Origin of the sequence: Nonomuraea sp. GTA35 (genome assembly GCF_041950525.1) — a bacterium.
Classification (GTDB): Bacteria; Actinomycetota; Actinomycetes; order Streptosporangiales; family Streptosporangiaceae; genus Nonomuraea.
The window spans coordinates 109,835-163,227 of sequence record NZ_JBGNUV010000010.1 but is presented as its reverse complement, the minus strand read 5'-3'; the positions used below and the strand labels follow the sequence as shown (position 1 = coordinate 163,227).

At 70.8% G+C, this 53,393-nt stretch carries 59 protein-coding genes, 1 tRNA gene, 2 pseudogenes and 1 riboswitch (2 of these 63 running past the window's edge); of the genes and pseudogenes, 35 read left to right on the top strand and 27 right to left on the bottom strand.

Annotated elements, in window-relative coordinates; genetic code table 11:
• A protein-coding gene (locus ACBJ32_RS37450; RefSeq protein WP_375130759.1) for a TetR family transcriptional regulator crosses the window boundary here: on the bottom strand, positions 1-474 show its 5' portion. It extends 132 nt beyond the left edge of the window; only the first 474 of its 606 coding nucleotides appear in the window; the start codon lies at positions 472-474; the stop codon falls past the left edge of the window.
• A gap of 86 nt (positions 475-560) precedes the next feature.
• Here ACBJ32_RS37450 and ACBJ32_RS37445 point away from each other — a divergent pair, with 86 nt between their 5' ends.
• A complete protein-coding gene (locus tag ACBJ32_RS37445) occupies positions 561-1,349 on the top strand; it encodes an SGNH/GDSL hydrolase family protein (protein ID WP_375130758.1) in 789 nt (262 codons plus the stop codon).
• Between the two features lie 116 nt (positions 1,350-1,465).
• Positions 1,466-1,912, top strand: a complete 447-nt coding sequence (locus ACBJ32_RS37440) for a protein phosphatase (RefSeq protein WP_375130757.1) — start codon at positions 1,466-1,468, stop codon at positions 1,910-1,912.
• 6 nt (positions 1,913-1,918) lie between these two features.
• Here ACBJ32_RS37440 and ACBJ32_RS37435 read toward each other — a convergent pair whose 3' ends face one another.
• The 3 genes and pseudogenes from ACBJ32_RS37435 to ACBJ32_RS37425 form a co-directional block, all read right to left on the bottom strand.
• Complete coding sequence (locus ACBJ32_RS37435; RefSeq protein ID WP_375131015.1) at positions 1,919-2,164, bottom strand: hypothetical protein; 246 nt, start codon at positions 2,162-2,164, stop codon at positions 1,919-1,921.
• Positions 2,165-2,321: 157 nt separating this feature from the next.
• A pseudogene (locus tag ACBJ32_RS37430) lies at positions 2,322-2,465 on the bottom strand (ArsR/SmtB family transcription factor); the annotation flags it as partial.
• Positions 2,466-2,556: 91 nt separating this feature from the next.
• A complete protein-coding gene (locus tag ACBJ32_RS37425) occupies positions 2,557-3,885 on the bottom strand; it encodes a hypothetical protein (RefSeq protein WP_375130756.1) in 1,329 nt (442 codons plus the stop codon).
• Positions 3,886-4,039: 154 nt separating this feature from the next.
• Here ACBJ32_RS37425 and ACBJ32_RS37420 point away from each other — a divergent pair, with 154 nt between their 5' ends.
• The 4 genes from ACBJ32_RS37420 (at position 4,040) to ACBJ32_RS37405 (ending at position 8,384) form a co-directional block, all read left to right on the top strand.
• Complete coding sequence (locus ACBJ32_RS37420; protein WP_375130755.1) at positions 4,040-5,842, top strand: flavin-containing monooxygenase; 1,803 nt, start codon at positions 4,040-4,042, stop codon at positions 5,840-5,842.
• 174 nt (positions 5,843-6,016) lie between these two features.
• The gene (locus tag ACBJ32_RS37415) at positions 6,017-6,484 is read left to right on the top strand and encodes a hypothetical protein (RefSeq protein WP_375130754.1); all 468 of its coding nucleotides are present in this window, start codon (positions 6,017-6,019) and stop codon (positions 6,482-6,484) included.
• Between the two features lie 66 nt (positions 6,485-6,550).
• Positions 6,551-7,720, top strand: coding sequence for a sensor histidine kinase (locus tag ACBJ32_RS37410; RefSeq protein WP_375130753.1), 1,170 nt, complete (start codon positions 6,551-6,553; stop codon positions 7,718-7,720).
• A gap of 22 nt (positions 7,721-7,742) precedes the next feature.
• Positions 7,743-8,384 carry a response regulator gene (locus ACBJ32_RS37405; protein ID WP_375130752.1) on the top strand — a complete coding sequence of 214 codons (642 nt, stop codon included), beginning with the start codon at positions 7,743-7,745 and terminating at the stop codon, positions 8,382-8,384.
• Here the strand turns inward: ACBJ32_RS37405 and ACBJ32_RS37400 are convergent, their stop codons facing one another.
• Positions 8,385-8,816, bottom strand: a complete 432-nt coding sequence (locus ACBJ32_RS37400; RefSeq protein ID WP_357874465.1) for a VOC family protein — start codon at positions 8,814-8,816, stop codon at positions 8,385-8,387.
• 44 nt (positions 8,817-8,860) lie between these two features.
• Between ACBJ32_RS37400 and ACBJ32_RS37395 the strand changes: the two genes are divergently transcribed.
• Both ACBJ32_RS37395 and ACBJ32_RS37390 read left to right on the top strand, forming a co-directional pair.
• Positions 8,861-9,655 (top strand): MBL fold metallo-hydrolase, encoded by a 795-nt coding sequence (locus tag ACBJ32_RS37395; protein WP_375130751.1) that lies wholly within the window; start codon positions 8,861-8,863, stop codon positions 9,653-9,655.
• A 9-nt stretch (positions 9,656-9,664) separates the two neighbouring features.
• Positions 9,665-10,639: a GNAT family N-acetyltransferase gene (locus ACBJ32_RS37390; RefSeq protein WP_375130750.1), complete on the top strand. Its 975-nt coding sequence runs from the start codon at positions 9,665-9,667 to the stop codon at positions 10,637-10,639.
• Here ACBJ32_RS37390 and ACBJ32_RS37385 read toward each other — a convergent pair.
• Together ACBJ32_RS37385 and ACBJ32_RS37380 are read right to left on the bottom strand one after the other, a co-directional pair.
• Complete coding sequence (locus ACBJ32_RS37385) at positions 10,583-11,929, bottom strand: sensor histidine kinase (protein WP_375130749.1); 1,347 nt, start codon at positions 11,927-11,929, stop codon at positions 10,583-10,585. The two genes, ACBJ32_RS37390 and ACBJ32_RS37385, sit on opposite strands and share 57 nt — an antisense overlap.
• Positions 11,926-12,597: a response regulator transcription factor gene (locus tag ACBJ32_RS37380; protein WP_375130748.1), complete on the bottom strand. Its 672-nt coding sequence runs from the start codon at positions 12,595-12,597 to the stop codon at positions 11,926-11,928. Before ACBJ32_RS37380 ends, ACBJ32_RS37385 begins: the two co-directional genes overlap by 4 nt.
• A 123-nt stretch (positions 12,598-12,720) precedes the next feature.
• Between ACBJ32_RS37380 and ACBJ32_RS37375 the strand changes: the two genes are divergently transcribed.
• Entirely contained in the window at positions 12,721-13,236 is a 516-nt protein-coding gene (locus ACBJ32_RS37375) for a hypothetical protein (protein ID WP_375130747.1), read from the top strand.
• A 24-nt stretch (positions 13,237-13,260) separates the two neighbouring features.
• Here the strand turns inward: ACBJ32_RS37375 and ACBJ32_RS37370 are convergent, their stop codons facing one another.
• Together ACBJ32_RS37370 and ACBJ32_RS37365 are read right to left on the bottom strand one after the other, a co-directional pair.
• Positions 13,261-14,337, bottom strand: coding sequence for a hypothetical protein (locus ACBJ32_RS37370; protein ID WP_375130746.1), 1,077 nt, complete (start codon positions 14,335-14,337; stop codon positions 13,261-13,263).
• A gap of 143 nt (positions 14,338-14,480) precedes the next feature.
• Complete coding sequence (locus ACBJ32_RS37365) at positions 14,481-14,918, bottom strand: YtxH domain-containing protein (protein WP_357874483.1); 438 nt, start codon at positions 14,916-14,918, stop codon at positions 14,481-14,483.
• 222 nt (positions 14,919-15,140) lie between these two features.
• Between ACBJ32_RS37365 and ACBJ32_RS37360 the strand changes: the two genes are divergently transcribed.
• On the top strand, positions 15,141-15,677 hold the full coding sequence (locus ACBJ32_RS37360; protein ID WP_357874486.1) for a peptidylprolyl isomerase: 537 nt from the start codon (positions 15,141-15,143) through the stop codon (positions 15,675-15,677).
• A 110-nt stretch (positions 15,678-15,787) separates the two neighbouring features.
• Complete coding sequence (locus ACBJ32_RS37355; RefSeq protein ID WP_375130745.1) at positions 15,788-16,672, top strand: rhomboid family intramembrane serine protease; 885 nt, start codon at positions 15,788-15,790, stop codon at positions 16,670-16,672.
• A 35-nt stretch (positions 16,673-16,707) separates the two neighbouring features.
• Here ACBJ32_RS37355 and ACBJ32_RS37350 read toward each other — a convergent pair whose 3' ends face one another.
• Positions 16,708-16,953: a cell division protein CrgA gene (locus ACBJ32_RS37350; protein WP_148442372.1), complete on the bottom strand. Its 246-nt coding sequence runs from the start codon at positions 16,951-16,953 to the stop codon at positions 16,708-16,710.
• A 144-nt stretch (positions 16,954-17,097) separates the two neighbouring features.
• Here ACBJ32_RS37350 and ACBJ32_RS37345 point away from each other — a divergent pair, with 144 nt between their 5' ends.
• From ACBJ32_RS37345 to ACBJ32_RS37335, 3 genes are read left to right on the top strand one after another with little or no spacing between them, the layout of a single operon-like run.
• The gene (locus tag ACBJ32_RS37345) at positions 17,098-17,706 is read left to right on the top strand and encodes a class E sortase (RefSeq protein WP_375130744.1); all 609 of its coding nucleotides are present in this window, start codon (positions 17,098-17,100) and stop codon (positions 17,704-17,706) included.
• A gap of 1 nt (position 17,707) precedes the next feature.
• Positions 17,708-17,866 (top strand): hypothetical protein, encoded by a 159-nt coding sequence (locus ACBJ32_RS37340; RefSeq protein ID WP_357874495.1) that lies wholly within the window; start codon positions 17,708-17,710, stop codon positions 17,864-17,866.
• Positions 17,863-18,435, top strand: coding sequence for an anthranilate synthase component II (locus ACBJ32_RS37335; protein ID WP_375130743.1), 573 nt, complete (start codon positions 17,863-17,865; stop codon positions 18,433-18,435). Before ACBJ32_RS37340 ends, ACBJ32_RS37335 begins: the two co-directional genes overlap by 4 nt.
• A 149-nt stretch (positions 18,436-18,584) precedes the next feature.
• Here the strand turns inward: ACBJ32_RS37335 and pknB are convergent, their stop codons facing one another.
• The 7 genes from pknB to ACBJ32_RS37300 form a co-directional block, all read right to left on the bottom strand.
• Positions 18,585-20,447 (bottom strand): Stk1 family PASTA domain-containing Ser/Thr kinase, encoded by a 1,863-nt coding sequence (pknB, locus tag ACBJ32_RS37330; RefSeq protein ID WP_375130742.1) that lies wholly within the window; start codon positions 20,445-20,447, stop codon positions 18,585-18,587.
• Between the two features lie 83 nt (positions 20,448-20,530).
• Positions 20,531-21,901: a serine/threonine-protein kinase gene (locus ACBJ32_RS37325; protein WP_375130741.1), complete on the bottom strand. Its 1,371-nt coding sequence runs from the start codon at positions 21,899-21,901 to the stop codon at positions 20,531-20,533.
• 21 nt (positions 21,902-21,922) lie between these two features.
• Positions 21,923-23,386, bottom strand: coding sequence for a peptidoglycan D,D-transpeptidase FtsI family protein (locus tag ACBJ32_RS37320; RefSeq protein WP_375130740.1), 1,464 nt, complete (start codon positions 23,384-23,386; stop codon positions 21,923-21,925).
• Positions 23,383-24,771 carry an FtsW/RodA/SpoVE family cell cycle protein gene (locus ACBJ32_RS37315; protein WP_375130739.1) on the bottom strand — a complete coding sequence of 463 codons (1,389 nt, stop codon included), beginning with the start codon at positions 24,769-24,771 and terminating at the stop codon, positions 23,383-23,385. The genes ACBJ32_RS37320 and ACBJ32_RS37315 overlap by 4 nt, the downstream gene beginning before the upstream one ends.
• A complete protein-coding gene (locus ACBJ32_RS37310) occupies positions 24,772-26,076 on the bottom strand; it encodes a Stp1/IreP family PP2C-type Ser/Thr phosphatase (protein ID WP_375130738.1) in 1,305 nt (434 codons plus the stop codon).
• Positions 26,073-26,543, bottom strand: coding sequence for an FHA domain-containing protein (locus tag ACBJ32_RS37305; RefSeq protein ID WP_357874513.1), 471 nt, complete (start codon positions 26,541-26,543; stop codon positions 26,073-26,075). Before ACBJ32_RS37305 ends, ACBJ32_RS37310 begins: the two co-directional genes overlap by 4 nt.
• Before the next feature lie 17 nt (positions 26,544-26,560).
• Positions 26,561-27,301 (bottom strand): DUF3662 and FHA domain-containing protein, encoded by a 741-nt coding sequence (locus ACBJ32_RS37300; protein ID WP_185111214.1) that lies wholly within the window; start codon positions 27,299-27,301, stop codon positions 26,561-26,563.
• Between the two features lie 199 nt (positions 27,302-27,500).
• Here ACBJ32_RS37300 and ACBJ32_RS37295 point away from each other — a divergent pair.
• Positions 27,501-27,583, top strand: a tRNA-Leu gene (locus ACBJ32_RS37295).
• A 232-nt stretch (positions 27,584-27,815) separates the two neighbouring features.
• Here the strand turns inward: ACBJ32_RS37295 and ACBJ32_RS37290 are convergent.
• Complete coding sequence (locus ACBJ32_RS37290) at positions 27,816-28,820, bottom strand: hemolysin family protein (RefSeq protein WP_375130737.1); 1,005 nt, start codon at positions 28,818-28,820, stop codon at positions 27,816-27,818.
• Positions 28,821-28,822: 2 nt separating this feature from the next.
• Positions 28,823-30,172: a hemolysin family protein gene (locus ACBJ32_RS37285; protein ID WP_375130736.1), complete on the bottom strand. Its 1,350-nt coding sequence runs from the start codon at positions 30,170-30,172 to the stop codon at positions 28,823-28,825.
• A gap of 598 nt (positions 30,173-30,770) precedes the next feature.
• Here ACBJ32_RS37285 and ACBJ32_RS37280 point away from each other — a divergent pair.
• The gene (locus ACBJ32_RS37280) at positions 30,771-31,709 is read left to right on the top strand and encodes an LCP family protein (protein ID WP_375130735.1); all 939 of its coding nucleotides are present in this window, start codon (positions 30,771-30,773) and stop codon (positions 31,707-31,709) included.
• A 7-nt stretch (positions 31,710-31,716) separates the two neighbouring features.
• Here ACBJ32_RS37280 and ACBJ32_RS37275 read toward each other — a convergent pair whose 3' ends face one another.
• Positions 31,717-32,397, bottom strand: coding sequence for a GPP34 family phosphoprotein (locus ACBJ32_RS37275; protein ID WP_375130734.1), 681 nt, complete (start codon positions 32,395-32,397; stop codon positions 31,717-31,719).
• A 24-nt stretch (positions 32,398-32,421) separates the two neighbouring features.
• Here ACBJ32_RS37275 and ACBJ32_RS37270 point away from each other — a divergent pair, with 24 nt between their 5' ends.
• Together ACBJ32_RS37270 and ACBJ32_RS37265 are read left to right on the top strand one after the other, a co-directional pair.
• Positions 32,422-33,027 (top strand): TenA family protein, encoded by a 606-nt coding sequence (locus ACBJ32_RS37270; protein WP_375130733.1) that lies wholly within the window; start codon positions 32,422-32,424, stop codon positions 33,025-33,027.
• A gap of 30 nt (positions 33,028-33,057) precedes the next feature.
• The gene (locus ACBJ32_RS37265) at positions 33,058-33,936 is read left to right on the top strand and encodes an Fpg/Nei family DNA glycosylase (protein WP_375130732.1); all 879 of its coding nucleotides are present in this window, start codon (positions 33,058-33,060) and stop codon (positions 33,934-33,936) included.
• Here ACBJ32_RS37265 and ACBJ32_RS37260 read toward each other — a convergent pair.
• Positions 33,929-35,341, bottom strand: coding sequence for an MFS transporter (locus tag ACBJ32_RS37260; protein WP_375130731.1), 1,413 nt, complete (start codon positions 35,339-35,341; stop codon positions 33,929-33,931). The genes ACBJ32_RS37265 and ACBJ32_RS37260 overlap by 8 nt on opposite strands.
• Positions 35,342-35,461: 120 nt before the next feature.
• Between ACBJ32_RS37260 and ACBJ32_RS37255 the strand changes: the two genes are divergently transcribed.
• The 3 genes from ACBJ32_RS37255 to ACBJ32_RS37245 all read left to right on the top strand — a co-directional run bounded on the left by ACBJ32_RS37255 (position 35,462) and on the right by ACBJ32_RS37245 (position 37,639).
• Positions 35,462-35,851, top strand: a complete 390-nt coding sequence (locus tag ACBJ32_RS37255) for a helix-turn-helix domain-containing protein (protein ID WP_357874535.1) — start codon at positions 35,462-35,464, stop codon at positions 35,849-35,851.
• Complete coding sequence (locus ACBJ32_RS37250; RefSeq protein WP_357874538.1) at positions 35,848-36,171, top strand: rhodanese-like domain-containing protein; 324 nt, start codon at positions 35,848-35,850, stop codon at positions 36,169-36,171. Before ACBJ32_RS37255 ends, ACBJ32_RS37250 begins: the two co-directional genes overlap by 4 nt.
• Positions 36,172-36,224: 53 nt before the next feature.
• Positions 36,225-36,339, top strand: a riboswitch (TPP riboswitch).
• Complete coding sequence (locus tag ACBJ32_RS37245) at positions 36,329-37,639, top strand: purine-cytosine permease family protein (protein WP_375130730.1); 1,311 nt, start codon at positions 36,329-36,331, stop codon at positions 37,637-37,639. Its footprint overlaps the riboswitch before it by 11 nt.
• 3 nt (positions 37,640-37,642) lie before the next feature.
• Here ACBJ32_RS37245 and ACBJ32_RS37240 read toward each other — a convergent pair whose 3' ends face one another.
• Complete coding sequence (locus tag ACBJ32_RS37240; protein ID WP_375130729.1) at positions 37,643-38,218, bottom strand: methylated-DNA--[protein]-cysteine S-methyltransferase; 576 nt, start codon at positions 38,216-38,218, stop codon at positions 37,643-37,645.
• A 94-nt stretch (positions 38,219-38,312) separates the two neighbouring features.
• On the opposite strand from ACBJ32_RS37240, the gene ACBJ32_RS37235 reads away from it, so the two are divergent.
• Both ACBJ32_RS37235 and ACBJ32_RS37230 read left to right on the top strand, forming a co-directional pair.
• Positions 38,313-40,181 (top strand): PAS domain-containing sensor histidine kinase, encoded by a 1,869-nt coding sequence (locus ACBJ32_RS37235; RefSeq protein ID WP_357874547.1) that lies wholly within the window; start codon positions 38,313-38,315, stop codon positions 40,179-40,181.
• Between the two features lie 142 nt (positions 40,182-40,323).
• Positions 40,324-40,755 carry an ATP-binding protein gene (locus ACBJ32_RS37230; protein ID WP_357874550.1) on the top strand — a complete coding sequence of 144 codons (432 nt, stop codon included), beginning with the start codon at positions 40,324-40,326 and terminating at the stop codon, positions 40,753-40,755.
• Here ACBJ32_RS37230 and ACBJ32_RS37225 read toward each other — a convergent pair.
• The 3 genes from ACBJ32_RS37225 to ACBJ32_RS37215 form a co-directional block, all read right to left on the bottom strand.
• A complete protein-coding gene (locus ACBJ32_RS37225; protein WP_375130728.1) occupies positions 40,752-41,399 on the bottom strand; it encodes a YidC/Oxa1 family membrane protein insertase in 648 nt (215 codons plus the stop codon). The two genes, ACBJ32_RS37230 and ACBJ32_RS37225, sit on opposite strands and share 4 nt — an antisense overlap.
• Before the next feature lie 89 nt (positions 41,400-41,488).
• The gene (locus ACBJ32_RS37220; protein ID WP_253754533.1) at positions 41,489-41,686 is read right to left on the bottom strand and encodes a DUF6412 domain-containing protein; all 198 of its coding nucleotides are present in this window, start codon (positions 41,684-41,686) and stop codon (positions 41,489-41,491) included.
• Positions 41,687-41,692: 6 nt separating this feature from the next.
• Positions 41,693-41,866 (bottom strand): hypothetical protein, encoded by a 174-nt coding sequence (locus tag ACBJ32_RS37215; RefSeq protein WP_155128785.1) that lies wholly within the window; start codon positions 41,864-41,866, stop codon positions 41,693-41,695.
• 94 nt (positions 41,867-41,960) lie between these two features.
• Between ACBJ32_RS37215 and ACBJ32_RS37210 the strand changes: the two genes are divergently transcribed.
• Together ACBJ32_RS37210 and ACBJ32_RS37205 are read left to right on the top strand one after the other, a co-directional pair.
• Positions 41,961-42,656, top strand: a complete 696-nt coding sequence (locus tag ACBJ32_RS37210) for a response regulator transcription factor (protein WP_357874556.1) — start codon at positions 41,961-41,963, stop codon at positions 42,654-42,656.
• Positions 42,656-43,759, top strand: coding sequence for a HAMP domain-containing sensor histidine kinase (locus tag ACBJ32_RS37205; protein WP_357874559.1), 1,104 nt, complete (start codon positions 42,656-42,658; stop codon positions 43,757-43,759). The genes ACBJ32_RS37210 and ACBJ32_RS37205 overlap by 1 nt, the downstream gene beginning before the upstream one ends.
• 17 nt (positions 43,760-43,776) lie before the next feature.
• On the opposite strand, the gene ACBJ32_RS37200 is transcribed toward ACBJ32_RS37205, so the two are convergent.
• Positions 43,777-44,049 (bottom strand): hypothetical protein, encoded by a 273-nt coding sequence (locus ACBJ32_RS37200; RefSeq protein ID WP_240973466.1) that lies wholly within the window; start codon positions 44,047-44,049, stop codon positions 43,777-43,779.
• A 310-nt stretch (positions 44,050-44,359) separates the two neighbouring features.
• Between ACBJ32_RS37200 and ACBJ32_RS37195 the strand changes: the two genes are divergently transcribed.
• The 5 genes and pseudogenes from ACBJ32_RS37195 to mptB all read left to right on the top strand — a co-directional run.
• The gene (locus ACBJ32_RS37195; protein ID WP_148443648.1) at positions 44,360-44,707 is read left to right on the top strand and encodes an STAS domain-containing protein; all 348 of its coding nucleotides are present in this window, start codon (positions 44,360-44,362) and stop codon (positions 44,705-44,707) included.
• Entirely contained in the window at positions 44,704-44,850 is a 147-nt protein-coding gene (locus ACBJ32_RS37190) for a hypothetical protein (RefSeq protein WP_375130727.1), read from the top strand. Before ACBJ32_RS37195 ends, ACBJ32_RS37190 begins: the two co-directional genes overlap by 4 nt.
• A 40-nt stretch (positions 44,851-44,890) precedes the next feature.
• Positions 44,891-45,619: a glycosyltransferase family 2 protein gene (locus ACBJ32_RS37185; protein WP_375130726.1), complete on the top strand. Its 729-nt coding sequence runs from the start codon at positions 44,891-44,893 to the stop codon at positions 45,617-45,619.
• Between the two features lie 24 nt (positions 45,620-45,643).
• Positions 45,644-46,183, top strand: a complete 540-nt coding sequence (locus tag ACBJ32_RS37180; RefSeq protein WP_357874571.1) for a DinB family protein — start codon at positions 45,644-45,646, stop codon at positions 46,181-46,183.
• A 195-nt stretch (positions 46,184-46,378) separates the two neighbouring features.
• Positions 46,379-47,395 (top strand): annotated as a pseudogene (gene mptB, locus ACBJ32_RS37175) (polyprenol phosphomannose-dependent alpha 1,6 mannosyltransferase MptB); the annotation flags it as partial.
• Positions 47,396-47,693: 298 nt separating this feature from the next.
• Here mptB and ACBJ32_RS37170 read toward each other — a convergent pair.
• Positions 47,694-50,027 carry a hypothetical protein gene (locus ACBJ32_RS37170; RefSeq protein WP_375130725.1) on the bottom strand — a complete coding sequence of 778 codons (2,334 nt, stop codon included), beginning with the start codon at positions 50,025-50,027 and terminating at the stop codon, positions 47,694-47,696.
• A 70-nt stretch (positions 50,028-50,097) separates the two neighbouring features.
• Between ACBJ32_RS37170 and ACBJ32_RS37165 the strand changes: the two genes are divergently transcribed.
• The 5 genes from ACBJ32_RS37165 to serS form a co-directional block, all read left to right on the top strand.
• On the top strand, positions 50,098-50,265 hold the full coding sequence (locus ACBJ32_RS37165) for a hypothetical protein (protein WP_375130724.1): 168 nt from the start codon (positions 50,098-50,100) through the stop codon (positions 50,263-50,265).
• A 256-nt stretch (positions 50,266-50,521) separates the two neighbouring features.
• A complete protein-coding gene (locus tag ACBJ32_RS37160) occupies positions 50,522-51,730 on the top strand; it encodes a glycosyltransferase 87 family protein (RefSeq protein WP_375130723.1) in 1,209 nt (402 codons plus the stop codon).
• A gap of 22 nt (positions 51,731-51,752) precedes the next feature.
• Positions 51,753-52,172 carry a DUF4446 family protein gene (locus ACBJ32_RS37155; protein ID WP_375130722.1) on the top strand — a complete coding sequence of 140 codons (420 nt, stop codon included), beginning with the start codon at positions 51,753-51,755 and terminating at the stop codon, positions 52,170-52,172.
• A gap of 91 nt (positions 52,173-52,263) precedes the next feature.
• Positions 52,264-53,184 (top strand): prephenate dehydratase, encoded by a 921-nt coding sequence (gene pheA, locus ACBJ32_RS37150; protein WP_357874584.1) that lies wholly within the window; start codon positions 52,264-52,266, stop codon positions 53,182-53,184.
• Positions 53,185-53,284: 100 nt separating this feature from the next.
• Positions 53,285-53,393, top strand: partial view of a serine--tRNA ligase gene (serS, locus tag ACBJ32_RS37145; RefSeq protein ID WP_375130721.1) — the 5' end (the start) only. It continues 1,154 nt past the right edge of the window; only the first 109 of its 1,263 coding nucleotides appear in the window; it begins with the start codon at positions 53,285-53,287; the stop codon falls past the right edge of the window.

Genomic DNA, 53,393 nt, shown 5'->3' with positions numbered 1-53,393 from the left:
GAAGCAGGCCCCGAGCAGCAGCCCGGCCGCCGCCCGCACGTCCGCCCCGGCCCGCACCCGGCCCGCCGCCTGCTCGGCGCGCAGGTAGGCGGCCAGCGCCTCGTTCGGCTTGTGCGGCCCGGCTCCCTCCTGCCGTAGCTCTTCCTTGTGCGTGGTCAGGGTGGCCGGGTCGGCGAACACCGAGGCGAACATGGGGAACCCGGCGCGGTACAGCTCGATGGCCGCCCTGGCCACGGCGGTGAGGGCGTCCGCCAGGCTGCCCCCGCCGCGCAGTGCCCCGGCGAGCGGGGAGAAGTCGGGGGAGCGCTCCCGCATCACGGCCACCATCAGGTCGGCCTTGCTGGGGAAGTGCTTGTACAGGGCCGCCTCGGTGAAGCCGGCGGCCCGTGCGATCTGGCGCGTGGTCACGTTGGCCAGGCCTCGCTCGGCCATGACCTCGGCCGCCGCGTCGAGGATCACGTCTCTGGTGCCCATGGTCGCCCTCTCGCCGTTGACATGGTTAGTAAACACTCACTAGCCTGCGATCTGGGTTAGTAAGTGTTTACCAACCAGGAGTCTAGATGAAGAGACCCATCGTCATCACCATCAGCCTGCTGCTCGCCGCCGCGCTCTGCGCCACCGGGACCGTCGCCTACCTCACCTTCCTCCGCCCGGCCGACAACCCGCCCGCCGACGCCTGCGCGACGCGGGCCACCAGGCCGCGCGTCGTGGCGGCCGGAGCCAGCATGACCCAGGGCTCGCTCGGCGCCGACTGGGTGGCCTCGCTGCGCGCGGCGTTCCCCGCGTACGAGTTCGTCAACGCGGGCAGCAACGGCGACACCACCGCCGACCTGCTCCAGCGTGTCGACACCGACATCGTGGCCTGCCGCCCCGCCGCGGTGACGCTCCTCATCGGCACCAACGACGTACGCAACGGCGTCCCGCCGGCCGAGTACCGCGCCAACCTGCGCGCGATCGTGGACCGCGTCAGGAGCGGCACCGGCGCCCGCGTCGCCCTCATGTCCCTGCCCCCGCTCGGCGAGGACCTGAACGCCCCGATCAACCGCACCCTCACCGGCTACAACGCCGCCGTCAAGGACCTCGCCGCCCGGACGGGAACGGACTACCTGGCCCTGCACGAGCGCATGGCGGACATCCTCCGGCACGACACCCGGACGTCGTACGGCTTCAGCTTCCCGCTCGCCTTCACCGTCGCCGCCCAGCACTACCTGCTCCGGCGCACCTGGGACGAGATCGCCCGCGCGGGGGGCCGGGAGCTGCTCGTGGACCACATCCACCTGACGGACCGGGGCGGCGCCCTCGTCACCGAACTGGCCGGCGGCTGGCTGACCGGCATCAAGGGCACATGACCGGCGCAGGTCGTACGGGTGGAAGCCCGCGCCTCGCAGGCGCCTCGGGCCGGACGGGCGTCAGCCGAAAGCGGAAGCCCGCTGCGGGCAGGGCCGTCCTGGTTACGCTCGGCCTCATGACCGAGACCTGGGACCCTTCAGCCACGGGCGTGCTGCGCCTGCCATCGGGCCGCCTCGTCCGCGGCAGGGGCCTGCGCCACCCCCTTCCCTCAGGCCCGCAGCCGGCCTTCGCCCTCTACCTCCTCGGCAAGGAGCCACCGGGCGTCGGCTGGGAGCACCGGTGGGTGCGCTGGCCCGACTTCTGGCTCCCGTCCGACCGTCCGGCCGCGGCCGAGGCCCTGCGCGAAGCGTGGAGCCGCGCCGCCACAGAGCGCGTCGAGGTCGCCTGCGGCGGCGGCAAGGGCCGCACCGGCACCGCCCTGGCCTGCCTGGCCGTGCTCGACGGCGTCCCCGGCGACCGCGCGGTGGCCTACGTGCGCGAGCACTACGACAGGCACGCGGTCGAGACCCCGTGGCAGCGCCGCTTCGTCACCCGCTTCGACGCCTCCCCCGTCACCCCGTAGGAGGCGTCACTCCACGGTCCGTAAGATCCGCTCGTTCGACTCCGTCCGGGAGCGCAGCTCCGCCAGCTCTGCGGCCATGCGCTCCTGCGCCTCCACCGTGCTCCGGGCGAGCTCCTCGAACCGCGCCATGAGCCCGCGCAGCTCCTCGGCCGCGTCGGCCTGCCGCCGGGACTTGCGGGACTCGAAGATCCCCACGGTGAGGACGCTGATCAGGAACGTGACGAGGATCAGCACCCCGAGGAAGAAGATCACCTCGGGCCCAGGAGCCCTCCTCGGGGTCCGGCCTCGTGAGCGTCCTGGCCGCCTCGGCCAGCGAAGACGCGGTCAGGTGCAGGCTGAAGTCCGTGACCTCGTAGTACTTCATGGCCTTGCCGTCGTCCGACAGCTCCAGGCTGCCGGCGATCAGCCCGGCGGCCTCCAGCCGCCGCAGGTGCATGTGCAGCAGCGGGCGGCTGATGCCGATCTCGCGGGCCAGGTGGCTCACGTAGTCGCGCCCGGCCGCGAGCCGGGCGATGATGCGCAGCCGCAGCGGGTTGGCCGGCGCGGCGAGCATCTCGACCAGGTCGTCACCCGTCGGCCCGGCCTCCGTCATAGCTTCCCATCACCTGTGAGCGTCACCTTGCGGGGCACCGTAACACAGCGGTTCAGGCCGCCCTGACCGCTTCCGGCTCCTCCGCCGGCGCCGCCCGGTCCCCCTTGGCCAGGGCCAGCCCGGCCGCCAGGCAGATCAGCGGGATCGCCGGGATCACGTACCGCACGTCGAAGGCCGCCAGGAACGGCGGCGAGGCGACCAGCGCGAGCGCGGCCAGCCCCGGCAGCAGCGCGTCCCAGCGCCGCCTGACCAGCGCCGCCGCCAGCGTCCCGAGCAGGGCCAGCGTGAGCAGCGGGAACGGCACGTACCCGAAGCGCTGGTAGGCCCGCAGCCACCCGGCGAACGGCTCGACCACCCGGGTCGCCGCCGGGCCCGCCTCGTACGACTCGGCCACCCCGCGCACCGACTCGCTGATCGGCCGCTCGGAGACGGGCAGCTTGTACGGCGTCTTCTCGTCCACCCCCGTGCGCTCCCAGCGCAGCAGCTGCTTGAGGTCGGTCGCCACCGCCCCCAGGTACGCGCCCGGCTGGGCGAGGATGGCCTGCCTGGCGAACTCGCCGGCGAGCTGGTTCCTGTTGGCCGTGCCCGGCACCTTGAGCAGCGGCGAGAAGCTCTCCCACAACCAGTGCGGCGGATACGGCCGCTGCTCGACCGGCATGTCCGGGCAGAGAACGGACAGCCGCTCCGGCGGCTTGATGACCGCGCAGTCGGCGAAGCTCATGGTCCTGGACCACAGGAAGTTCCCGTCGGCCTCGGTGAGGCCGAACTTGCCCTTCTCCACCTTCATCCAGGTCGCGTACGCGCCGAGCGGGATCGCCCCGGCCACCAGCAGTGCCACCAGGGGGCGCCAGCCGTACCGCCTGATCAGCAGGTACGCGGCGGTCAGGAGCAGCAGCGGCAGGCCGACGGTCCTGGTGATCCCGGCCAGGCCCAGCAGCATCCCGCCCACGGCGGCCGTGGCCGGGGTGACCCGCCAGACGATCAGCGCGACGGCCGCCGTGACGAGCACGACGAAGACGGCGTCCGCCATGATCATGTGCTCGAGCAGGATGAGGAACTCGTCGTAGAGCAGCGGCGTGACCAGCAGCGTCGCGCCCCAGCCCGGCAGTCCGCGGCGGCGCAGCAGCGCGTACAGGGCCACCGCCAGCGCGAGCATCAGCAGGTGCTGCAGGACCGTCACCAGCGTGAGGCTGTGCGCGGGCCGCAGCAGCGCCAGCAGCAGGGAGTAGCCGGAGGGGCGCGCGGTCCCCGGTGCCAGCTCCTCCTTGAGGAAGGCGAAGGAGTCGCCGTAGAAGAGGATCGCGGGCGGGAAGCCGAGCACCGCGAGCACCCGCAGCCCGATCGCCGGCAACATGGCGATGACCAGTGCGCGATGGGCCAAGACAGATCCGCTTCCTCGTGTGTCCGGGCCCCCACAATAGTGGACATCCCGGTCACCGCTCCGGGATACCGCGGGCCCCCTTGTCCACGCCATTACCGAATGACATTCTGGAATTCGGTCGCCAATCTGTCGTCGCGTCTCGCGGAGGACATCCATGACCATCGACAAGGAAGCCCTGCGCCGGAAATATCGCGAGGAACGCGACAAGCGGCTGCGCCCGGACGGCAACGACCAGTACCTCCGCCTCACCGGCCGCTTCTCCCGCTACCTCGACGACCCGTACACCCCCCGGATCGAGCGCGACCCCAAGACCGACCACGTGACGTTCGCCTTCATCGGCGGCGGCTTCGCCGGGCTCGTCACCGGCGCCCGGCTGAAGGAGGCGGGGGTCGAGGACGTCCGCATCGTGGAGAAGGGCGGCGACTTCGGCGGCACCTGGTACTGGAACCGCTACCCGGGCGCGCAGTGCGACACGGCCTCGTTCGTGTACATGCCGCTGCTCGAGGAGACCGGCCACATGCCGACCGAGAAGTACGCGCACGCGCCCGAGATCCTCGAGCACTGCCGCCGCATCGGCAAGCACTACGGCCTGTACGACAACGCCCTCCTCCACACCGAGGTCACGGACCTGACCTGGGACGAGACCCGCTCCCGCTGGCTGATCAGGACCGACCGCGGCGACGCGTTCACCGCCCAGTTCGTCGCCATGGGCATCGGCCCGCTGCACGTGCCCAAGCTGCCCGGCATCCCGGGCATCGACGACTTCCGCGGCCACGCCTTCCACACCAGCCGCTGGGACTACGCGTACACGGGCGGCGACCCCTCCGGCGCGCCAATGGACCGGCTGGCGGACAAGCGGGTGGCCGTCATCGGCACCGGCGCCACCGCCGTGCAGTGCGTGCCGCACCTGGCCAGGGCCTGCGCCGAGCTGTACGTCTTCCAGCGCACGCCGTCCTCCGTGGACGTGCGCGACAACCGGCCGACCGACCCCGAGTGGTTCGCCACGATCGCGACGCCCGGCTGGCAGCAGCGCTGGCTGGAGAACTTCACGGCCAACCAGACCGGCGCCCCCGCAGAGAAGGACCTGGTCATGGACGGCTGGACCGACATCTCCCGCCGCTTCCGCGCCAAGATCGAGCACCTGCGGCCCGAGGAGCTCACCCAGGAGAGCATGCTGGCCGCCTTCGAGGACGCCGACTTCGAGAAGATGGAGGAGATCCGCGCCCGCGTGGACGCCGTCGTCCAGGACCCGGAGACCGCGCGCAACCTGAAGGCCTGGTACCGCCAGCTCTGCAAGCGCCCCTGCTTCCACGACGAGTACCTCCAGGCGTTCAACCTGCCGAACACCCACCTCGTCGACACCGGCGGCAAGGGCGTCGAGCGCATCACGGAGCGGGGCGTGGTGGCGGCGGGCCGGGAGTACGAGGTGGACTGCGTCATCTACGCCTCGGGCTTCGAGGTCGGCACCGACTACATCCGCCGCGCCGGCTACGACCTGACCGGGCGCGGCGGCGTCCGGCTGTCGGAGCACTGGGCCGACGGCATGCGCACGCTGCACGGCGTGCACGTGCACGGCTTCCCCAACGCCTTCCTCGTCCAGCCGACGCAGGGCGCCAACCTCATCTCCAACATCCCGCACAACCTGACGGAGGCGGGCAGGACCATCGCCGTCACCGTCAGGCACGCCCTCGACCACGGGTACGCGGAGGTCGAGCCCACCAAGGAGGCGGAGGAGGGCTGGGTGGAGTTCCTCCTGTCGGGCACCGGCCGCCTGCTCGGCTCCCAGGACTGCACGCCCGGCTACTACAACAACGAGGGCCAGGATCCCGGCAGGAAGAGCTGGCTCGGCGTCGGCCACCCGCACGGGGCGATGGCGTACTTCGCCTACATCGACGGCTGGCGCGAGTCGGGCGCGTTCGAGGGCCTCGACTTCCGCCGCGGGCGCCAAGATCGGTAGCCTTCGTCCACCATGAGCGGCGGCCGGGAGATGAGCGTGCCCCACCGGACCCACGGCGAGCGGGCCAGGCAGGTCGCCGGACTGACCGCGAACGCCTGACCGCGGCGTGCGACAAGCGTGTCCGCAGGGTAGGCGTTTCGTGGGCCCGCCGATCGGACGGGGTAAACCAGCAATGTGACTCATGGAAGCCGGAAACCCCTGCGCAAAGGCGACGGCGGCCCTTTTGTACGGTTCCAGGTCCGCTATTACGGGCGGCTCGGCGTGCCCGTGGGCATCTTCGCCGCCTGTCACCATCTCCGCCGCGCCGGTCGGCTGACCCCGGTGGACGACGAACTGTTCACGAAGGTGGACGACTGGTTCATCGCGCGGTTGCCGTACCCGCCGTTCTACGCGGACGGCAACACCATCCGCGCCGTCCCGTGGTTCAAGCCGGGCGCGGCCTGCCTCATCGACGCGCTCGCGCCGCTGGAGGACCTGCTGCGCCGGTACGGCGTCGCGTACGACGTCGTGCGCTCGCCCGATCCCGGCACGATCATCTACGAGGACGACTTCCAGATCGGGGTGCTGCCCTACGTCAGGCGGTCCGCGGGAAGCCAGGTCAACGCGCCGGCGGTGTCCGGCGGCAACGGGCCGTACGGGTGACAGGCGCGGGCGCGGAAGCTATCCCTGGCACTACTGCGCGCCCCTGACCTCGGCCGATACGGTCACATGGTGCTCAACAGGACCGCGCTCGAAGCCCTGACCCGGCACCCTCTGCCGTTCCTGGCCTCCGGCTGGCCCTGGCGCGGCGCGGCGTACCTGGCGGCCAGCGCCGTTCCCGGCGTGGCCGCGGGGTGCGTCGCGGCGGCCGCGGCCGCCGGCGGCACGCTCGTCACCCCGGCGCTGGGCGTCGTCACGGGCCTGGCCGCGCTGGCCCTGGGCAGCGTGCTGGTCGGGCCCTTCGAACGCCTCCGCCTGCGCCTGGTGGACGCCGTCCCCGTGCCCGAGGCGCCGCACCGGCGCCGGCGCGAGGCCGGGCTGGCGATCATGACTCTCCTCGTGCTGTGGTGGATCGATCTGGTCATGCTGGCGTTCACGATCGGCGGCCCGCTGGTCCTGGCCCTGTCCCCGGTGCTCCAGGACGAGCTGACGCCGATCGCCGGCGTGCTGTCCACCCTCGCGGGCGTGCTGCTGCTGCCCGTCGCCGCGTACACGATCACCGCCTGGGCCGGCGCGCGCGGCGCGATGGCCCGCGCGATCCTGGCGCCGGCGCAGTCCGAGCTCACCGAGGTGCTGCGGTCGCGGGCGCGGCTGGTGGACGCGTTCGAGATGGAGCGCCGCAGGATCGAGCGGGACCTGCACGACGGCGCCCAGCAGCGGCTGGTCTCGCTGTCCATGTCGCTCGGCGTCGCCGGCCTGGACCTGCCGGAGGGGTCGGAGGCGGCCCGCCTGATCCGGCTGGCCCACGACGAGGCCAAGCAGGCGCTGGTGGAGCTGCGCGAGCTGATCAGGGGCGTGCACTCCCCGGTGCTCACCGACCGGGGGCTGGCCGCGGCGGTGCGGGACGTGGCAGGGCGCTCCCCCGTGCCGGTGGACGTGGACGTCGACCTGCCCGGCCGGCTGCCGGCCCCGGTCGAGGTGACGGCGTACTACGTGGTCAGCGAGGCCCTGGCGAACCTCGCCAAGCACAGCGGCGCCGCCAGGGGAGCCGTCACCGGCCGGGTCGAGCGCGGCACGCTCGTCGTCGAGGTGCGCGACGACGGCGCCGGCGGGGCCGACCCCGGCAAGGGGACAGGGCTGACGGGGCTGGCGGACCGGCTGTCCGTGGTCGAGGGGAGACTGTCCCTGTCGAGCCCGCCAGGCGGCCCGACCCGGCTGCGGGCGGAGATCCCGTGCTGAGCGCAAGGGAAGGGGAGAGACCGTGCGCGTGGTGATCGCCGAGGACGCCGTCCTGCTCAGGGAGGGCCTGGCCGGCCTGCTCGAACGCTTCGGTCACACCGTCGTCGCCGCCGTCGGCGACGCGCCCGCCCTGGTCGAGGCCGTGGCCGAGCATCGCCCCGAGGCCGTGGTGACCGACGTGCGCATGCCGCCCGGCTTCGCCGACGAGGGCCTGCGCGCCGCGCTGGAGCTGCGCGCCCGCCACCCGGAGCTGGCGGTGCTGGTGCTCAGCCAGTACGTGGAGCAGACGTACGCGGCCGAGCTGCTGGAGTCCGGCGGCGGCGCGGGCGTCGGCTACCTGCTGAAGGACCGCATCGGCGACGTACGCGAGTTCGTCGACGCCCTCGACCGCGTGGCGGGCGGCGGCACGGTCGTGGACCCCGAGGTGGTGCGCCAGCTCCTGAGGCGGCGGCGCGACCCGCTGGGCAGGCTCACCCCGCGCGAGCAGGAGGTGCTCGGCCTCATCGCCGAGGGCCGCGCGAACGCGTCGATCGCCAAGGAGCTCCACGTCACCGAGGCGGCCGTGGCCAAGCACATCGCCAACATCTTCACCAAGCTCGACCTGCCGCCCGCCGCCGACGGGCACCGCAGGGTGCTGGCGGTGCTGGCGTACCTGCGGGGCTGATCAGGACACGCAGAACTCGTTGCCCTCCGGGTCGGCGAGCGTGACCCACCAGTTGGGCCCCTGGCGGCCCCGGTGCAGCTCCTTGGCGCCCCTGGCGGTCAGCCGCGCGACCTCCGCCTCGATGTTGCCGGCCCCGACCCGGATGTCGAGGTGCGCGCGGTTCTTGACCGACTTGGGCTCGGGCACGAGCTGGAACAGCACGCGCGGAGCACGTTCGAGGCCGTCGGGATGCCTGATGGCCGCGCCCGCCTTCCACACCAGCGCGCCGTTGTGCGTCGTCGTGTCGTCCTCGGAGGCGTGACCCTTGTCGATCAACTCCCTGATGAACGACTCGTCCTGCGCCTCCACCTGCCAGCCGAGCGCGTCGGCCCACCAGTCGGCCAGGGGGTGCGGGTCGCCCGAGTCGACGACGACCTGGAAGTCATATGCCATGCAACGATCCTAAAAGTAGGGCTCAAAAGTTAGAGTCGGTGGACATGAACGAGCAATGGCAGGAGGTAGGCGACCGGGTTTACGTCCGGCGGCATCGGTCGTACGACCTCAACACCGGACTGATCGTGGGCGACGGGCACTGCCTGGTGCTCGACACCCGAAGCTCGCACCGGGAGGCGCAGGACCTCGTCGAAGCCGTCCGTACGATCACCGCCAGCCCGTGGACGGTCGTCAACAGCCACTCCCACTTCGACCACTACTTCGGCAACGCGATCTTCCTGCCCGCCGAGATCTGGGGCCACGCCAGGTGCGTCGAGGAGATCGAGGCCGACGGGGAGCAGCAGCGCGCCGCCCTGATCGAGCGGCGGCCGGAGCAGCGGGAGGAGCTGGAGGAGGTGACGATCGTGCCGCCCGACCACACGTTCACCGTGGCGGCCGGCCTCGACATCGGCGGCCGCATGGTGCACCTGCGGTACTTCGGGCTCGGGCACAGCAGCAACGACGTGGTGGCGCACGTGCCCGACGCGGGCGTGGTGTTCGCCGGTGACCTGGTGGAGGAGGGGGCGCCGCCGGCGTTCGCCGACTCGTACCCGCTCGACTGGCCGGGCACCCTGGCGGCGATGCTCAACGAGATGCCCGAGCAGGTGATCGTGCCGGGGCACGGCGCGGTGGTGGACCGGTCGTACGCGCTGGCGCAGCACGACGAGCTGGCCCTGGTGGCCGACCTGGCCAAGCAGGCCCACGTGGAGGGGCTGCGCGACATGATCAAGTCGTTCCCCTATCCGGAGGACGTCTCCCGTCAGGCGATCGCCCGCGCCTTCATGCAGCTCGACGCCTAGGCCACCCGCATGGAATGGGGGCCGCTGAAACCCGAGGACGCCCACGCGCTGGCCGGCCTGTGGGCCGCGATGGCGGACGCCGACGGCACCGGCGAGCGTCGCAGCGTGGAGGACGTGCGCGAGCAGCTCTTCCACCGCCGGATCGACCTGGCGGGGAGCACGCTCGCGGCCAGGGACGGCGACCGCGTCGCGGCCTTCGGCCACCTGCCGGTCAGGCAGTCCGCGGAGGGCGGGGTGCACGTGCTGCGGCTGTGGGGCGGCGTGCACCCGTCCTACCGCAGGCGGGGATTCGGCAGGCGGATCGTCGGCTGGGCCGTCGGCGCGGCGCCGGCGCTCAGCGAGCGGGCCTTCCCCGGCGTTCCCGCGGAGATCCACCTCGCCGCGGACGACCGCAACCCGGGCGCCCACGCGCTGGCCACGAGTGCCGGCTTCGCCGCCGTGCGCAGGTTCGCGCTGATGGAGCGGGGCCTGGAGGGCGGCCTGCGCGAGCCCAGGACCCCCGTCGGGGTGACGATCGCCACCTGGACGCCCGAGCTGGACGAGGGCGCCCGTCACGTACGCAACGAGTCGTTCAGGGACCATTGGGGCGCCGTGCCGCACACCAGGGAGAGCTGGGCTGGCCACATCACCGGCTCCCGCAACTTCCGCCCCCTGTCCTCGTTCCTGGCCCTGGCCGGCGGCCGGGTGGTGGGCGCGCTGATCACCCACGCCTCCGGCGACCAGGCCCGGATCATGATCGTCGGCACGCTGCGGGAGTGGCGCGGCAGGGGCGTGGCGAGCACGCTGATCGCTCACGCGCTGGCCGCCTTCGCGCGCCAGGGATATCGCAGCGCCGGGCTGAACGTGGACCTCGACAACCCGACGGGCGCCGTCGGCGTGTACGAGCGGGCCGGTTTCATGGTCACTAGGAGCAGCACGAACTACGCGCTACCCGTCAGGCAGCGGGAAACACGCGACGAACCCCCGGTCGCCGTACACGAGTGACCCCTCGTGCAGGAGCGCGATGTCCCGCGCGATCGGCAGCCCCAGCCCGGCGCCGCCCGCGTCCCTGGCCCGCGCCTCGTCCAGCCGGGTGAACCGGCCGAACACCGCCTCCCGCTGGCCGGGCGGGATCCCCGGCCCGTCGTCCCACACCTCCAGCACCGCCTGCCCGCCGTCCGCGGCCACGCGGACCCGTACGGTCGAGGCGGCGTGCCGTACGGCGTTGTCGGCCAGGTTCGTCACCAGGCGGTCGAGGTGCGCGCTCGATCCCTTCATCACCACGTCGGGCTCGACGTCCAGCTCCACCCGCACCTCCGGCCGCCGCCTGGCCCGCAGCGCCGCCTCGGCGGCCACCTGGCCCAGGTCCAGCTCGGCCACGCGCAGCGGCTCGCCGGCGTCCAGCTTGGCCAGCATGAGCAGGTCGGCCGCCAGCGACTGCAGGCGCTCGACGTCGGCCAGGGCCTCCTCGGTGAGCTCGCTGGGCTCGGCCAGCTCCAGCCGGGCCCGCAGGGTCGCGATGGGGCTGCGCAGCTCGTGCGCGGCGTCGGCGACGAACCTCTTGTGCCGCTCCACGGCGGTCTCCAGCCGGTCGAGCGTGCCGTTCACGGTGGTCGCCAGTGCGGCGATCTCGTCCTTGGAGCGCGGTACGGGCACCCGCTGGTTCAGGTCGCGGGCCGTGATGTCGGCCACCTTGGCCCTGATCGCCGCCACGGGGCCGAGCGCCCGGCCCACCGAGAACCACGTCATCCCCGCCACCACGGCCAGCAGCGCGGGCACGCCGGGCAGCAGGGTCTGGTACAGCGTCTGGAGGGCCTGCTGCGCGCTGTCCAGCGACACCCGGGCCATCACCATGGCGGGCCCGGCCGCGGTGGCCACCTCGATCCCGGCGACCGCGTACTCGCCCGGGTCCGCCCATCCCGAGGCGGCGGCGGCCTGCTTCCTGGTCACCAGGAGGTCGGGGTCGGCGATCCGCACCGCCCTGCCGTCCTTCAGGCGTACCTCGCCGGCCTTGCCCTGGACGAGCGGGGCGGTCTCCGCCGGCGTGGCGGGCGTCACCGGCCGCACCCCGGCGTCGTCGGGCTGCTTGAGCTCGAGCGTCTCCGCGTACGGGGCCGCCGCCATGGCCTTCTTGGCCGCCTCGGCGTCGGCGGTGCTCACCAGGGTGCCGCGCAGCGCCACCACCAGGATCAGCGCCGCCAGCCCGAGCGCCAGCGCCACCACGAGCGTGGCCGCCACCGTCGCCCGCAGGCGCACGGAGGACAGCCCGGCCACCGCCCACCCCCAGCGGCTCACGCGGCCTCCAGCCGGTACCCGGCGCCGCGCACCGTCATCAGCGTCGTCCTGCCGAACGGCACGTCGATCTTGCGGCGCAGCGCGCTGATGTAGACCTCGACGATGTTCGGGTCGCCGTCGTAGGCGAAGTCCCACGCCTGGGCCAGCAGCTCGCTCTTGGAGACCACCTCCCCGGCCCGGCGCGCCAGCGCGTGCAGCACCGCGAACTCCTTCGGCGTGAGCTGGATCTCCCTCTCGCCCCTGCGGCAGCGCAGCCCCGCCGGGTCGATCACGAGGTCGCCGACGCCGATCGACACCGGCCGCTCGCGCCCGCCCCGCCGCACCAGCGCGCGCAGCCTGGCCAGCAGCACCACGTACGAGAAGGGTTTGGCCAGGTAGTCGTCGGCCCCGTTGTCCAGGGCCTCGGCCTCGTCGTAGATGCCGTCCTTGGCCGTGAGCATCATGATCGGCGTCCAGTCGCCCGCCTCGCGCAGCCTGGAGCAGACCGCGTACCCGTTCAGTCTGGGCAGCATCACGTCCAGGACGATCACGTCGTAGGCGTTCTCGGTGGCCATCCACAGCCCGTCGCGGCCGTCGTGGGCCACGTCCACCGCGAAGCCCTCGCCCGCCAGCCCGCCCTTGACCAGGTCGGCCAGCCGCTCCTCGTCCTCCACCAGTAACACTCGCACGCCGACCAGGGTGCCTCAGCGCACCTAAAGCCAACCTGAAGATCACTCAGGCGCTCTTCAGGATCACTTCAGGTACGGGTGGCCATCCTCGAGGCGTTCGGTTGTCCCCAGTGAGGAGAATCCATGTTCAAGCGTCGTCTCGCGGTGCTCGGCACGGTCGCCGTGCTCGCCATCACCGGCCTGGCCGGCTCCGCCATGGCCGACGAGCCCTCCCCGGCCGCGGGCTCGAAGGTGACCTGCACGACGCCCGACGGCAAGGTCGTCGAGGTGGTCCCGGCGCTGCCGGCCGAGCCGCTCAAGGAAGGCGTCGTGGTCGGCCCCGACGGCAAGGCGACACGTGTCGACGACAGCAGCGCGGTGAAGGTCGAGCGGCTGCCCGACGGGGGCGTGGCGGTCCGGAAGGCCGAGCCGCTCACGCCCGAGGAGATCGAGAAGTTCTCCAAGGTGAAGGAGCTCTCGCCGGAGGAGGCCGAGAAGCTCTCGTCGGACGACTTCGCCAAGGCGGTGCCCGCCCTGCCTGCCCTGCCCGCCGAGGGCGTCGAGCGCGTCGAGGGCGCCGAGCGCGTCGAGGGCGTGACCCCGCCCGAGGGCGGCCCGGCCGGGACCGTCAAGATCATCTGCAAGAAGCCCGCGGAGTAGGCGAGCCGGGGCTCGCCCGGGGGCTCATTCCGGGAACGACGGGTGCGGTCCCAGCGCCCAGTACTCGAAGAGCCCGTGGCCCACGAGCCCGTCGTACTCGAACCGCCCGACGGCGTCCACCAGGCCCCACATCCTGGCGGCGTCGTCGGGCAGCCGGTACGTCACGCCCTGCACGACGGGCCCGGCACCCTGGTACATCCCGTGCCGCCACTCCTGCTCCAGCCCGTAGCCGGTGCCCACCATGAGATGGACGGGCAGCAGCGGCGTGCAGCGCACGTCGAACGGCTTGCCGCCGGGCGGCGCGAACGTGATCGTGGCCTCGACGACGTCGCGGGTGCCGGGGGCGTAGACCGGGCGGTACTCCGGTCTGCCGAGGTACTCCTCCTCGCGGCCGTCGGGCCACACGCGTACGGCCTCCTCCAGCAGCCGGCGGCCCCGCTCGTCCTCCTGGACGATGCAGAGGATGGCGTGGTCGTCGAAGCGCATCGGCGCGTAGAGCCAGTAGAACGTCCCGGGGTTCTTGGCCATGATCCCGGGCGGCTCCGGCTCGCCGACGGGTCTGATCCCCCATGACCGGTCCCTGGTGCCCATCCAGCGGTCGGGTGTGACGGAGATCTCCCTCTCCCCGATCCTGATGTGTCCGGACCAGCGCCCCGTCTGCGCCATCCGTACCGAGTCGAACACCACCCGCTCCTGCCACCGCAGGAAGTGCCGCGGCTCCAGCACGGCCGGGATCGTCCCCTCCCACAGGAGGTCGAAGGACAGGCCGTGCTCGTTCGGCTCCAGGACCACCCTGAGCCGCTTGAGCCCCTCGACGACCTCGACCCGGAACGGCCCGACCCGCGTGTCCATGCGGTCCGCGCCCAGCTCGCGCGAGGCGCGGACCACCCGGTGCAGGTCGGGGGTGCGTACGCAGGCGAAGGCGTCGGTGACGCCCAGGTTGGGGTACTGGCCGAGGCCGACGATGAGCATGAGCTCGTCGGAGGCGGCGTGGCAGTTGAAGTAGTAGCGGTCGTAGAAGTTGCGGTCTCCGGTGGTCACGTGCCGCATGACCTGGGCGGCCTGGTGGACGGGGTAGTCGTCGAGCGGTGACAGCGCCATGCCCGGCTTTCTAACAAGCGCTTGGTCGTACGTCAACGGGTCACCGGCGGGAGCCGGGGCCGTCCGTCCGCGCCCCCGCACGCAGAAGCGCGCCCCCCTGACGGCGATCGTCACGGGGGCGCGCCACCGGCGTGCCAAGGCGGTCACGACATCCTGCGTGACGCCTCATCCGCCTTGTCCGACACGTTGGCCGCCATGCGGTCCGCGGACTCGGATGCCCTGTCAGCCTTCTCATTGACCCAGCGTGAGGCATCGGAGGCGGAGTCCTTCATGTGCTCGGTCCACTGCTGCGCGTTCCGGCGGTAGAACATGTAACCGATCGTTCCCACCGCAAGGCCGGTCAGCAGAGCGAGCATCGGCCACCGCCGCGACCGCGACGGTTTGGGATCGATTCGCCTGGCCGCGTTGGTCAGCATGGAGCTGACCTTGGGTGCGATCTGCTCCTCGAACCCGTGCGCCGCGGACTCCAGCCGCGGCGCCGCCCAGTAACGGGCGTCTTCGATCCGGTGGGCGGCGGCCACCTTGGCCTGGTCCGCCATGGGCTGCATTCGGCGGCCGGTTCGTACGGCCTGGTCCTTCATGCGACCCACCCACGAGGCCGGTACTTCTATGGCCACGCGGCGTCTCTTCATTCTCAGGGACACGACAACCTCCCCTGTCGTTGGGGCCCCGCAGCCTGACCTGCCCCGGACAAGGCGGCTCAATCATCGCCGTCCATGGGAGGATGGCTCTGGAGGCCGTACGGCCATAATCCTCAAAACACCACAAAACCAACCCTGTGCATAGAGGGGGGCAGCTGTCTCGTGGCTGAGAAGCTGATCGCAAACCTGCAGACGAACCGCGGCAATATCAAGGTAGAACTCTTCCCCACCAAGGCGCCGAAGACGGTGCGCAACTTCGTGGAGCTGGCCGAAGGCTCCCGTGAGTGGACGCATCCGGGCACCGGCGAGAAGAGCACCGGCCGCTACTACGACGGCACGATCTTCCACCGGGTGATCTCCGGCTTCATGATCCAGGGCGGCGACCCGCTCGGCCAGGGCATCGGCGGCCCCGGCTACGAGTTCGACGACGAGATCCACCCGGAGCTCTACTTCAACCGCCCCTACCTGCTCGCCATGGCCAACGCCGGCATCCGCTTCGGCAAGGGCACCAACGGCTCGCAGTTCTTCATCACGGTCGTGCCGACGCCGCACCTCAACGGCAAGCACACGATCTTCGGTGAGGTCGTCGAGGGCCAGGAGGTCGTCGACGCCATCGCCAAGACCCGCACCGACCGCCGCGACCGCCCGGCGGAGGACGTCATCCTGGAGTCGGTCACCATCGACCGCGTCCAGGCCTGACGGCCCACCCGCCGCCCGCCCCGCCCCCGCTACGCCGGGGGCGCCGGCCGGGCTCGCCCTTCACCGATCGGCCTCACGCGGCATGGTCGTGCAAGCCTTAGGCTTCGGTCATGACCAGCCAGCCGCCGAGCCCGCCCCCGCAGCCCGAGCAGCCCGCTGAGGCGGTGCCCACGTGCTACCGGCACCCCGACAGGGAGACCTGGGTCCGCTGCCAGCGTTGCGAGCGTCCCATCTGCCCCGACTGCATGCGTGATGCCGCCGTCGGCTTCCAGTGCCCCGAGTGCGTCGCCGAAGGCAACAAGGGCATCCGCCAGGCCAAGTCCACGTTCGGCGGCAACGTCGTACGCACGCCCATCGTCACGTACGTCATCCTGGCCCTCAACGTCCTGGTCATCGGCTCCCAGTTCGTCCTCGGCGATCGCCTCCTCAGCGAGCTGGTGATGTACGCGCCGGCGGTCGCCGGAGGCGACCAGTACTACCGCCTGATCACTGCCGCGTTCTCCCACCAGGACCTCGTCCACATCCTGTTCAACGGCTGGGCCATCTTCGTCATCGGCCCCTATCTCGAACGGGCCTTCGGGCACTGGCGCTACCTGGCCCTCTACCTGCTCAGCGCGCTGGGCGGCTCGGTGCTCGGCTTCTGGCTGGACCCGGTGAACACGGTGACGCTGGGCGCCTCCGGAGCCGTCTTCGGGATGTTCGGCGCCGTCTTCGTGGTGGGGCGCAAGCTCAACCTCGACGTGCGAGGCATCGCCGTGATCATCGCACTCAACCTGGCCATCACGTTCGTGCTGCCCATCATCTCCGGCATCGGCATCAGCTGGACCGGGCACGTCGGCGGCCTGATCACGGGCACGCTGCTGTGCCTGGCGCTGGTCCACGCCCCGAAGACGAACAGGGCGCTGTGGCAGGGGCTGGCGATCGCTGGAGCGCTGGCCGTCTTGGTGGCGCTCGTGCTGGTCCGCGTCCCAGCGATTGTCAGCTTCGTCGGCTGAGCTTCCCCAGGCTGTGGAAAAGGCTGTGGAAAGAACTAACGCCAGCGGGTGGAAAGAACCACACCGAAGATGATGAAAACAAACCCGATCAACAGGTTCCAGTTCTGGAGGTCGCTGAAGAACGGCGCCTGTGGTGCGACGTAATAGATCGCGATCCACAGGATGCCGATGATCCATGCGGCGACCATCGTGGGGGCCAGCCAGCGCGGGCTGACCTTGACCTGCTGAGACCTCTGCGGCGGCGTGTAAACCGCCTTCTTGCGAGCCTTGGACTTGGGCACTGGGTAACTCCTGCTGAGGGCCTGGGCATCCGGATCGTCCACAGGCTCTTCGTTTAGCGTAGTTGAAGCGTGCCCCAGGATAGTCGCCACGCGCACGACATGGCGATCCCCAGGGCCCGCATCGCTGCCGAATACGCTGATCGAATGCGGGCCACGCTCCGGGCCGTGGGGGAGCTCAGCATCACCGCGGGCCTGATCCTCATGCTGTTCTGCGCGTACCTGCTCTGGGGTACCGGCGCCTACACCCAGAGCCAGCAGTCGCTGCTGCGCGGCGAACTGGCCGCGAAGAAGCCCGGCCAGGCGAAGGTCCGGCCCGGCCAGGCACTCGCGATGCTGCGCATCCCCAGGCTGGGCCGCGACTACCAGTACGCCGTGGTCGAGGGCGTCGGGGCCGAGCAGCTCAAGAAGGGCCCCGGCCACTACCCCGACAGCGCCATGCCCGGCCAGGTCGGCAACTTCGTGCTCTCCGGGCACCGCACCACGTACGCGGCCCCGTTCAACGAGATCGACGAGCTCGAACGCGACGACGAGATCGTGGTCGAGACCCGCGACGCCCGCCACACCTACCGCGTCACCTCGCAGGACATCGTCAAGCCCGACGAGATCGACGTGCTCGCCCCCGTGCCCGGCAAGCCCGACATCCGCCCCATCCGCGCCTTCATCACGCTGTCCACCTGCCATCCCGAGTACTCGGCCGCCGAGCGCCTGATCGTCTACGGCGTGCTGAAGGAGAGCGAACCACGCGAGGAGTGACATGTACGCCTGGCTCTGGCGCAAGCTGCCCGGCCGCCCGCGCACCCGCATCCTGACGGCCGTCGCGCTGGTCGCCGCCGCGGGGGCCGTACTCTGGTATGCGGTGTTCCCGCTCCTGGAGCCCGTGGTGACGCTCGACGAGGTGACCGTAAGGAAATGACGCGCGTGCTGGTCGTGGACAACCACGACAGCTTCGTCCACACGATCGTGCAGTACCTGCGCGAGCTCGGCGCCGACTGCGACGTGCGGCCGCGCGACGACGTACGCGTGCACGACGCCGACGGCTTCGACGGCGTGCTCATCAGCCCCGGCCCCGGCACCCCCGAGGCGGCCGGCGTGAGCGTCCCCCTGGTGCACCACGCGGCCGGGAGCAACCGGCCGCTGCTCGGCGTCTGCCTCGGCCACCAGGCCATCGCCGTGGCCTACGGCGCCACCGTCACCCGCGCGCCCGACCTCTTCCACGGCCGCACCAGCGCCATCACGCACGACGGCAAGGGCGTGTTCGAGACGTTGCCCTCACCCGTGCGCATGACCCGCTACCACTCGCTGGCCGTGCTGCCCGAGACCGTGCCCGCCGTGCTCGACGTGACCGCCCGTACGGAGGACGGCGTCATCATGGGCCTGCGGCACCGTGTGGCGCCCGTCGAGGGCATCCAGTTCCACCCCGAGTCCGTGCTGTCCGAGCACGGCCACCGGCTGCTCGAAAATTGGCTGCGCGCAATCGTGTAACAAACGTCTCGCGCAGAGCGACGTACAAGTGAGCGTCCCCGCCGTTGCCCCCGAGCGGCGGGGGCGTTCTCTGCTTTCCCACGACACACCCCCGTACATGCGGAAGGACCGCCCCCTGAGGGGCGGCCCTTCGCCGTGCGTGCGGGACCTCAGCCGCCGAAGTCGCCGCCGAGGCCGTCGTCACCGATCGGGTTGTCGTCGGTGGGCTCGTCCGTCGGGAAGTCGTCGGTCGGCTCGTCCGTCGGGAAGTCGTCCGTCGGCTGATCCGTCGGGAACCCGTCGGTCGGCTCGTCCGCGGGGCCGGTGGACACCACGATCGTGACGGTCGTGCCCGCCGTGAACTTCTCCCCCTCACCGGGGTTCTGCTGCACCACGGTGCCCTCAGGGGCCGCGTCGGCCTGCCGGACGACCTTGGGCTTGAAGCCCGCGCCCGAGAGTTGCGCCTTGGCGTCCTGCTCGGTGAGGCCGATCACGCTGGGCACCTCGCTGAGCGCCTTCGGCACGAACAGGGTGACGGAGCCGCCCTCCTCGACCTCCGTGCCGGCCTTGGGGTCGGTGGCGACGACCGTGCCCTGCGGCTTGGTGGAGTTCCGGGTCTTGATGACACCGGTCAGGCCCGCCTCCTCCAGGGCCTTCACGGCGTCGGCCTGCGGCATGCCGACGAGGTCGGCGGGCACCTTGACCTTCTTGGGCCCGCTGGAGACGACCAGCTTGACCGCCGAGTTCTTCTCGACCTTGGTGCCGGCCTTGGGCTCCGTCCGGATGACGGCGTCCTTCTCGACCTCGGTGCTGGCCTCCTGCACCACCTCGACCTTGAGCTCGAGGTCGGTGAGCTGCCCCTCCGCGTACGACCGCTCCTGCGAGGCCAGGTCGGGGATCTGCACCTGGCTGTCGGTCGGCGTGCCCCCGCCGCCGCTGAACACCACGTAGCCGACCGTGATGAACCCGCCGATGATGAGCAGCGGGATGATGATCCACAGCGCGGTCTTGAGCGCGTTGCCGCCGCCCGAGGCCCTGCGCCGGCCGCCGCGCCCGCCGCCCTCGTCGTACTCGTACGGCGGGACCGCGGTGGTGCGCTGCGTGGCCGGCCCGTGAGCCGCCTGCGTGGCGGTCATCATGCGCGTGCCCTGGCCGAAGTTGCTCGTCATCGCCGTCGTCTGGGCGTCGACCGGCATGCCGGACATCGCGCGCTGGATGTCGGCGCGCATCTCGCCCGCGTTCTGGTAGCGGTGCGCCGGGTCCTTGGCCATGGCCTTGAGCACGATGGCGTCGGCCCACTGCGGGATCTCCGGGTCGATCTGGGACGGCGGGATGGGGTCCTCGCGCACGTGCTGGTAGGCGATCGCGACCGGGGAGTCGCCGGTGAACGGCGGCTGGCCGGTCAGCAGCTCGTACAGCACGCAGCCGGTGGAGTAGATGTCGCTGCGCGCGTCGACGCGCTCGCCGCGCGCCTGCTCCGGCGACAGGTACTGGGCGGTGCCGATCACCTGGGCCGTCTGCGTCATCGTGGCCGCGGAGTCGGCCATCGCGCGCGCGATGCCGAAGTCCATCACCTTGACGTCGCCGGCACGCGTGATCATCACGTTGGCCGGCTTGATGTCGCGGTGCACGATGCCGCCGCGGTGGCTGTAGTCGAGCGCGCGCAGGATGCCGTCGACCAGCTCGGCCGCCCGCTCGGGCATCAGCCGCCGGTCCTGGCGCAGCAGGTCGCGCAGCGTCCTGCCGTCGACGTACTCCATCACGATGTACGGCACGGGGGTGCCGTCGGTGACATCCTCGCCGGTGTCGTAGACGGCGACGACGGCCGGGTGGTTCAGGGAGGCCGCCGACTGCGCCTCACGGCGGAACCGGGCCTGGAAGGTGTGGTCGCGCGCCAGGTCGGAGCGGAGGGTCTTGATCGCGACTATGCGGTCCAGCCGGATGTCTCGGGCGCGATACACCTCGGCCATGCCGCCGCGCCCGACGACGCCGTCGAGCTCGTAGCGACCTCCGAGTAGCCGAGGCTGAGTCATTTCCTGCACTGTCCCTTACCGTTCATCTTGGGTACCGGCCTGCTCGGGGGGCCGCCGGTGTCCATCATCGACCCCATGGCGCATCACGTCTCCTCCTTGGGCGGGTTCGTATCACCCGGGTCCGGCGAGGCGGTGGGTGTCGGAGTTGTCGGTGTAGTGGTGGGCGTTGGGGTCGTCGGGGTGGGCGTAGGGGGCCGGGTGGTGGTGGTCCGGGTCGGTTTCGGCGTCGGCTTCTTGGTAGGAGTAGCCGACTTGCTTACGGTAGCCGACGGTGAGGGTATAGGGTTCGTCGACTTCACCGGAACCACCGGGGGCCGCCGCGTCTTCGTCTTCGTCTTCGTCGGCCTCACCCGCGGCTGCGTCGGCGTGGCCGTGACCGGCGGCTGCGACGGCTCCGCCACCTCCGGCGCCGTATTCGGCTGCTCGCGGTTGGCGAACGTCACCGCCGTGAGCCCCACCGCCGCCACGCAGCCCGCCGTGGCGACCAGCGCCAGCGTCCTGGCGCCCCTGCGCCCGCCCGACGGCCTGTCCTGCACCGTGGTGGCCGGGGCGAGGTCGTCGGTCACCCGCTCGTCCTCGGGGGCCGGCTCGCGGACGCGGAAGCCGCCGGGGTCGGTGAGCATGCTGAGCTCGGGAACGTGCTCGACGCCCGCCAGCGACTCGCGCAGCACGTACGCCCGGTCGGCCACCTCCAGCGCCGAGCCGGGACGCTGCGCGGGCTCCTTGGCCAGCAGCGCCATGACCAGCTCCCGTACCTGTGCGGGCACGTCCACGCCGAGCGGCGGCGGCTGCTCGTTGAGGTGCTGCAGCGCGATCGCCACCTGGCTGTCCCCGCGGAACGGCGTGCGTCCCGCCAGGCACTCGTAGGCCACCACGCCCAGGGAGTACAGGTCCGTCGCGGGTGTGAGCGGGAAGCCCTGCGCCTGCTCGGGGCTGACGTACTGGGCGGTGCCCAGCACGGTGCCGGTCTGCGTCACCGGCGCCGCCTCCAGGGCCCGCGCGATGCCGAAGTCCGTCACCTTGATGGTGCCCTCGGGGGTGACCAGCAGGTTGCCGGGCTTGATGTCGCGGTGGATGATGCCCGCCGAGTGGGCCGCGTGCAGCGCCTTGGCCGTCTGGTGCACCACGTCGAGCGCCACCTCGGGCCCGATGGCCCCGTTGCGGGCCAGGATGGCCGACAGCGGCTCGCCGTGCACCAGCTCCATGACGAGATAGGCCAGCTCGCTCTGCTCGCCGTAGTCGAAGATCTGCGCCACCCCCGGGTCCGCCAGCGCGGCCGTCAGCCGCGCCTCGTTGCGGAACCGTTCGCGGAAGGTGGGATCGGCGTAGATGTGGCTGCGCAGGATCTTCACCGCCACCTCGCGCCCGAGCAGTTCGTCACGGGCGCGCCACACCTCTCCCATACCGCCCGTGGCGATGCGGGAGACCAGAAGGTAGCGGTTACGGAGCCGCATGACCCAGCAGGTTACCGTCACTCACTTGTTCAGCACCGCCTCCAGCACGGCCTTTGCGATCGGCGCGGCGGTGTGGCCGCCGGTCGCCTCCGCCCCGACGTTGGCCGCACCGGACTCGACGATGACCGCGAGGGCCACCTTCGGGTCCTCGGCGGGCGCGAAGGAGATGAACCAGGCGTGCGGCGGCGCGTTGGTGGCGGTCTCCGCGGTGCCTGTCTTACCCGCTACTTGGACGCCTGGGACCTGCGCCAGGTTGGCGGTGCCGTTGCTCACGACGCTCGCCATCATCTCGCGCAGCTTGGCGGCCGTCTCGGGGCTGACCGCGTCCGTCTTCAGCTCGTCGGGCTCGGCCTCCTCGATCGTGTCGTTCTTGGCGTCAGTGATCTTGTTGACGAGGTACGGCTTCATCACCGTGCCGTCGTTGGCGATGCCCGCCGCGATCATGGCCATCTGCAGCGGCGTCATCCGGTTGTCGCGCTGCCCGATCGAGGCCATGGCCAGCGCGGCCTTGTCGTAGTCCTTGCCGAAGTCGCTCTGGGCGGCGGCCATCGGCACGGACACCGGCGTGCCCATGCCGAACTTCTCCGTCTGCTCCTTCATCGTCTCGAAGCCCAGCTCCATGCCCATCGAGGCGAAGGGCGTGTTGCAGGACTTCTCCAGCGCGTACACCAGCGTCACCCGGCCGCTGCCGCAGGCCGCGCCGCCGTAGTTGGGCAGGCTGATGTTCGTGTTGGGCAGGGGCAGCCGCTGCGGCGCCTCCACGGTCGTCTGCGGGCCGCGCGAGGAGTCGGCCTCCAGGTACGCCGCCATCGTCACGACCTTGAACGTCGAGCCCGGCGGGTACGTCTGCGAGATGGTGCGGTTGAGCAGCGGCTGGCTCTTGTCCGCGTCCAGCTCGTCGTACCTCTTGAAGACCGTGCCCTTGTCGGTGCCCGACAGCTCCGCCGGGTCGAACGTGGGCAGCGAGACCATCGCCAGGATCGCCCCCGTCTTGGGGTCGAGCGCGATCACGGCGCCGCGCTTGCCGCTGTTGCGCAGCGCGTCGTAGGCCGCCTTCTGGGCCTTCGGGTTGATCGTGAGATCGACGCTGGCGCCCCTGGTCGGCTCGCCCGTGAACAGGTCGATGCTGCGCCGCAGCAGCAGGTCGGCGCTGGAGCCGTCGAGCAGGGCGTTCTCGCTGCGCTCGATCGCGCTCTCGCTCTCGGGCGAGAAGTAGCCCGTGACGTGCGCGTACAGCTTGCCGTCGGTGTACTTCCTGACGAACTTGAAGTCGTTGTCCTTGGTCTCGACGGACTGCGCGAGCACCTTGCCGCCGGCCGTGATGCGGCCCCGCTCGATGGCGTAGCGGTCGTAGTAGTTGCGGGTGTTGCGCGCGTCCGTGCGGTACTCCTCCGCCCGTACGGCCTGGAGGAAGTTCACGTTGATCATCAGGAGCGCGAACATGGCCAGGCACGCCACGGCCACGCGCTTCAGAGTGCCGTTCATCGCTGGAACACCTGCGTCAGTCCTTCGTTCTGGATCGCTTGAGGCGGGGGGCGTCTGGCGGCATCTGACGTTCGTACCAGCAGCGCGATAAGGATCCAGTTAGCCAGGAGGGCAGAGCCGCCCTGGGACATGAACGGCGTCACCAGGCCGGTCAGCGGAATGAGGTTCGTCACGCCTCCGACGATGATGAAGACCTGCCAGGCCAGGATGAACGACAGACCGCCCGCCAGGAGCTTGGAGAACGGGTCGCGGGCCGCCAGCGAGGTGCGCAGGCCGCGCTGGACGATCAGCGCGTAGATCATCAGGATCGCCATCAGCCCGGTCAGGCCGAGCTCCTCGCCGGTGGCGTTGAAGATGAAGTCGGAGAAGGCCAGCGGGATCAGGTCGGGGTGGCCCTGACCGAGCCCGGTACCCAGGATGCCGCCGGCGCCCAGGCCGAACAGGCCCTGCATGATCTGGTAGCTGCCGCCGAACTCGCGCTCGTAGTACTCGTCGGAGCCGGGGTTGAGCCAGACGTCGAAGCGGTCGCCCACGTGGGAGAAGAGCTGCCCGGCCAGGAACGCGCCGCCGACGAACAGCAGGATGCCGATGAGCACCCACGAGGTGCGCTGGGTGGCGATGTAGAGCATCACCACGAAGCCGCCGAACAGCAGCAGCGACGAGCCCAGGTCCTTCTGCAGCACCAGCACGCCGATGGCGACCGCCCAGGTGATCAGCACCGGGCCGAGGTCGCGCGCCCTGGGCAGGTCGATGAACAGCAGCCGCCGCCCGGCCAGCGCCAGCACGTCGCGCTTGGCGACGAGGTAGCCGGCGAAGAAGACGACCAGCGCGATCTTGGCGAACTCGGCCGGCTGGATGGTGGCGACGCCGAGGTCGATCCAGATGCGCGCACCGTTGATCTCCTCGCCCAGCACCGGCAACAGCGGCGAGACGAGCAGGACCACGCCGACCAGCCCGGCCGTGTACGTCATCCGCTGCAACGCCCGGTGGTCACGCAAAACCAGCAGCGTCACGGTGAAGAGCACGACGCCGACGCCGGTCATGATGATCTGGTTGGTGGCGGAGGCGCCGTCCATGCCGGGCAGATCGGACTGCTCCAGCCGGTAGATCATCACCAGGCCGAGACCGTTGACCAGCGTCACCAGCGGCAGGATCAGCGGGTCGGCCCAGGGGGCGAACTTGGCCAGCACCAGGTAGGCGGCCAGCATCAGGCCACCCAGGCTCAGGCCGTACGTCAGCATGCCCGCGGGCACCTGGCCGTCGATCGCCAGACCCACGTTGGCGTACGCGCCCATGATGATCAGCACCGCGAGGGCGAGCATGATCAGCTGTGCCCCGCGCCGCTTGGCCGGCATCGGGACGGGGGAGACGGCGACTTCGCTCATCTACTGCTGTTTCGTCTTGGTGGCGGTGGCGGACACGGTAGGCGTGGGGGTGGGGCTCGCCTCCGCGGTGGCCTCTTCCTTCGGTTCTGAGTCGGCGAACTTCAAGCTGTTGATCCTCGTTATGCCTTCGGCCTCGGTGGTGACCGGGATGCCGCTCTTGATCAGAGCCTGGTCCGCCTCCGACAGGCTGGACAGCTTCTTGCCTGTGGGCTTGGAGACGTGGAACAGCGGGATAGGCCCCAGCTCCCTCTGGATCCCTTGGAACACGACCACCTCGTCGCCCCTCGCTCCGACGAAGAACTGGTCCTGAGTCCACTGCCATCCAAAGTAGCCGCCGACGCCGACGGCCACGACGCCAATGCCGAACACGGTGACCAGCACGGGCCACACGCGACGACGCTTGCCCGACCGCCGGGACGCCTGGGGGGCGTCCGGCTCGTCGAACTCGTCATCGGTGATCACCGGCTGGGGTGCGGTCACCGCGTTGGCTCGCCCCGGCGAGGTGTCCTGCGGACTGCCGTGCAGCCGGGCCATGCCCGCGGCGCCGACGACGGCGGCGTCGGCCGGCACCTGCTGACCGTCGGTGATCTCCAGCACGTCGGCCAGCACGCACGTGATGTTGTCCGGCCCGCCCCCTCTGTTGGCCAGGTCGATGAGCTGGCGGACGACCTCTTCCGGGTCGTCGATGTTGGTGAGCGTGGCGTGCAGCGTCTCGGCGCTCACCACGCCCGACAGTCCGTCGGAGCACAGGAGGTAGCGATCGCCCACCTGCGCCTCGCGGAGCGTGAGGTCGGGATCGACCTCGCCGCTGCCGTCGAGCGCGCGCAGCAGGATCGAGCGCTGCGGATGCGTGGCCGCCTCTTCCGGTGTGATGCGCCCGTCGTCGACGAGCTGCTGCACCAGCGTGTGGTCATGCGTGATCTGGTAGAGCTCCCCGCGTCTGAGCAGGTAGGCGCGCGAATCGCCCACGTGCACCAGCGCGACCTGGGTGCCGTTCCAGAGCATGGCCGTCAGAGTCGTGCCCATGCCTTTGAGGCTGGGATCCCGCCCCACCATTTCGTGCAGCTTGCGGTTGGCGTCGCGTACCGCTGCCTCGATGGCGTTGAGCAGGTCACCCCCCTGTTGGGCCTCTTCCAGAGAGGCCATGGCGGCGATGGCGACTGAGCTCGCCACCTCGCCGTGTGCGTGCCCGCCCATGCCGTCGGCGACGGCGAGCAGGCGGCCGCTAGCGTACGCCGAGTCCTCGTTCCCTTCGCGGAGGAGGCCGACGTCCGAGCGGGCGGCGTAGCGGAGTGCGATGGTCATTTGCGCAATTCAATGACTGTTTTGCCGACGCGGATCGGAACACCGAGCGGCACCGGGGTCGGGCGGGTGACTTTCGAGCGGTCGAGATACGTGCCGTTGGTGGACCCAAGATCTTCCACGATCCATTGACCGTCCTGAGGAAAGAGCCGGGCGTGCCGGCTGGAAGCGTAGTCGTCGGTGACTACCAGCGTGGCGTCATTGGCCCGGCCAATGGTGATGGGCGTCTCCGTGAGGTCGATGGTGGTGCCTTGGAGTGGGCCACCGGTGACGATGAGCTGGCGTGGCTCGCCCTTCTTGCTCTTGGGCTTGACCACGGGTTTGGCTGGTTTCGCGGCCTTACGTGCGCCCGCGGGAGCCGTGCGTGAGCCGAACAAGTCAGTCCGGATCACGCCGACTGCGGCAATGACGAAGAACCACAGCACCGCCAGGAAAGCGAGCCGGATCAGCAGCAGCGTGAGCTCGGACATGGACCGTCTGTCTACCCCTAATCGCGCCGGAACACCAGAGTCGTACGCCCCAACGTCACTCGCGTGCCGTTCTGGAGCTCGATCCTGCGTACCGGCTGGCCATTGACGAAAGTGCCGTTCGTCGATCCGAGATCCACGAGAACCACGGTCTGGCCCTCGACGCGCAGCTCCGCATGGTGCCGCGACACTCCTGGATCGACGAGACGAAGATCGCAGTCGGTGCCCCTGCCGAGCAAGGTCACCGGAGTGGTGAGCTCGTAGGAGCGGTCGCCCTGCGGATCATCCTGGGTGGAGACGAGCAGCCGTGGCCGCCCGTTGAACGCGCCGGGCCTCGACGGAGGCAGGTCGCTCGCCGGCTGGCGGATCTCGTCCTGCTCGACCGTCGCGCCACGGATGACGCCCGATCTGATGCGGAACAATCCCACAGCCAGGTCGCCGGCGGTCTCGAAGCGAACCCGGACCGGTCCCACAAAGGAGTAGCCCTGTTCCTTGGCGTACTCCCTGGCGAGGTTGGCCAGTTCGTGGCTGATGCTGTCGGCGTAGACCTCCAGCCTCTCGCTGTCGGTCGTCGACAGCTCCACCACGAAGTCGTTGGGCACGAGCGTGCGACCTTGAGCGACGATCGCCGCACGCTCATCCATCTCCCGCTGAACCGCGCTGGCGACCTCGACCGGCTGAAGGTCAGATTTGAACGCCCGCGCAAAGGCTCCCTCCACCAGGCCTTCGAGCCTTCGCTCGAAGCGCTGAAGGACTCCCACCGGGTACCTCCCTTCCTCCGTGCATATGATCGCGGCCCCGAGACGCTATCGGCGCCCGGTCTCCGCTCGTTCCACGTGACGGTCTTCCAGGCGCTCGTCGGCCCTCGCGCCCAGCTCCTCCGCTCCCGTGTCTTATGCGATCGTATCCGGGTTCAGTACCAGTGGCTGTTCCGTGCTAATGTTCTTTCCGCACCCACAAGGGCGGGTGGCGGAACGGCAGACGCGCACGGTTCAGGTCCGTGTGTCCGAAAGGACGTGAGGGTTCAAATCCCTCCTCGCCCACTCAGGGTCACCGATGAAATCGGCAGACCCACACTGACGAAACAAGCCCCGGTTCGCAAGAGCCGGGGCTACTTCTTTGTCGCGACCTTGTCAGTACGGGCTGTGCTCCGCATGGAGACCCTGGATGCCCTCGCTTGCAGATCACTTTCGAATGGCTTGAGTGATTTAGCTCACACTGCCGTGCCGAGGTGAAACGGGGGCGCGCCGGTCCGGCGGCCCCCGCACACCTGTTCTACGCCGCTCTGGTGTCCAGCAGCTCGCCGACCAGGTCGGTGAGGCTCACCATCCCGATGACCTCCTGCGCCGCGTTCGTCACCAGGGCCAGGTGGGACCTGGCCTCCTGCAGGGCCGTGACGGCCTCGGGCACCTGGGTGGTGCACGGCAGCCTGGGCAGCGGCCTGATCAGGTCCGCCGCCCTGCTCTCCGGCTTCAGCAGGGCCTCCCGGACGTGCAGGGCGCCCTCCACGCCCTGCGGACCCTCCACCAGGAGCCTCAGGTGGGCGCTGCCCGCCGCCGTCGATCTGATCTCGGCGGCCGTCGCCGTCGCCCTGACCTTGACCGCCCGGTCGATGGGCACCATGAGGCGCTCGATGCCCTCGTCGTCCAGGCGCAGGGCCCTGGTCAGGAGGTCGTGCTCCTCCCGGTCCAGCAGGCCCATCCGGCCCGACTCGCCCACCAGCATGGCGAGCTGGCGCGGGGTCCTGGTCGTGGCCAGCTCGTCCCTCGCCTGGACGCCGAAGAGATGCAGGATCAGGTTCGTCAGCGCGTTCAGCGTCGAGAGCAGCGGGCGCATGACCGTGGTGAAGGCCCTGAACGGGAAGGTCAGCAGGAGCGCCGCCCGCTCGGGGTGGGTCAGGGCCCACGACTTCGGAGCCATCTCGCCGATGACCATGTGCAGGAACGTCACCAGGGCCAGGGCGATCACCAGCGCGATGGGCAGCCGCATGGCCTCGGGGACGCCTATCGCGGCGAAGACCGGCTCCAGGTAGTGCTCCAGCGCGGGCTCCGTCACCTGGCCGAGGCCCAGGGTGCACAGCGTGATGCCGAGCTGGGCGCCCGCCAGCATCAGGGAGAGCTGGCGGCTGCCGCCCGCGGCCGATCTGGCCGCGATCCTGACGAGCCGGTTGCCGCCCGCCGCCATCTCCTCCAGGCGATGCCGCCTGGAGGAGACGAAGGCGAACTCCGCCGCCACGAAGAGCGCGTTGAAGGCCAGCAGCGCGAGGCTTAGAATGATCATGGTCATCGGGACGTCGCCTCCGCGTGCCGCAGCGGCGTCAGGCGCACCCATTCGGGCACCCGCCGGTTGAGCGAGATCACCGTCAGCTCCGCCTGGTGCTCCTCCACGTCTTCCGCGAAGGGGTCGGTGTTGGTGTCGATCGGTACGGTCACCGTGTCGCCGGGGTTGGGCATCCTGCCCAGCTCGGCCAGCACCAGGCCGGCGAGGGTGTCGTAATCGTCGCTCTCCGGCAACGCCACCCCTGTCGCGCGCTCGACCTCGTCGAGGCGGAGGCTGCCCGGCACCTCCCAGATGCCGCCCGGGTGCTCGACGGCGCCCACCGGCTCGGGGTCGTTCTCGTCCACCAGCTCACCGACCAGCTCCTCGGCCAGGTCCTCGATGGTGATGACGCCTGCCAGGCCGCCGTACTCGTCGATGACGCAGACGATGTCGTCCTTGGCCGCTCGCATCCTGTCGAGGACGGCCGGGAGCGGGACCGAGTCGGGCACCAGCAGGGCGGGGCGGGTGATCGCGGAGATGCTGCCCACCTCCAGGCCGGACGTGAGAAACTCGCGCACGCCCGTGACGCCTGTCACGTCGCCGTCCTCGCCGACCACGGGGTAGCGGGAGTGGCCGCACTCGCGCATGACCGCGAGGAGGTCGCTGATCGGCTGCGAGGCACGCAGGACCACCACCCGGGGGCGGGGGACCATGATCTCCTCCGCCGTGCGGTCGCCGAACTCCAGCGCCCGCTCCAGGAGGTCGGAGAGCCTGGGCGGCAGCTCGCCCGCCTGGGTCGACTCCGCGATGATGCGGGAGAGCTCCTCGGGGGTGGCGCCGTGCTCCACCTCCTCCACGGGCTCGATGCCGACGCGCCTGAGCAGGCCGGTCGCGGCCGAGTCGAACAGCTTGACCACCGGGCCCACGACGGCCAGGTAGACCAGCGTGGAGCGGGCCAGGAACTTGGCCACCTGCTCGGGTCTGGCGATGCCCAGGTTCTTGGGCGCCAGCTCGCCGAACACCATCTGCACCACGGTCGCCACGAAGACGCCGGCCGTCACGGAGACACCCGTGATCATGGCCTCGGACAGGCCCGCGCCGGCCAGCCAGGGCCGTACGAGCGTGGCGATCGCGGGCTCGGCCAGGAATCCGACCAGCAGCGCCGTCACCGTGATGCCCAGCTGGGCGCCGGAGAGCATGAAGGACAGGCGGGAGGTGACCTGGAGTGCCTTCTCGGCGGAGGCGTCGCCGGCGGCGGCCTGCTCGCGCAGCACACCCCGGTCGGCGGCGACGAAGGCGAACTCCTGGGCGACGAAGTAACCGGTCGCCGCGGTGAGAAGCAAGAGGGCCAGCAGCCCGAGATAGGCGCTCACCGCAGTGAGCCCTCAGAGGAACCCGTGCCCGTGCACGGGCGAAGACTCCACGGGTCCGGATCGGACACGATCATCCCTTCGATAGAGGTCGTCCATAACCGTAACGACGCTGGTGGCATCTATGTTTCCGCAGTGACTCTCAGCTAGTTCCGCGTACTTTTCCGTGGAGAAACCTTGGCGGAACGTCTTCACTGCTGGGGGGTTGGACGTAGCGTCTATGACAAAGCGAAGGGAAGAAGGCGAAGTGACCGAGGACGACCGGACCCGGGCCATGCGCTCACCAGGCGACGGCCGCCCGCTCCCGCCACGGCCCAGTGACGGCCTGCGCTCGGGGGGCGCGCCCGCTCACCGGCTCCCCTCGGGAGGGCCAGGAGCGCCTACTCACAAGCTTCCCACCGCCGCTCAGGCTCCCGAGTCGCCACGGGTCGAGGAGCCTGCGCGGGCGAACTCGCGGGTCTACGGACGCGAGCGGTCGGGCAGGAACCCGGTCAGGCCGTTCAAGTCGCGTGGCGAGGAGCCGCCCAGAGGGCCGGGAGGTCCCGCCGGGGGCCGCCGCGGGCCCGGGGGGCCGCGCAGGAGGATCTCCTGGAAGGCCGTCGTGACCATCGTCGCCGGGCTGCTGGTGGTGTTGCTGGTCGCGGCCGTCGCGCTGTTCTTCGTGATCGACTCGCGGCTGGCGGGCATCGACGGGGTGCTCGACGACTACGAGGGCCGGCCCGCCGACACCCCGGGCACCAACTGGCTGCTCGTCGGCTCCGACAGCCGCAAGGGCCTGACCGCCGCGCAGCGCAGGAAGCTGGCCACGGGGCAGGCCGCCGGGCAGCGTACGGACTCGATGATGCTGCTGCACATCCCCGAGGGCAGCGACAAGCCCACGCTGGTCAGCCTGCCGCGCGACTCGGCCGTCACCATCCCGGGCAAGGGCCGCGACAAGCTCAACTCCGCGTACGCCATCGGCGGCCCCAAGCTGCTCGTCCGCACCGTGGAGACGGTCACCGGGGTGCACGTCGACCACTACATGGAGATCGGCTTCGCCGGGTTCGTGGACATCGTGGACGCCATCGGCGGGGTCGAGATCAACGTGCGCGCGGCCGTGAACGACCCCAAGGCCGGCCTCAACCTCAAGAAGGGCGTCCAGGAGCTCAACGGCTCCCAGGCGCTCGGCTACGTGCGTACCCGCAAGGGCGGCGCGCTGCCCGACTTCGAGCGGACCAAGCGGCAGCGGCAGTTCCTCGGCGCGGTGGTGAAGAAGGCCGCCAGCCCGGGGGTGCTGCTCAACCCGTTCACCTCGATCCCGCTGGCCTTCAGCGCCACGGACGCGGTCGAGGTCGACTCGGGCACGGGCGCGTTCAACATGCTCTCGCTGGGGCTGGCCATGGGCGACAGCCCGACGACCACGGTGGTGCCGTTCGGCGGCAACGAGGTGATCCCGGGCGGTGGCACGGCGGTCAAGTGGGACCGGGTGAAGGCGCTGGCGCTGTTCGACGCGTTGAAGGCCGACAAGCCGGTGCCGAAGGAGATCGTGGACGCCGGCTGAGGCCCGCTCAGCCCCCGCCTCCACCCCCGCCTCCGCCGTCGCCGCCTCCGCTGGAGGAGTTGGCGGCCACGACGGCGGAGTTGATGGCGGCGATGGCCTGTGCCACCGCCGCGGCCGCCCAGGCGCCCTCGGCGATGTGCTTGAGGCGCTTCCTGTCCGCGCCGGGGAAGGCCTTGCGGCTGAGGCCGGCGGCGTGGACGAGCGCGATCAGCGCGGCGGTGCGGTCGTCGGGGCCGGCGCCCGCCAGGACGGCGGACGCCCGCTCCCTGACGTCCGCCTCCACGCCGGGGAACGCCTCGGGCCAGCGGGTGACCGGGAAGAGGCCCAGCGCCCTGCCGCGCCGCTCCGTCAGCACGCCCCTGGCCGCCAGCCGGGAGAGCAGGCGGTTGCGCAGCTTGTGCGACTGCAGCTTCTGCACCCACCACGACGGGCTCCTGTCGCTCGTCCTGCCGGCCATGAGGGCCAGGACGGCGTCGAGCTCCTCGTCGCCCAGCGGAGTCGGGTCCTTGACCACCAGCTTCCTGCCCATCAGCTTCCTGCCGGTCAGCTCCACCCGGTCGCGGACGGCCAGCTCCGCCAGGAGCGCGCCGGCGACGGCCGGGTCGAGGTACATGGTGTCGATGAGCGGCTTGCCCTTGTCGTCGCTGTAGGCGAGCAGGAGGAGCTCCTCGGCGATCGTCACCGTCATGCCATGAACACTAATCTCCCAGCCATGAGCATTTCGGATAAGTTGCACGCCATTGGCCGCCCGTTGCTCCAGGCGCAGCTCGACCACGCCACGGTGGCCGGGATCGGGCGCGGGGACCTGCCGGAGCCGGTGTTCCGGTCGTGGCTGGAGCAGGACTACCTGTTCCTGCTGGACTACGTGCGGGTGTTCGCCAGGCTGGCCTGGCAGGCGCCGGACGCTCATCTGGGTGACCTGGTGGATCTGGCGCACACCACCTTCCACGACGAGCTGAGCCTGCACCGGTCGATGTCGGCGGAGTTCGGGGCCGATCTGGAAGGGGCGGTGAAGGGGCCGGCGTGCGCGGCGTACACGGAGTTCCTGCTGGAGTCGGCGAGTTCGTACGGGGAGGGGCTGGCGGCGCTGTACCCGTGCATGTGGGGATATTCGAACCTCGGGCGGATCCTGGCGGCGGACCCGCCCGAGGAGCCGCGGTACCGGGCCTGGGTGGACACGTACGCGGATCCCGGGTTCGCCGCGCTCACGGTGCGGATCGGGCAGATGATCGACGAGGCCCGGCCGGATCCGGCCCGCGCCGAGGAGCTGTTCATCGAGGGGATGACGCACGAGCTGGCGTTCTGGGACGTGCCGTAGCCACCGGGTGGGGACACGTACCCTGGTGGCATGCCCGAACTTCCCGAAGTGGAGTCACTCGCCCACTTCCTGCGCGAGCGGGCGGTGGGCCGCACGATCCTCGGCGTCGACGTGGTCGCCATCCAGGCGCTCAAGACGTTCGATCCGCCGGTCACGGCGCTCGGCGGGCTGACCGTCACGGCCGTGGCCAGGCACGGCAAGTTCCTCGACCTCGACTGCGACGGCCTGCACCTGGTTATCCACCTGGCCCGCGCGGGGTGGCTGCGCTGGCGTGACGACCTGTCCGGCGCCAAGCCGGTACGGCCGGGCAAGGGGCCGCTGGCGGTACGGGTCAGGCTGGCGCCCGACGACGAGGGACTGGCGCCGGGGTTCGAGCTGACGGAGGCGGGGACGCAGAAGCGGCTCGCCGTCTATGTCACGAAAAATCCGGACGAGGTGCCTGGTGTTGCGGCGCTCGGCCCCGACCCGCTCGCCGAGTCCTTCACCGTCGACGCGCTCAAGCGCATCGTCGGCGGCAACCGCACCCAGATCAAGGGCCTCCTTCGCGACCAGAAGGTGATCGCGGGCATCGGGAACGCCTACTCCGACGAGGTGCTGCACGCCGCCAGGATGTCCCCGTTCAAGATCGCGGCCACGCTGACCGACACCCAGGTCGCCGACCTGCACGAGGCCATCGTCACCACGCTGCGCGACGCCGTCGAGCGCGCGCACGGGCTGGCGGCCAAGGACCTCAAGGCGGAGAAGAAGTCGGGCCTGCGCGTGCACAACCGCGCGGGGCAGTCCTGCGACGTGTGCGGCGACACGATCAGGGAGGTCTCGTTCGCCGACTCGTCGTTGCAGTACTGCCCCACCTGCCAGACAGGCGGCAAGCCGCTGGCCGACCGCCGCCTGTCCAAGCTGCTCAAGTAGCGCTCAGCACCTGCTCCTCGGCGGGCTTGCGGGCTCGCGCGCGCAGGCCCGCGACGGCGACGACGGTGGCCAGCAGCGTGGCCGTGACGGGCACCACCAGGGCCGTGCGCATCGCCTCCAGCCCGGCTTCGGCGCCCGTCGCCGCGCCCAGGGCGGCCACGTTGACGGCGGTCACCATCGACAGGCCCAGGGCCGCGCCGAACTGGAACGAGGAGTTGATCAGGCCGCCGGCCAGGCCCTGCTCGTGCTCGGCGATGCCGTCCGTGGCCACGATCGTCAGCGGGCCGTAGACGAAGGCGAACATCAGGCCGAGCAGCAGCATCGACGGCAGCATGGCCGCGTACGTCCAGTCCAGGCCCACCCCGAGGAACAGCGCGTACGCCAGCAGCCCCGACACCAGGCCGCCGAGCACGACCTTGGCGTTGCCGTACCGGTTGACCAGCCACGGCGTGAGCGTGGGGGCCAGCACCACGTCCGCGGCGGCCGCCAGCAGGGCCAGCCCCGTCTGGATGGTGGACCAGCCGCGCAGCTCCTGCAGGTAGAGCGTGATCAGGAACTGGAAGCCGAAGAACGAGGCCGTGAGCAGCGCGGCCATGACGTTCGCGCGGACCAGCGGGCCCGAGCGCAGGATCCCGAGGCGGACGAGCGGGCTGGCGGAGCGGCGCTCGACGGCGACGAAGAGCGCGAGCAGGGCCAGGCCCGCGGCGAAGGCCGCGACCGTCAGGAGCGGGCCGTCGGAGGGGTGTTCCAGGCGGACGACGCCGTAGACGAGCAGGATCATCGCCCCGGTGATGCTGATCGAGCCCGCCACGTCGAAGCCGCCCGTCGCGGCCGGACGTTCCCCCTGATCCCTGATCAGGGGGATGGCGGCGATCAGGATGACCAGCGCCAGCAGGACCGGGGCGAAGAACACCCAGCGCCAGCCGATCGCGGTCAGCAGCCCGCCGATCACCAGCCCGAGCGCGAAGCCGCCCGCGGCCGTGCCCGCGTAGACGAGCAGGGCCCTGTTGCGCTGCGGGCCCTCGGGGAAGTTCGTGGTGATCAGGGACAGGCCGGCGGGCGTCATGAACGCGGCGGCCACCCCGGTGACGAACCTGGCCACCAGCAGCACCCACCCCTCGTCCGCGAAGCCGCCCAGCCCGGAGAACAGCAGGAACACCACCAGCCAGAACAGGAACATCCGCCGCCGCCCCAGCAGGTCGGCCGCCCGGCCGCCGAGCAGCATGAAACCGCCGTAGCCGAGCACGTACGCGCTCACGACGCCGCTCAGCATGCCGGTGGACAGGCCGAGGTCGGCCCGGATGGACGGGAGGGCGACGTTCAGCATCGCCACGTCGATGCCCTCCAGGAAGATGGCCCCACACAGAACGATCAGTACGCCCCAGGTACGGGCGGTGACAGGCACAACAAGCCCCCGGTTATGAATAGGCAGTCGGTTATCTCTTGTAACCGCCCACATCATGCGACAGCATGAAATCTCGTGGAAGACGGCACTTTCAGATCACTCAGTTACTGCGAAGGCACCGTGGACGACGACTACGACGCGCGCCAGTGGGACGTGCGGGAGGACTGCGAGGTCCGCCAGATCCTCGACCGCATCGCCGACAAGTGGTCGCTGCTGGTGATCGCGCTGCTCGACTGCCAGAGCCTGCGCTTCACCCAGCTCCGCCGCGAGATCGACGGCATCAGCCAGCGCATGCTCAGCGTCACCCTGCGCCAGCTCGAACGCGACGGCCTGGTCACCCGGACGGTCCACCCGGTCGTGCCACCTCGCGTGGACTACGCGCTCACGCCGCTCGGCCGGACGCTGCACCAGACCATCAAGTCCCTGGTCACCTGGACCGAGCAGCACCAGGAGGAGATCATCGCGGCGCGTGCCGCCTACGACGCGCGGCGCGAGATGATGGAGTCATGACCGTTCCTGAGATCGAGGCCACCGCCGTTCCCGCAGACGCCTACCTGCTCGACGTCCGCGAGCAGGACGAATGGCTGGCCGGGCACGCGCCCGAGGCCGTGCACATCCCCATGACCCAGATCCAGGGCCGGGTCGACGAGGTGCCCGCCGACCGCACCGTCTACGTCGTCTGCCGGGTGGGCGGGCGGTCCATGAACGTGGCGGCCTGGCTCAACCAGCTCGGGCGCGACGCGGTCAACGTGGGGGGCGGCATGCAGGCGTGGGAGTCCGCGAGCAAGCCGATGGTCAGCGAGACGGGGCAGCCGCCGTACGTGGCCTGAACCACCCACTATGGCGGTTCAGCCGCCATTGAGGCATGATGAGGGCGCAAACTACAGATCGTCGCGGGAGCTCGGGGTGCCGGGCTGAGAGGGCAGCTACTGATCCGCTGCCGACCGCCTGAACCTGTCCGGGTAATGCCGGCGTAGGGAGTGTGCGATGACGCATGTCGCCGACGAAGTTCCGCTGACACTCGAAGGCCGGCCGCCGAAGACGCTGGGCGTGCTCGACCAGGGCGCGCTCTGGGCGAACCTCGGCGTCAGCCTTCTCGGCTTCTCCGGGGCGATGTTCCTGGTCAACCCGCTGGGCAACGCCCCGCTCAGCCTCGCGGCGGCACTCGTGGCGACCGTGGTCGGCAGCCTGATCGGCACGGCGATGGTGGGCCTGTCGGCCGTTCCCGGGACGCAGACGGGGCAGCCGGCGATGGTGCTGCTGCGCGGGCTGTTCGGGGCGAAGATCTCCTACGTGCCGACGGTGCTGAACATCGTGCAGATGCTCGGCTGGGGCGCGTTCGAGCTCTGGGTGATCGCCATGGGCGCCGGCGCGATCTTCCCCGCGGTGCCGTACGCGGTGTGGGTGATCGCGGCGGGGGTGCTGACCACCGCGCTGACGATCTGGCCGCTCGGGTCGATCCGGGTGCTGCGCCGGTACGTGACGATCGGCGTGATCATCGCGATGGTCTGGTTCACCTGGTTCTTCCTGCGGCAGGCGCCGGCGCAGGAGGGGGGCTCGTGGACCGCCTTCCCCGCCGCGGTCGACTACGTGATCGCGCTGTCGGTGTCGTGGGTGCCGATGGCGGCCGACTTCGCCCGGCACTCGCGCTCCACCGGCGCGGCCTTCACCGGGGTGGTCGGCGGTTACACGCTGGCGCAGGTGGCGTGCCTGGGGCTGGGCGTGTACGCGGTGGCCATCGCGGGCAACGCGGACGCCGTGTTCGGCACGTTCGTCGCGGTGCCGCTGGGGGCGCTGTTCTTCGCCATCCTGGTGCTGCGCGAGACCGACCAGTCCTTCGCCAACGTCTACTCGACGACGGTCTCGCTGCAGAACCTGATGCCGCGCGTGGACCGGCGCGCCTTTTCCGTCGCCATCGGGGTGCTCACCGTCGTGATCGCCCTGCTCGTGGACGTGACGTCGTACGGCGCGTTCCTGGGCGTGATCGGGGCGGTGTTCGTGCCGATGTTCGCGGTGCTGGCCGTGGACTACTTCCTGCTGGGCGGCGCCCGCCGCTGGAACACCGAGGAGAACGCGCCCTCCCGCTGGTCCATGCTGGTGCCGTGGGCGCTGGGCTTCGTGGCCTACTGGCTGACGACCTCGACGCCGACCGTCGCGGCGTGGGACGGCTTCTGGGCGGGCGTGCGCGAGGCCATCGGCTTCACCCGGCAGGTGTGGATGAACGGCGCGCTGGGCGGCGCGCTGGTGGCCGCGCTGGTCACGCTGCTCATCGGCCTGCTGCTGCGCGGGCGCCGGTGAGGGCTACCTGCCTGCTTCGACGGTGCGCCGCTCGACGTTGAGCAGGTGCTGCTTGGCGGCCGGACCGCCCGCGTAGTCGCCGAGGGCGCCGTCCTCGCGCACCACCCGGTGGCAGGGCACGATCACGCAGACGGGGTTGGAGGCCAGCGCGTTGCCGATCGCCCGCAGCGCGCGCGGCCGGCCGAGGCTCTCGCCGATCCGCTCCAGCGTCGTGGTGGTGCCGTAGGGCACGGCCGTGGTCTTCTGCAGCACCGAGCGCGCGAACGGCGTGGCCAGCGCCAGGTCCACCGGCGTGGTGAACGTGCGCAGCCGCCCGGAGAAGTACGCGTCGAGCTCCCTGCGCACCGGGTCGAGCCGCCTGGCCTCGGGCCCGATGAAGCTGCCCACATGCCTGGTGACCAGCTCGTACACGTCGTTCTCCGCCTCGAAGCTGCACGCCGCGATGCCCTTGCCCGTCACCGCCAGCACCAGCCTGCCCACGGCGCCGTCGTAGGTGCCGAAGGCGATGTCGGGCGGTGTCTCACCCCGATAGGTGCTGGAGGTCACCCGCAACAGGGCATCGAGATCGTTGCTCGACATGCCTCGCACCCTCCCACCGCCGGGAATCACCGTGACCGCAGCGTATCGGACGGATCTCCCGACGCACCCACCGCACCGCGTGCACTATGGAGTAGTGGGGGACGAATGGGCCGGTAGTGACGATGAGATCGCTCGCGCGGCGCTCGCCAGCTCGCCCAACGCCGTCGTGGCGCTCGACCGGGACCAGAGCGTGCTGGTGTGGAACGCCGCGGCGGAGCGGGTGTTCGGCTGGAGCGCGGACGAGGTGATCGGGCGCAGGGCGCCCATCGTGCCGGACGAGCTGACCACCGAGCACACCGCCGCGCTGGAGCGGGTACGCACCGGCGAGCCCGTGTCGCTGCGCACCAGGCGCCTGCACAGCAATGGCACCCTGCTCGACCTGCGGGTGGACATCAGCGCGTTGCGCCTGGGCAGCGCCGTGGGCGGCTACGTGTGCGTCTACCACCCGGCGCTGGCCGACCACGTGGCCAGGGAACGCGGGGCGCGCCGCGCCAGGCTCGTGCGCCGCCTCACCGACGTGGTCGGCGACATCAACTCCGAGCTGGAGCTGTCGGCCGTGCTGGACCGGATCTCGGCCAGCCTCACCGAGCTCACCGGCGCGGACGCGGGCGGGTTCGTGCTCATCGAGGGCGAACGGCTGCGCCTGGTCAGCACGTACCAGTTGCCGGCCTCGATCAGGGGCACCACCACCGAGCTGCGGACGAGCCTGGTGGACAAACTTTTACGCACGGGCAAGACCGTGCTGCTGGAGTCCCACGGGCTGGACGGCCTGGTGTGGGCCCGGCTGAGCGGGCTGCACACGATCGCGCTGGGGCTGGCGGCCGTGGGCGGGCGGCCGTACGGCGCGCTCTACGCGCTGTTCGCCAACAGCACGCCCGGGCATGTCGAGCTGGAGCTGCTGGAGCTGCTGGCCGGGCACGCGGGCATCGCGGTCGGCAACGCGGTGGCCTACCAGGAGGCGGTGCGGCAGCGGGCGCACGAGCGGGCGGTGTTCGACGCCAGCGCCGACGGCATCGCCGTGCTCGACCAGGCCGGCCGGGTCGTGCGCTGGAACCCGGCCGCGGCGGAGCTGACCGCGCTGCCCGGCGAGTCCGTCATCGGCGGGCCGCCGCCGTTCCCGGTGCCGGGGGCCGGGGAGAAGGGCACCTTCCAGCTCGACAACGGGCGGTGGCTGGACGTGGTCAGCGCGCAGATCGAGGAGACCGGCGAGTTCGTGGTGGACTTCCGCGACGTGACCGCGGCCAAGGAGCTGGAGGAGGCCAAGGACCTGTTCCTGGCCACGACCAGCCACGAGCTGCGCACGCCGATCACGATCGTGCGGGGGTTCGCCAGCACGCTCGACTCGCGCTGGGACAAGATGAACGATCCCGAGCGCCGCTCGGCCGTGCACACCATCGCCGAGCGGGCCAGGTCGCTGGGCGAGCTGATGGATCATCTGCTGCTGGGCGCCAGGGCGGGGGCCGACGAGCTGAAGGTGCGGATCGAGGAGTTCGACCTGGCCGAGCGGATCGACGGGGCCACCCTGGGGCTGCCCGCGCTGTCGGACAAGCACCGGGTGGAGGTGGACCTGGCCGAGGGGTTGCCGTACGTGCTGGGCGACGCCCTGGCCACCGACATCATCCTCGGCCAGCTCCTGGAGAACGCGTTCAAGTACTCGCCCAGGGGCGGGCTGATCAGCGTCGGGGCCTGGCCCGAGGAGGACAACGTGGTCGTGGTGGTCGACGATGAGGGGATCGGTATCGCCCCGCCTGACCGGGAGCGGATCTTTGAGCGCTTCGTCCAGGTGGACAGCGGCGACCGGAGACGGTTTGGTGGAGTAGGGCTCGGTCTCTACATCGTCCGCAGCCTCGCCAGGGCACAGGGGGGAGATGTCAGCGCGCATCCAAGGCCGGAAGGAGGCACCAGAATGCGCCTCGTACTCAGGTGTGCTGTCCCTATCCGATCCGACACACCGATGCGGTAACGAGGTGGTCACGGTTGAGCTGATCTATCGTCCAATGTGTACAAGCTGTGATCGAGATGCGGTTTCTGGGATCGAGTAACGGGGCATTTCGGTCGTACCGGGGAGTGTTCCCGCGGGGGGCACAGGTAACGGGGAGGTGGGTGTGTCAAGCGTGGTGCTGCTGCCGTACGCGCCGTCCAGCGTTGCCGTCGCCCGCCAGCGTCTGAGCACTGACCTGCAGGACTGTGGGGTCTTTGCCGCCGCGATCGACGATGCAGTGCTGGTGGTGAGCGAGTTGCTGAGCAACGCGCTGCGGCACGCGCATCCGCTGCCGTCGGGCATGGTCAGGGTGGCCTGGCTACGCAGCGACGATCACATCGAAGTGGCGGTGAGCGACGGGGGAGCGGCCACAGAGCCGCGGGCGGGCCGCCCGACCCTGTCCTCGCTCGGGGGCCGGGGGTTGGGCATCGTGGAGTACGTGGCGGAGAGCTGGGGGGTCAGGCACGACGGTGACACGACGACCGTCTGGGCCATCCTGCCCGCTCCGAGCCAGTCGATGAACGGGCAGGTGGCGGCCCTGAGAGAGGTCAGCTAGGCAGGCTGGAGCCACCTGTTGAGCGCTGCTCGCTCGGTGACCGCCCACACCGTCGAGACGAGCAGGTAGAGCCCCGCGGCCAGCGGCAGGAAGAGCGCCGCCAGCACCGAGCCGTACGGCAGCAGCCGCATGATCTTCTTCATCAGCTCCGGCTGCTCCTCCGCGATCTTCATTTGCCTGGCGGAAAGCCAGGCCGCCGCTGCGACCAGCGCGATGACCAAGACAAAGACCAAAACTGGCCCGCTGACCAGACCGTAATTAGCCACCACCCCGGCGACCTGCTGCCCCAGCGGTGCCCCGAAGAGCTGATGGCCCACGAGCGCGGTCGGGTGCGTGGCGACGCTGTACATCAGCCACATGAACGGCAACTGCGCCAGCATCGGCAGGAACCCGGCGAACGGCGAGGTGCCTTCCTTGGCGTAGAGCGCCTTCAACTCCCTCGACAGCCGCTCGGGGTTTCGCCCGTGGCGTTTGTGCAGCTCACGCAGCTTCGGGGCGAGCTTCTCGCGGATCTTCATCGTACGGGCCTGGCGGACGTTGAGCGGCAGCAGCAGGAGCCGTACGGCCAGCGTGAACAGCACGATCCCGAGCGCGGCGCTGCCGCCGGACATGCTGATGACGAACGTGACAAGAGAATCGATCATGAGCCCTGTTCCTCGAAGGGGAATGTCCGGGCTCGCTCGTTGTCGAGAGAGCCCCGCTTGACGTGACGTGACGTGGAAGCGGGGCACGCCTAAGGCGCTCGTGGACGCGACCGGCCGGCCGCGTCGGGGTCACGCTGCCGCTGGAAGGCCGTGCGGCGCGCGTAGGACAGCGGGAAGCTCGGCGGCTCTCCGCTGAGGGCGGGCAGCAGCGTGGCCGCCCATGTGGCCAGCAGCAGGATCGCCACCATGGTGATCCCGACCAGCCACGGATCGAACAGAAGCTGCATCGAGCGTCAGTGGGAACGCGACGACTTGCCCACCACGGCGACCGCCACGAAGACGAGGACCGCGATGACGCCGATGATCAGAGCGAGCTTGATCAGGCCTGCCAGCATCGGCAGCAGGAAATTGAACAGCACGAAGAGACCCAGCAAGGTCCCTATGACGAGCATCACGACTCTACCCATGGGGCCACCGTACGTCCTCGGGACATGATCCGCGAGCCTTACGAAGCGATGACGCGCACATCACTTCCCGGCGGCCTGGCCGTACCGTGAAGAGGTGAACACACGCATCCTGGTGGTGGACGACGATCCGACCGTGTCCGAGGTCGTGGCGCGCTATCTGGAGCGTGACGGGCACGAGGTCGAGTGCGTCGGCGACGGTGCCGAGGCGCTGCGCAGGGCGCTGGCCCGGCCGCCCGACCTCATGGTGCTCGACCTGATGCTGCCCAAGCTCGACGGGCTCCAGGTGTGCAGGAAGCTCAGGGAGCGCTGGCCGGTCCCGGTGATCATGCTGACCGCCCTCGGCGAGGAGATCGACCGCGTGGTCGGGCTCGAGACCGGGGCCGACGACTACGTGACCAAGCCGTTCAGCCCGCGCGAGCTGGCGCTGCGCGTGCAGTCGGTGCTGCGGCGGGCGCGCGGGGCCTCGGTCACCGGGGGCACCGGGGTGCTGCGCGACGGGGACCTGGTGGTGGACGTGGGGGCCCACGAGGTGCGGCTGCGGGGCGAGGAGGTGCTGCTGACGGCCCGCGAGTTCGACCTGCTGGCCCACCTCATGCGCAACCCGCGGCAGGCGTTCAGCCGGTCGGCGCTGCTCAACCAGGTGTGGGGGTGGTCGTTCGGCGACTCCTCGACCGTGACCGTGCACGTGCGGCGGCTGCGGGAGAAGATCGAGCCCGATCCGACCGATCCGCGAAGGATCGTCACGGTGTGGGGGGTCGGCTACCGGTACGAGCCCCTGGACGACGCCTGATGCCCCGGCCGGGCGACCTGCCCATGATCGTGGCCGTCACGGCCGGGCTGGGGCTGCTCGTCGCGCTGTCGGGCATCTGGCTGATGTGGCGGCTGCGTACCAGGTCGATCGGGGTGATGCTGGCCGTGGTCGTGGTGGTCGCCGTGACCGCCACGCTGGCCGGCGTCGTGGCGATCATCAACAAGATGATCATCGAGGGGGCGACCAAGGACTTCGTGCTGAGCGTGGTGGCCGTCGGCGGGCTGGTGGGGCTGGGCGTGGCGTTCGTGCTGGCCAGGCGGGTGGTCGGGGAGAGCAGGCGGCTGGTGGAGGCGGTGCGGGTCGCGCCGTTCACAGCCCCTCAGGGGTTGCCCGCCGAGCTGCAGACGATCGCGAACACCCTGGAGGAGGCGTACGCGCGGGAGCGGGCCCTGGAGGGCGCCAGGCGCGAGCTGGTCGCATGGGTGAGCCACGACCTGCGTACGCCGCTGGCCGGGATGCGGGCCATGGCGGAGGCGCTGGAGGACGGCGTGGTGTCCGACCCGGAGACGGTCGCGCGCTACCACGGGCAGATCAAGCTGGAGGTCGAGCGGCTGTCCGCCATGGTGGACGACCTGTTCGAGCTGTCGCGGATCCATGCCGGGGCGCTGCGGCTGTCGCGGGCCAGGATCGGGCTCGCGGACCTGGTCGCCGACACGCTGGCCGGCGCGGAGCCGCTGGCCAGGGCCAAGGGCGTGGTGCTCACGGCCGAGGCGTCGGCCGCCGTGCCCGTGGAGGCCGACGCCGGAGCCCTCGGCCGGGCCCTGGGGAACCTGGTGGTCAACGCCATCAGGCACACGCCGTCCGATCAGAGCGTGGTGCTGCGGGCCGAGGTGGACTCCTCGGGGATGGCCTGTCTGTCGGTCACGGACTGTTGCGGGGGGATACCCGAGGAGGACCTGCCGCGGGTGTTCGAGGTGGCCTTCCGGGGGGAGGCGGCTCGTACCCCTACCGCTGACGGAGGGGCCGGGCTCGGGCTGGCCATCGCGCAAGGGATCGTCGAGGCGCACGACGGGGTGATCGAGGTGGTCAACGACGGGCCGGGGTGCCGGTTCGAGATCCGGCTGCCCCTGGTCGGCGGCTGACTTCCGCACACCTCCGCTCAGGCGCTCTCCGGCAGGTCCCGAGGCTCGCCGAACGACTCGGCCATCGCCCGGAACGTCGGGCACGGCCAGCGCCACATGCAGCTCCGGCACCGCAGAATCGGGTGGGCGGTGTCACTCGTGATGCCCCCCGCGTCGCGCGGCTGATGGAGATCGAGCAACCTGAGCCCCAGCTCCGAGAACCTGAGCAACTCGGTGCGTGCCCCGGCGAGGAACTCCAGGTCCTCGATCGCGAGCCTGGTGCGGATGGGGACGTAGCCTTCGTGGTTCACCAGGCCGCGCAGGCGCCCCGCTTGGTCATGCCATGACGTCGCCTTCTCTGTGCTGATTTGGATGGTCTCCAGGCGTTCTCGCAGCCCCTGGCGCTGAGCGTCTTCGGGTTTCTCGGCTTTCATCGATGCGGGGCCCGTCGGTCGTGCCCCGGCCCCTCCTTCTCCACGAAGCGGTGGCGGTTCCCGTGTCACGCTGTCAAGCTTCGCGTACTCTCCGTTTTCATGGAGCCCAAACGGAGGACAAAAACCTGTGGTTCCCCTATCGGCGTGACAACGTGACCGGAAGCGCTCGCGCCGCTAGCCTGCCCATGTGGAGCTCAAGGTCTCGACTCGATCACATGCCGGGTGCGCACTCGTTGCCATAACCGGAGAAATCGACCTCTATACGGCGCCCCACCTGCAGTCCGAGTTCACTCGGCTGCTGCAGGACGGGCCTAGCCGGGTGGTCATCGACATGTCCGCCGTGGATTTCTGCGACTCCACGGGGATGAACGTGCTGCTCTCGGCGCTCAAGCGGATGAAAGAGCAGGGAGGGGCGCTGGAGGTGGCCGCACCGCGTCCCGCCGTACGCAAGATCCTGCAGGTCACGGGGCTCGACTCGGTGTTCACCGTGCATGATGAGGTGCCGCAGGAGTTCCTCATCGCAGAGGGCTCATGACGGGTTCGTACGTCGCCGCGGAGGCGATGACGGGTGAGGGGGACACGACGAGCGATCTGCGCGGATGCGACGACCGGGTGAAGGATGACCGGGTGAAGGTGGACGACGCGACGAGCGACCTGCGCGGAGGCGATGACCGGTGAGTGCGGACGCCACGGGCGACATCCGTGGAGGCGATGACCGGTGAGCGGCGACACGGCGGTCATCATTCCCGCCGTCAACGAGGCCGATCGCATCTCGGCCACCGTCAAGGCCGCAGCGGCCCTGCCCGGCGTCGACCTCGTCGTGGTCGTGGACGACGGCTCGACCGACCAGACCGGCAGGGTGGCCCGCGCGGCCGGGGCCCGGGTGGTGCGTCACAGCCGCAACCGCGGCAAGGCCGCCGCCATGGAGACGGGCGCCGAGGCCGTACGCCTCCTCGACGAGGACGCCACCCCGCGCCACCTCCTCTTCCTCGACGCCGACCTCGGCGCGACGGCCCAGGCCGCGGCGCCCCTCATCACGCCCGTACGCGAGGGCGAGGCGGACATGACGATCGCCGTGTTCACCACGAGGGTGAGGCTCGGGGGGCACGGATTAGTCGTACGGCTGGCCAAGGAGGGCATCCGCCGAGCCACCGGCTTCGACCCCGCCCAGCCGCTCAACGGGCAACGTTGCCTCAGCCGAGCCGCGTTCGAGGCGGCGCGGCCGCTGGCGCACGGGTTCGGCGTGGAGACGGCGCTGACCATCGACCTGCTGCGCAAGGGGTACCGCGTCGTCGAGGTCGAGGTGGACATGGCCCATCGGGCCACGGGCACCGACTGGCGGGCGCAGCTGCACCGGGCCCGGCAGTTGCGCGACGTGGCTCGGGCGCTGGCGGTGCGGGAGCCTGTGGTCGTGCAGAACCTCGACAAGCTCCGGCATCGACGCTGACGCCCTTGCCCCTACAATTTCGGCATGCCCGACATTGACGAGCAGGGTCGTCCGGAACCTCCCCTCGACGGCGACGAGACCGCCACCCTCGTGGGTTACCTGGAGTTCCACCGGGCCACCTTCGCCTGGAAATGCGCCGGGCTGGACGCGGGCGGGCTCAAGGCCACCGTGGGGGCGTCGTCGATGACGCTGGGCGGGATGCTCAAGCACCTCGCGTACGTGGAGAACCACTGGTTCTCCCGCCACCTGCACGACCGCGAGGGCCAGTCCCTGTGGACGACGGTCGACTGGAAGAGCGACCCCGACTGGGAGTGGCACTCGGCCGCCGGGGACACTCCCGAGGAGCTGCGCGACCTCTGGCAGGACGCCGTGTCCCGCTCCCGCCTCCTGCTCGACGAGGCGCTGGCCGACGGCGGCCTGGACCGCCTGTCGCGGCGCGCCTGGGCCGACGGGCGGCGGGTCAGCGTGCGGTGGATCCTGGTGCACATGATCGAGGAGTACGCGCGGCACAACGGTCACGCCGACCTCATCCGCGAGTCGGTGGACGGGCTGACCGGCGAGTGACGCGTCCCCCGGAGCTGGTTGTCCACAGGTGACTGCGCTTCGTCGGAACGCGTCTCGCGAGTGTGCTGGAATTTCCCGGTGACTTCGCAGACGCATCGCGATGAGGCGCGGGGCCGGCCGGCAGGGGCCGCCACGGCGGCGATCTGCGTCTCGATCCTGCTGACGATCACCATCGGCCTCCTGGGGCCGTCGCCGATGGTCCCCGCGTTGGGCGGCCCGGCCTGGCTTCCGCCCTTCTCCTTGGACGTCGAGCCCGAGCCGCACCTGGTGATCGCCCTGGCGGCGGCAGCCATCGTCCTCGGCGGCTTCGGCCTGCTGGCCGCCCTCCTCACCCTCTCCCCCGAGGCTCGGCGGCGGCTGCCCCAGCCACCCCGGCGGCTGCCCGACCCGCGACGGCTCGTCCTCGCCGGCTGCCTCGCCGCCGGCATCCTGGCGTTCCTGCCTCCCTCGGGCTCCGGCGACCACCTCAACTACGCCGCATACGGCCGGATGGTGACACTGGGCCTCAGCCCCTACACCCATGGCGCCATCGACCTCCCGGGCGACCCGATCGCGGAGGCGGTGGAGGAGCCCTGGCGCGAGGAGCCGAGTGTCTACGGCCCGGTGGCCACGGCCGTGCAGGCGCTGGCGAGCTGGATCGGCGGCGACTCGCTCAAGCTGACGATGTTCGTCCTGGCCCTCGTCAACGCCGCCGCGTTCATCGCGACTGCCCTGCTGATCGACCGCTTCACCAGGGACGACCCCGCCAGGCGCCTCCGGGCGGCCCTGCTCTGGACGGCCAACCCCCTCCTGCTCTACCAGCTCGTCGCGGGCATGCACGTCGACACCCTCGCCATCGCCTGCATGGTGGCCGCGCTCCTGGCCAGGAGCCGCCCCGTCGGCGCGGGTGCCCTGCTGGGGCTGGGGGTGGCGGTCAAGGTCAACGCCGGCCTGGTGGCTCTCGGGCCGGCCTGGGAGCTGCGGAGACGCCCCGCCCGCCTGGCCCTGATGGCGGGGTGCGCGGTCGTGGTGGTGGTCGTCGGATACGCGATCGTCGGTCCCGAGGCGATCGCGCCGATGACCCGGACGAGCAAGTCGATCTCGCACGCGTCCCCCTGGAAGCTGGTCCAGGGCTGGCTCCAGTCGATCGTGGGCACCGGAAGCGCGTACCGGGGGGAGATCCAGGTCGGCTCCCTCCTGCTGCTGGCGCTCATCGCCTGGGTGCTGCTTCGCCTGGCCGCACGCAGGGGGCTGCTGGGCGGGGGACTGCCGGGCGGAGGGCCGTCGGGCGGAGGGCATGGTGGCGGGCTGGAGGCGCCCGTCGTGGCGGTGGGGCTGGTGGTGGCCTACCTGTTCGCCACGCCGTACATCCTGCCCTGGTACGACGGGCTGGCGTTCGCGCTGCTGGCCCTGGTCGCGGCCTCCGCGCTGGACACGTTCGTGGTCGTGCACCTGCTGGTCCTGTCGCTGGCGTACCTGCCTGCCAGGGTGGAGGGTGTGCCGGCCGACCTCGGATGGCTCGGCAAGGTGGTCAGGCCTCAGCTCGCCTGGGTGCTGCTCGCTCTGACCGCCGCGCTGGTGGTGTGGGCGTGGCGAGCTGCAGGGCACGCACGCAGGCCGCGAGAGTCAGCGGCACGGCCACCGTCAGGGCCATAGCGGGGATGGCGATGCCGGAGTCGTTCATCAGGAAGCCGACGAAGGCGCACGTGAGAGCGCCGAACAGGCCCGCTCTGAACGCCGGGGCCTGCTGGTAGGCCAGGCCCAGGGCGGCGGCGCCCCAGCGCGAGGGGCGGGCCAGCACCAGGAACAGGAAGGCCAGCGCGACCAGCGAGAGGAGGGTCAGCGACCAGTTCCCCACGGTCACACCGATCATGGCGCCGAACTTGCGGGCGATGACGGTCCACGCCTGACCGTCGATGATCTGCTGCACGAAGTTGCCCAGGTGGGTCCGCTGGGTCTCCGGCCGCAACCAGTCGACGACCGACAGAGCGCCCACGATCGCGGCCCCCGCCAGGCCCACCAGCACGAGTCTCAGCAGCGACACCCGCTTGCCCGACAGCAACATCAGGAAGACGGCCAGACCGATCACGAACGCCGGAACACCGCCGAAGTCCGCTCCCCAGGAGGGCCACCCGTCCGCGAAGACCGCGAATCCCCCGTACAGCGCGCACAACGTGACGACCACGACCCTGGACACACCCCTGCCGAGCAGCCACTGAGCGATCCCGGCGAGCCCGAGGACGGTGCCCGTGGCGTAGATGGCGAAGGCGATGTTGCTGAAGCCGTAGAAACGTCCTCCGGTCACGGGCTCGTAGCCGGTCACGGCGTTCACCTGGAGCTTCGAGCCGGTCATGACGTCGATGAGGAGGGCGAGCGAGGTGATGGCGGCGACGGTGGTGAGGGGGCCCAGCACATGGGCCCGCCAGGGGCCGGCGAAGGCGACGGCGGTGATGAGACCGGCGATGGCGAGGATCGTCAGGATCACCGACAGCATCGGCACCGGCAGGGTCCACCAGGGCACGAGCTGGGCCAGGAACGTGGACACGGCGATGGCGCCGCTGATCACCGCGACGATTTGGACGGATCTCAGCAGTTTGGAGGTGCTCGCATGCTCCTCGCCGGCGTCCTGCGTGGCGGCAGCGCCCTGCGTGCCGCTCGCGTCATGGGTGACGAAGGCGTCGTGGGTGCCGTAGGCGCCGTGGGTGTCATCCGTGCCGTGGGTGCCATCGGTGGCAGGGGCGGCGGGTGTGTTCTGGACGCCGCCGGTGTCTTGCGTGCCGATCGGGTGTTGCTCCGGGCCTGCATGTTCCGCTGCCAGGCCGTTCGGGGGCGATGGGCGGGAGGCCGCGCGGGGTGTGCGGCGGCGGCGCAGGGCGAGGGCGGCGAAGGCGTAGAAGAGGAGCTGGACCGTGACCAGGACGGCGAAGAACGGGCCGCGCACCTCGCGCAGCACCTGGCTGGCGAGGTCCCCGTCGGCCAGCTCCGTCACCGTCTCGGACGGCGTGGCGGGGGCGGGGCCGCCGGACTGCCAGGGGCGGCCGACCACCTCGCGGGCGGCGGGGAGGCCCAGGAGCTGGATGGTGGTGGCGGTGAGGTCGGTGATCGAGACCAGGGCGTCCTGGCGGGTGGAGGTCGCGGTGAGGTGGCCGTGGGGGTACGGGCGGCCGTCCGGGGAGGGGCCGGTGGCGATGGCGACGTGGAGGTGGGCGTTCGGGGTGACGTCCGAGATGCCCGCCAGCAGGACGGTGGTGCCGGCGGGGAGCCGGGTGGTCAGGGTGCCGATCTGCTGGTCCGCCCGCGTCACCGCCGCCTGGCGGGCGGCCGTGGAGAGGGGGGTGGGGACGCCGTACTCGTCGCGGGACTGCTCGGCCCAGGCGTTCGCGAGGTCGGCGGCGTCGAGGACGATCAGGTGGTAGGGGGTGAGATCACCCAGGGCGTCGAGGGTGGGGGCGTATGTGGCGATATTTCCGGACTTGTCGGCTGCGGCCAGTGCGGCGCCCGGGCCGATCGCGGCGACCTTGCCGCCGCCGTCCGCGACGAGCTGGCCCAGCGTGCCGAGCCGGGCGTCGTAGCCGGTTTCCGACTGGTACGCCGCCATGGCCCGCCAGTTCGGGACCGTGGCGCCCTGGCCGTTCTGCTGGGGAGCGGGAGGTGGCGGGCACCCCTTGCCCTCCGTGCCGGCCCGTTGGCCTGCCGAGACGGTCAGCCAGCCGGCTGTGGGGCAGGTGATGCCGCGGTCCGGGGGCGGGACGGCTCGGGTGGAGAAGGAGGCTGAGGCTCCTTCGGCGACCAGGCGCCACAGGTTGGGGGTTCTGGTCTCGTCGAGGTCGCTCCACTGCAGGCCGGGAACGCCGATGAGGGCCACGCGCCGCTGGGGGGCGACAGACGCCGGCCCTGTGCGGGGGGCGGCCCCTGTCTTGCCACTGCCCGCCGCCGTGCCACTGCCCGCTGCCGTGTCGGTGGCCGTCTCCGTGCTGCTGCCCGCTGCGGTGCTGCTGCCCGCTGCCACGCCGTTGTTCGCTGCCGCGCTGCTGTCCGCTGCCGTGCTGGTGGCCGTTTCCGTGCCGGTGCTGGCGTCCAGACCCGCGCCTGAGGCCGCGTGAGAGGTGGCGGTGGCGAGGCCTGCGCCTGCGTGAGAGCTGGCGGTGCGCGGTTCGGTGGCGCTCAGGGCGGGGGCGGTGGTGAGGGGGGTGAGGGACAGGGTGAGGAGGGCGATGGTGAGGGGACGGGTGACCCGGTGGCCGAGGCGTGGGCGCGCCCCGTACCGGCCCTGAGGCGGGTACGGCGTGGCGTTCGGCATGTACGGACCCCCAGTAGTCTGCCCCTCGATCAACAACAGCCACGGTAACGTGCCACACCGTGACAAGTGGCGAGGTGCGGGTGATCCGGCGGCAGTGGTGGGCGTGGGCGATCGTGGTGCTCGTCGTCGCGGCGGCCGTGGCGCCGCTGGTGCACACGTGGCTGACGAACCCCGACGACCAGCGGCTGGTTGACCTGGACGTTTACCGTACCGGCGGGCAGATGCTGCTCGACGGCCGGCCGGTGTACGACTACGTCACGCCCGCGCCGCAGCTGCTGCCGTTCACGTACCCGCCCATCGCCGCGATGCTGGCCGTGCTGCTGGCCGGGATGTCGTGGGAGACGGCGCAGTGGGTGTGGACGGCCGGGATCTTCGTGGCGCTGGCGGTGACGGTGGGGTTCTCCTTCCGCCAGGTCCTGGAGCGGCAGGAGCTGCGCAAGTACGCGCCCTGGCTGTTCGCCCTGCTCATGGTGGCGTGCACGTACCTGATGCCGATCAGGGACCAGGTCCGGTTCGGGCAGGTGGACATCCTGCTGGTGGCCCTCTGCCTGGCCGACTGCGTGGCGAAGCGGCCGTGGTGGCCCAGGGGGTTCCTGATCGGGCTGGCGACGGCGGTCAAGCTGACTCCGGGCGTCTTCCTGATCTACCTGCTGGTCACCCGGCAGTGGCGGACGTTCTTCATGGCGTCGTTCGCGGCGGCGGTGCTCACGTTGCTGCCGTTCGCGGTGATCCCGCAGGACGCGGTGGACTTCTGGTTCTCGGCGCTGCTCGACCCCGAACGGCTCGGTGCGAACGCGGCCACCACCAACCAGTCGATCCGGGGCATGCTGATCCGGTTGTACCTGCCGCAGGAGTGGCTGACCTCGCTCATCTGGCTGGCGATCGTGGCCGTGGTCGGCTGGCACGGGTTCAGGGGGGCACGGGAGACGTACCAGGCGGGAGATTCGCTCACCGCGGTCGCGCTGGTCGGGTTGATGGCGGTGCTGCTGTCGCCGGTCGCCTGGATCCACCACCTGGCCTGGGTGGTCGTGGTGATCGCGGCCATCGTGGGCGACGGGCGTGACCCGGTCAGGCTGCGGGTGGCGGCGGGGGTGTGGCTGTACTACGTGGTGCCGGTCCCGTGGTGGGGCGTTTCGCTGATAGCCGCCCAGATCCCCGTGGTCAGTCTGGTGCTCGGGAAGATCGTCCAGAACGGGTTCGGGCTGGGCGCGGTGGCTCTGGTGTGGTTGCTGGTGTCCTGGCTCCCGAAACGGCGACAGATCGCTTGACTCAGCCGTTACCCTCTGTGCCGTGCTCGTTACCACATGGGTGATCGTGGGTGTCGTCGCCGGGGTCAGTGGCGTGATGATCGGTTACCTTGCGCTGCGCCAGGCCAGGGCCACGGTGGAGGACTGCCGGCGCCTGCTCTCCCGGCAGATCAGCGAGGGGCGGGGGGATCTCAAGGCCATCAGGGACGTCGCCGTGTGCCAGTACGACGCGCTTTCGGAGATGACCGGGAGGAGGTCGTTCTCGGTGGCGATGATCAACGGGCTGGGCGACGGGATCGTGCTGACCTCGATCAACGGGCGCAGCGAGACCCGGACGTACGTGCGGGCCGTGGTGGGCGGGAAGGGGCAGCAGCCGCTGTCGCCGGAGGAGGAAGAGGCGGTACGGGCCGCGAGGCTCGGGCACGGGCCGGTGGTCCCCTGCCGGGCCGCCGAGATTCTGTGAGCCGACCGGCCCGGACGAGGCCGCCGAGCCTGGAGCAGGCCGCCGGGTGAAACGGCCGCCGGCGCTGCCCACCTGCGGATAGCCTGTAAGCATGCCCAGACTCGCCTATCTCGGACCGGAAGGGACCTTCACCGAAGAGGCCCTGCGGCTCCTGGACCCCGCCGCCGAGCGGCTGCCCTGCGCGACCGTCAGCGCCGCGCTCAACGCCGCACGCTCCGGTGACGCCGACGGCGCGGTGGTGCCGCTGGAGAACTCCATCGAGGGCGCGATCACCACGACGCTCGACGAGTTCGCCTGGGGCGAGCCGTTGCTGATCAACGCCGAGCTGCTGCTGCCGGTGCAGTTCTCGCTGCTGGCCAGGCCGGACACCGAGATCCCGCACATCAAGCGGGTCTACACGCATCCGGCCGCCATCACCCAGTGCCGCGCCTACATCTCGCGCGAGCTGCCCGACGCCGTCGTGGTGGCCGCCCCTTCGACGGCCGCCGCCGCGCAGGAGGTGTCGCTGCCGGGCTCGCCGTACGACGCCGCCATCGCCGCGCGCATCGCCGGTGAGCACTACGGGCTGGTGGAGCTGGCCACCGACATCGGTGACAGGTCCGACACCGTGACCAGGTTCGTCAAGGTGAGCCGTCCGGGGCCGCTGCCCGAGGCGACCGGCTCCGACCGCACCACGCTGGTGGTCTTCCTGGCCGACGACCACCCGGGCGCGCTGCTGGAGATGCTGACCGAGTTCTCCGTGCGCGGGGTCAACCTGACGCGCATCGAGTCGCGGCCGACCGGCGACGGGATCGGGCGTTACTTCTTCCACTTCGACTTCGAGGGGCACGTCGCCGACGCCCGGGTGGGCGAGGCCATCGCCGGGCTGCACCGGATCTGCGGCGAGGTGCGCTTCCTCGGGAGCTATCCGCGGGCCGACGGCGTGGCGCCGCAGATCAAGCGCGGCACGTCCGACCCGGAGTTCGCCGAGGCGGGCGACTGGCTGGCGAGGATCCGGGCGGGACAGGTCTGAGCGTCGCCGCCGGGTGAGGTGAGCCGCCCGCGCGGCGCGCGGGGCCGGCGTACGGGGAAAGCAGGGGCGGGACGCCTCCCCGCGCCGGTAGCCTTTCCTTGTGATTGACCTGCGTACCCTTCGTGAGGACCCCGACCGGCTACGGGCGTCGCAGCGTGCCCGCGGTGAGGACGACTCGGTCGTCGACACGCTGCTCGACCTCGACGAGC

Coding starts and splice junctions, on each gene's coding strand:
- ACBJ32_RS37335 (WP_375130743.1), top strand. CDS start 17,863: ATGACGCGCGTGCTGGTCGTGGACAACCACGACAGCTTCGTCCACACG.
- ACBJ32_RS37340 (WP_357874495.1), top strand. CDS start 17,708: ATGTACGCCTGGCTCTGGCGCAAGCTGCCCGGCCGCCCGCGCACCCGC.
- ACBJ32_RS37265 (WP_375130732.1), top strand. CDS start 33,058: ATGCCCGAACTTCCCGAAGTGGAGTCACTCGCCCACTTCCTGCGCGAG.
- ACBJ32_RS37180 (WP_357874571.1), top strand. CDS start 45,644: ATGCCCGACATTGACGAGCAGGGTCGTCCGGAACCTCCCCTCGACGGC.
- ACBJ32_RS37220 (WP_253754533.1), bottom strand. CDS start 41,686: ATGCAGCTTCTGTTCGATCCGTGGCTGGTCGGGATCACCATGGTGGCG.
- ACBJ32_RS37250 (WP_357874538.1), top strand. CDS start 35,848: ATGACCGTTCCTGAGATCGAGGCCACCGCCGTTCCCGCAGACGCCTAC.
- ACBJ32_RS37370 (WP_375130746.1), bottom strand. CDS start 14,337: ATGGCGCTGTCACCGCTCGACGACTACCCCGTCCACCAGGCCGCCCAG.
- ACBJ32_RS37310 (WP_375130738.1), bottom strand. CDS start 26,076: ATGACCATCGCACTCCGCTACGCCGCCCGCTCGGACGTCGGCCTCCTC.
- ACBJ32_RS37225 (WP_375130728.1), bottom strand. CDS start 41,399: ATGATCGATTCTCTTGTCACGTTCGTCATCAGCATGTCCGGCGGCAGC.
- ACBJ32_RS37205 (WP_357874559.1), top strand. CDS start 42,656: ATGCCCCGGCCGGGCGACCTGCCCATGATCGTGGCCGTCACGGCCGGG.
- ACBJ32_RS37215 (WP_155128785.1), bottom strand. CDS start 41,866: ATGGGTAGAGTCGTGATGCTCGTCATAGGGACCTTGCTGGGTCTCTTC.
- ACBJ32_RS37390 (WP_375130750.1), top strand. CDS start 9,665: ATGGAATGGGGGCCGCTGAAACCCGAGGACGCCCACGCGCTGGCCGGC.
- ACBJ32_RS37190 (WP_375130727.1), top strand. CDS start 44,704: ATGACGGGTTCGTACGTCGCCGCGGAGGCGATGACGGGTGAGGGGGAC.
- ACBJ32_RS37400 (WP_357874465.1), bottom strand. CDS start 8,816: ATGGCATATGACTTCCAGGTCGTCGTCGACTCGGGCGACCCGCACCCC.
- ACBJ32_RS37395 (WP_375130751.1), top strand. CDS start 8,861: ATGAACGAGCAATGGCAGGAGGTAGGCGACCGGGTTTACGTCCGGCGG.
- ACBJ32_RS37275 (WP_375130734.1), bottom strand. CDS start 32,397: ATGACGGTGACGATCGCCGAGGAGCTCCTCCTGCTCGCCTACAGCGAC.
- ACBJ32_RS37440 (WP_375130757.1), top strand. CDS start 1,466: ATGACCGAGACCTGGGACCCTTCAGCCACGGGCGTGCTGCGCCTGCCA.
- ACBJ32_RS37245 (WP_375130730.1), top strand. CDS start 36,329: ATGACGCATGTCGCCGACGAAGTTCCGCTGACACTCGAAGGCCGGCCG.
- ACBJ32_RS37420 (WP_375130755.1), top strand. CDS start 4,040: ATGACCATCGACAAGGAAGCCCTGCGCCGGAAATATCGCGAGGAACGC.
- ACBJ32_RS37320 (WP_375130740.1), bottom strand. CDS start 23,386: ATGAACGGCACTCTGAAGCGCGTGGCCGTGGCGTGCCTGGCCATGTTC.
- ACBJ32_RS37305 (WP_357874513.1), bottom strand. CDS start 26,543: ATGTCCGAGCTCACGCTGCTGCTGATCCGGCTCGCTTTCCTGGCGGTG.
- ACBJ32_RS37445 (WP_375130758.1), top strand. CDS start 561: ATGAAGAGACCCATCGTCATCACCATCAGCCTGCTGCTCGCCGCCGCG.
- ACBJ32_RS37345 (WP_375130744.1), top strand. CDS start 17,098: ATGCGGGCCACGCTCCGGGCCGTGGGGGAGCTCAGCATCACCGCGGGC.
- ACBJ32_RS37375 (WP_375130747.1), top strand. CDS start 12,721: ATGTTCAAGCGTCGTCTCGCGGTGCTCGGCACGGTCGCCGTGCTCGCC.
- ACBJ32_RS37240 (WP_375130729.1), bottom strand. CDS start 38,218: ATGTCGAGCAACGATCTCGATGCCCTGTTGCGGGTGACCTCCAGCACC.
- ACBJ32_RS37325 (WP_375130741.1), bottom strand. CDS start 21,901: ATGCGGCTCCGTAACCGCTACCTTCTGGTCTCCCGCATCGCCACGGGC.
- ACBJ32_RS37355 (WP_375130745.1), top strand. CDS start 15,788: ATGACCAGCCAGCCGCCGAGCCCGCCCCCGCAGCCCGAGCAGCCCGCT.
- pheA (WP_357874584.1), top strand. CDS start 52,264: ATGCCCAGACTCGCCTATCTCGGACCGGAAGGGACCTTCACCGAAGAG.
- ACBJ32_RS37365 (WP_357874483.1), bottom strand. CDS start 14,918: ATGAAGGACCAGGCCGTACGAACCGGCCGCCGAATGCAGCCCATGGCG.
- pknB (WP_375130742.1), bottom strand. CDS start 20,447: ATGACTCAGCCTCGGCTACTCGGAGGTCGCTACGAGCTCGACGGCGTC.
- ACBJ32_RS37315 (WP_375130739.1), bottom strand. CDS start 24,771: ATGAGCGAAGTCGCCGTCTCCCCCGTCCCGATGCCGGCCAAGCGGCGC.
- ACBJ32_RS37270 (WP_375130733.1), top strand. CDS start 32,422: ATGAGCATTTCGGATAAGTTGCACGCCATTGGCCGCCCGTTGCTCCAG.
- ACBJ32_RS37290 (WP_375130737.1), bottom strand. CDS start 28,820: ATGATCATTCTAAGCCTCGCGCTGCTGGCCTTCAACGCGCTCTTCGTG.
- ACBJ32_RS37410 (WP_375130753.1), top strand. CDS start 6,551: ATGGTGCTCAACAGGACCGCGCTCGAAGCCCTGACCCGGCACCCTCTG.